A 49,151-nucleotide genomic window follows, 5' to 3' on the forward strand; every position below is an offset into this window, starting at 1 on the left:
TACACGAAGTTAAAATCTGTGTTTACGGGCGAGACAGAGAGCCTGAAAGACCTGGGCATTGTCATGACACAGACGGCTCTTGACAGCTACGCTCTGGCAAACGGTTTCGGCAAGACCACGGCAAATATGTCGGAAATGGAAAAAGTTGCCCTTCGGTATCAGTTTGTGCAAAGTCAGCTAACATCTGCGGCGGGGGACTTTTCCAGAACATCTGACGGTTGGGCGAATCAGGTCCGCATCCTGCAGCTGCAGTTTGATAGCTTAAAGGCCACGATCGGCCAGGGGCTTATTAACGTGCTGTCTCCGGTGATTAAAGTGATCAACACAATCATCGGTAAACTGATGAGTCTGGCCAATGCGTTCAAAGCCTTCACGGAGTTCATAACTGGGAATAAAGGTTCCGGCGGCGGAGCATCTACGGTAGCTGCCGATATGGGAGCTGTTGCGGATTCAGCAGGGGATGCCGCGTCCGGTATGAACAAAGCTGCAGGTGCGGCGAAAAAGGCAAAACAGGCCTTCGGGCTCGCGAAGTTCGACGAACTGAATGTGGTAAGCTCCAATGATTCTTCCGGTAGCGGTTCAGGATCCGGAGGAAGCGGCGGTGGCGGTGGTGGATACGAATCTGATCAGTTCGATATGGGCGAACTGGAACAAGGAACCGAAGAAGTAGACAGCCGAATGGATGCCATCATGAAGCGGCTGAATGAATTACGCAGCGCATTCACGAGTGGTTTTTGGGATGCACTGGGAGACACTTCTGTATTTGATAGCATCCAGGACTCTATATCTGGAATAAAAGAACGCCTAACCAACATCTTTACAGCTCCAGAAGTTGTGCAGGCTGCTAATAGTTTTGCAGACACATTAGCATATAATCTTGGGGCAATAGCCGGTTCGGTTGCATCTATTGGACTTACCATTGCGGATAATTTGCTGGGCGGTATTGATTTATACCTGCAGCGGAATTCTGGCCGGATAAAAGATTTTTTAATATCGATGTTTGATATAAGCGCCGATATTGCTGAGATATCCGGAAATTTTTCAATAGCTGTTGCGGATATTTTTACAGTATTTCGGAGCGATACAGCAAAACAGATCACCGCTGATATCATTAAGCTTTTCTCTGATGCTTTCATGGGAGTGCAGGAACTGTCTCTTGCTTTTTCGCGTGATGTTCTGGCAATGATAACAGAGCCGGTCACGCGCAATGTCGATAAGATAAAAAGCACGCTCAATGGGCTTTTAGGTGTAGTGCAGACCATCACGGGAAGTATTGCAGACACATTCGAATACTTTGTTGATGGAGTCTTACAGCTGTATGACGAGCATATCAGTCCACTGATTCAAAGCTTTACAGACGGCTTATCTGAAATTGTAGATACGGTTTTAAGCGCATTCAACACTTATATCCTTCCGATTCTGCAGGATGCAGCAGACCAGTTTGCTGAATTTAATGAAAGTTCGATAAAGCCTTTGATAGATGCATTTCTGGATTTTGCAGGAACTGTAGCTGATTCCATCGGAGAAATCTGGAACAAAGTCCTGGTACCATTTATCAACTGGTTCGTGGAAAATATTGCACCAGTAATAGGTGATAGCTTAAAAAATGCGTCGGACATCTTCTTTGCTTTCAGTGAGACGGCAGCAGAGGTAGTTGAAAATGTGCTTGGAGCATTAAAAGGTCTGATCGAGTTCATCACGGGCATTTTGACCGGAGACTGGAAACGCGCTTGGGAAGGTCTGAAAGATATTTTCAAAAACGTGTTTAACGGAATAGTCAGCATTGCAGAAGGATGTGTAAACGCAGTTATTCGTGGCTTGAACAAACTGAGTTTTGATGTTCCAGATTGGTCGCCAATAGCTGCAGGCGAACACTTTGGATTTGATATAGCTCCAGTCAGTCTTCCACGCCTTGCGCAGGGCGGCTTTGTAAAGGCCAACACACCGCGCCTTGCCATGATTGGTGATAACCGGAATTATGGCGAGATTGTGGCTCCAGAGGATAAGATGATGGAATGGCTGAATAAAGCGGTAGAGCTTGGTGCCCGGATGATGGGCGGTGGTGGCGGCCTATCGGAAGATGATGTTTACTACGCATTCAAACGGGCGCTCAACGAGGCCGATCTGACGGCAACGCTTGACACAGACAGGCTTTTTAAGGCCATGAAGGCGAAAGCTGCGGAGTACCGGAGACGGACCGGAAAGCCGGCGTTTGAATAGGAGGGAGTGGCGAATAATGGCAGAATACAAAGGATATTTGCTTAAAATCAATGGAACAGAGCTGCCTGGTCAGTACATTCAGGACTATTCGTCTACTCCGAACCAGGCACAGGACAAAGATTCTTATCAGGATCTTACGGGAGAACTTCATCGTGAGATCCTGCCGCATACGCGGTCAAAAATAGAATTCAAAACACCGCCGATGTCTCTGGAAGAAAAAATTGTTTTTCAATCCTTTTTTCCGGATCGAAGAAGCAATCCGAAAATATCAGTTGAATACTGGAATGATGAAGATAATGCATATACATCTGGTGAATTTTATACTCCGGATATCACCTACCAGTCATATCCCAGCGGGAACACGATTGCATATAAGCCATTTCGCGTTGCCCTGATTGAGTATTAGGGGGTGGTGGCATGCAGGTAAGTGAAACATTAAAAGAATTGTATCGCTCTGACAGTATTGATAAAAACATGATTGCAGAGTTTTGCCGCCCAGGACAAACAGAACCGTTTCTCGCAGTATATGACGGCAGCCGTTTCATCGACATGTCCCTGGAAGAAGCCCTCTGCAGTGATGATAATATCGAATGGGGAAGCTGCGAAGCATCACAGATCAAGCTGACCATCATCGGACTGAACGGTGCCGGAATAAAAGGCAGCGAGATGACCTTATACCAGACGTTGGACGGAGTCTTTCCGGCTACGGATCTGTACCCAGATGATAATACATACCCAGCTGGATACGTCATGCCGTTAGGGCGCTATGTTGTGCAGTCAGCGAAGAAGCAGGCAAACACGGACTTCTGGGATGTTGTAGCCCTGGATTATATGTCCAAGTTTGATACTGATGTAGTTGACTGGTACAATGCGCAGCCATTTCCGGTGCCGCTTCGGGATTTTCGGGCAAGCCTTTGCCGATACCTTGGAGTAACCGAAGCTGTGCCGGATTACCTCCCGAACGATGATATGCCGGTAGAAAAGACCATAGATGCCGGAGAACTGACAGGAAAAGACATTTTGATTGCCTGCGAACAGGTAAATGGCGTATTTGGACATTTTGACCGTGAAGGGATACTGCAGCACATAGCATTGGAACCGAATTACGGATTATTCCCGGCAACAGATCTGTGCCCGAACGAAGAATTGTATCCGGTTGCTCCTGGCGTGATGAATGATCAGGTGTATGATGAACGTCTGGAAGCGTACCTAATGATATCCAGTTACTTCGAGGATTATACGGTCCAGTCCATTGATAAGGTCCAGATCCGGCAGGAGAGTGAGGATATCGGCGCAATCTATGGCACTGGTACCAACTGCTACACCATTGAGGGCAACTTCCTGCTGTACGGAAAAGGTGCAGATGAGCTGCAGCAGATCGCCGCAAATGTGTATGGTATGATCAGCGGCAGGATGTATATCCCATTTAACTGTGAGCTTAAAGGCCTACCGTACATCGGTGTAGGCAGTGCCGTATATTTTGCATACGGATCAGATTCGATTGTATCTTATGTTATGAATCGGACACTCAAAGGAACCTATGCACTGAAAGACTCTTACAGCGCAGAAGGAGAAGAAATCCGGAGTGTGCAGAATAATGTCAACAAAGATATTTTGCTTCTGAAAGGCAAGGCCGCCTACCTCAAAAAGAACGTAGACGAAGTATCTGCAAACCTGGTAGACCTGGAGAAGCAGACGGAAGCAAAGCTGACGATCACAGCAGAGAAGATCGAAGCCGAGGTCAAGCGGGCATCGGAAGCTGAAGGAAATCTGTCTTCGCTGATATCCCAGACTGCGGAGAGCATCACACTTATGGTCAAAAAAGGCGAGGTGTCGGCTCAGTTGTCTATTGAGAGTGGCGGCATCGATATTAAAGGTAACCGTTTCAGCTGGACTGCTACAAACTCATCATTGACCGCAGACGGAACGTTGACGGTTAATCAGGGACTTTTTAAGGGCTCCATTGATGTAGGCAATGGTCAGTTTACGGTTGATTCAAGCGGTAAAGTTATTGCAAAGTCTATTGAGGTCGGAACGTCATCTTCGAGGGCTACGCTGTACGGTTCCACAGTCCTGGCCACGAATTTTTCCTGCAACAGCAGTTTTAATGTTGACTGCTATGCCAATATGGCCGACATTGGAGGCAATACGATTAGTTGCGGTACGTTGCGGGCTAATCATATTTATGGTTCCATAGATGACTTCTCAGATCGGCGCCTGAAGCAGAATATCCATCCCGTGGATGCGGAAACGGCGATCAGGATCATCAAGCAGCTGAAACCGGTATCCTACAGCATGAAACGGTATGACCGGGAGGGAGTCGGCTTTATTGCGCAGGATGTACAGAAAATCTGCCTAAAACAGGGCATAGATTTGCCACTGTATGGCAGACGGGGAAAGTATCTGACTATCCCGTATATCAACTACGTTCCTCTCCTGGTTGCGGTGGTGCAGAGCCAGCAACGGGAGATAGATCAGCTTAAGCGTCTGATCAGAAAGGAGAAGCATGTATAAAGTATCAGAGGAGCAGTGTGCGTCGCTGCTCTATATTTTTGACCGTCTTACAGTGACAGGACCGGATCAGGCGGCTTTGCTGAGCAATGCGGCCGTGATCGTGCGGAACTTGGAAGAGGAGGAGAAAAAGAGCAATGACGTTAAGTAATTTTGTTGCTTATGTAACGCAGAAGTGGAAGAATAAGCCAGATACGTCGACCCCGCTGTCTGCGGAGCGTCTGACACATCAAGAAGATGGCATCAAGGCCAACAGCGATGCTATCCAGGAGCTGGCGGCTGCGGTTGTGAGCCAGATTGTAAACAACCCGGACAAGATTGCAAGCATGGCAGCGCTGTATGCCGTGGACCAGAAGGTGGCGGGTCTGGACGGGAAAATTGGTGATACGTCCAAGCTGCCAGCGGGGACTACGGATGCCGTGGGGGCCATCGCTCAGTTGTATAGTAATTTAGCACCTTCTGGAATTACCTATGTATCTCATGCAATTAATATGGCATATGGATCTGGCAACATTTCTTATCACGTAGTTGGCAAGGTGTGTTTTGTTTATTTTGTATTTACACCTAGCCAAAAATGCGACAATGTAGGATTACTTAATAATGGCGTATTACCGCTCGCAAAAGACTCTTTGTATCATAGTGTATCAACCTGGGGCAATCCAAACGTAGCTGTAAGTCTAGTACAAGTGATTACAACCGGTGGCCTACGCTTTTGGTGCGGAGAATCCTCTATAGGTATGCAAATTTTTGACAGTTTTTCGTATTGCATTAAGTAATATCCCGAACAATGTCTCCGCGCATGTGCAGCACAGTTGCTCAAGATATTAAATGATTTTCTGCCACGGGAACCACTGTCCGTTGTATGCCCTTACATACATGCCAATAAAACCATTCTCAAAATATGGAATACACATTGAAAGACCATTTGAAAGAGCAATATATGTCGAATCATAACTTGTGGGCAGATTTGCCGTGCTTCCATTTAAAAAGCAACAACCAAGTACATTTGGATCAAAATTTTTAGTATCAGATACACCCGAAATCTTTTTGTATCCATTTGCTTTTGTAATATAATTCCCAGCTAAATTACTATACAATTTAGCCAGCTGGACGGAAAATGCCCTTTTCTTCTACAATAACGTGGAAGGAGGGCATTTTATGTTAGAGAAAATACTTGAAAATGTGATCAATGAAATGACGCCACATCTGGATCCAGAGCAGCAAGAGCATCTAAGTAATGTTTTGTATGTCAATTTCCACGGCAAAAAGATCGTGGAAGAGAGCGCAGAGCTTGCCGCTACAGGCATTGACGGTGATGAAGCGAAAATCCGGATGTTCGTGGCCAGTAAGAAGGCCGTGAACCGGAAGACGGAGACATTAAAGCAGTATACGAAAGAAATTTGCAATATGCTGACGTTTCTCGGCAAGCGCCTGGAAGACATCACAGGCATGGATCTGCGGTATTATTATGGCGTAATGCGGGAAAAGCGCGGCATTAAGATGTCGACCATGCAGACAAGGCTGCATTACCTGTCCAGCTTCTGGGACTTTCTGAACTCCGAGGAGCTGATCAGGAGCAATCCAGTTAAAAAGGTGGGCGCGCTGAAGCTGGAAAAGACTATGAAGAAGCCATTTGCTGCTGAGGAGTTGGAAGCTCTTCGGGAAGGCTGCAAGGAGCTTCGAGACCGCGCCCTGGTAGAGTTTTTGTACTCAACTGGAGTGCGTGTCTCTGAGCTTGCGGCGTTGAATGTGGCCGACATTGAAATGGGAAAACAGGAGCTGATAGTATATGGAAAAGGCAGTAAGGAACGCAAGACGTACTTGACCGACAGCGCAAAGTTTCATCTGCGCCGGTACCTGCAGGAAAGAGATGCAAAGCCTGATGAGCCGTTGTTTGTAACTCTGGATGCCCCGCACGACCGATTGAGCGTGGCCGGTATCCAGTATATGCTCCGGCAGTTAGGGCGGCGCGCAGGAGTGACTGGAGTGCATCCGCACCGGTTCCGGCGGACGATTGCGACAGATCTGCTTAATCGCGGCATGCCAATCGAGCAGGTAAAGGAATTTTTAGGACATGAAAAATTGGATACAACCATGATTTACTGCGCTGTGAGGGCTGAGAGCGTGAAAGCGAGCCACCGAAAGTATGCATAACAGCTGATTGAGACATTTAAAAGCGGGCGGAGACGGTCGTTTTATTAAGGTTACCCTTTTATAAGGCAGTCGGTAAGCAGACAGATGTTGGGTCGGCTCAGCTGTATAGTAATTTAACGGTTCGTGCGTCCGATAGGTCAGAATGTATAACTAATAATTCCGTTGTCACTCAGAAAAATTCTGTTATTGATCTGTGGGAAGGTAATATGCATAATATAGGTTTCTCGCTTGTTATATCGAATTCTTTTGCCAGTGGTGATACAATTATAGGTCAATTACCATATAATATAAAAAATAATGCAGTATTTACGTTGAATAGTTGGATAACATCAGCACCTCCTATAATGGGGACAGTTGGGATTAATGGAAGTATTATGATTGCAAGGCGTGACGCTGGTGACATAGCTGAGTATCGTGGAAATGTTACGGTTTTTACTGATAACATTATCTCTGACTGAATGATTAATGCTCTAACCATCCCGACCAAACAGTATTAATAAGCGTGCCGGTATAATATTTATTGTTTGAAGCAATCAGACATTCAATGACGGTAACTGCACCATACGTTGAGCATCGGTAAAACAGGTACGCTCCTACAGCTGGCGCATAACCTGTGGAATCTTGTCTTTCCTGGAATGCCATTCCGCATTGAGAACATGCCATTATTATGTCAGAAATAGACTGTGGTACTTTCATTAATGGAATTTTTACATACCGATTAATTTTTAATTCTGTACTTGTTAAATAACTAATTGATTCTGATTGCTCTCAAAGAACAATAGTTGCGATCATTATGTACAGTACCATAGCCATTTGAAACCAATTTTAAATTTGCTGAACCTCCAGTGAAAATTGCAAAAGCATTGAGTGTTAATTCACCTGTTGTATAATTATTTCTTCCATTTGCACAAATGAGTCTATTATCACCATCGATAATTAAATCTCCACCAGCTAGTGTACGACCAATTAGCAGCCATTTGCCGGTTGGAAGGGTTAATGAACATAATGTATAAGTTTGATAGGCAGTCGGATTGAATTGCGATGTTGGGCACGACTCTAAAACTGTTCCGAGCGAATTCAAATTACTATACAATTTAGCCAGCTCATAAATTCGAAAATTCAAGGCCCTTTGGGGTCTTTTATTATACACAAAAACTCAAGAAAGGAGATAGAACACTATGGAATCTATCAAAATCGGAACTCAGACTTATGAATTGGTAGCAGACGGCTACCAGTTGCAGCAGGACGGCGGCCGCATCATCTTCCAGCCGGGCGAGAAAACCTTTGAGGAAATCGAGGCTGCGGTATCTGCAGCGACATCACTCGTGCTTCTGGACGAGACAGGGGAGCCACTTGCATCCCGCACTGATCTGGTGTATGCCGGTCGCATGAGCAAGCAGAAAGACTATGTGATCAGAACCGAGAAAGAAGAGACAGGCACTGGCGAAGATAGCAATCCTGTATACACCTACAAGGATGTGACCGGCCCAGTGATGATTGCAGAGTTTCGGCTTCCGGATCTCAGAGAGGCTTATAAATCTCTGGAAGAAGAGATAACCAACGCTCAGATGGCCATTGTAGAACTCTATGAAGGAGGCGAGGCATAATGGCAAGAGTGTATGCAGATTTGGTGCGCAAGGGTAGAATTGCTCTCGATGCTGTACCCAAAAAGATTAGAGCAGATGTTGAAAACATTTTAAACGGTGCCACCCGATAGTTGGAAGAAAGGACTACATATGAGTATCAAACACAGAACCGAAACCCCGAACATCCCTTATGGCCCGGCAACCGGAGTACCGACCCCGGAACCGCACAATGAGGCCTTAAGCACCGGCCCAGATCACGAGTACAGCAAGGACTGCACTCCGGGCACTGCAGATCATGCAGAGCCGAGACACGTGCAGGGCGGACCAGGACATAAGGAGTGCGATCACGAGTAAAGGAGATTTATGATGGTAGCACTGATTTTTCAGTACATAGCCGCACATTGGATAGAATGGCTGTTTGCGGCTATCTCCGGAGCTCTGTTCGCGGCATATCGCGGTTTATCGAAGCGCTTAAAGACTGAAGTGGTAAAGAACCAGGCTATTAACGCTGCAGTATTGGCTCTGCTTCATGACCGCCTTTACCAGGCGTGCCAGTTTTACATAAGCCGTGGATACTGTACGGTGGGAGACCGGGACAACCTGGAGTACATGTTCAAACCGTACAAAGCTTTGGGTGGCAATGGAACTGGAGAGGAACTTTATAACAGATGTCTGGCCCTGGAATATGGGCCAGCAGAAAGAGAGGATTAAGATATGATGGATTTTGGTATTGCGAGTGTAGCGGCAATTACGGTGGTTTGTTATCTGGGAGGCATGGCTTGTAAGGCATCTGCCAAGGTTAATGACGAAGTCATCCCGGTGGTATGCGGAGTGACCGGCGGTATCCTGGGCGTAGTTGGTATGTATGTGATGCCGGACTTTCCTGCAGCGGATGTGATCAACGCCGCGGCTATCGGCATTGTGTCAGGCCTGGCTGCGACTGGGGTGCACCAGGTTGTGAAACAGGCATCAAAAGCGTAGAAGGAGGTGATTCAGATATCTCCCGCTGGCAGTCCGGGTGATGGCTGCCATTGCGACGTCGCAACAGGGCGGTTTCATGCCGCCCTTACATATAATTAAAGAAGAGAGGAAAAATCAATGATGAAAGCAATGTTATCTCAGCCGATGGCCGGAAAAAGTGAAGAAGAAATCAAGGCAACCAGAAAACAGGCAATCAAAGTCTTGGAAGAAAAAGGATATGAGATTGTAAATACCTTATTTACAGATGAGTGGTACAACAATGAGCACATGAAGGAGCGTGGTGTGGTACAGATTCCGCTTTGCTTCTTGGCAAAGAGTTTAGAAAAATGTCCATGTGTCACGCAGTTTACTTTTGCAAGGGTTGGGAACAGACGAGAGGAGGCAGGTTAGAGCATGATGCAGCAGTAGCATATGGTCTGACTGTCATTTACGAAGAGTAGGAGGGAGTATTTCATGAATTTTACAGAAGCATTTAAAGCCATGAAACAGGGTGCAAAGGTAAAACTTCCAGGCTGGGGAGGATACTGGTACTGGGATCCGGAGAAGGAAACAATCATGATTCAGTGCAGACCACAGGATTCTGATAAGGGCGAGCTCCTGGATATCAGGGAAACGCAGCGTGTAGAGTATACACTCATGAATATGCAGTCTGAAGAATGGGAGATTGCAGATGAGAAAAACTGTCCGGTGCTGGGCGGTACTGCTGTATTTTCATTTGCAGATGCCATCCGGTATCTTAAACGAGGATTGAAGGTGGCACGACAGGGATGGAATGGAAAAAAACAGTATATCCAGTTGGCAACCGCAATCTCCTACAAAGCGGCTGACGGTGAGATTGTAAATTGCAATCACGAAGCTATCGGAAACAAAGCAATCGCGTTTGTTGGAACTAGTGGCGTACAGATGGGATGGCTTGCATCACAGGCTGATATGTTGGCAGACGACTGGATGTTTGCAGAGTAAAGGAGTGATACCATGAGAGACATTACACTTTGCCACCCGCGTCTCCAGCGCATCGCATCCGCCTGGATGAAAGCCTGCGCCACCGAGGGCATCACCGTAGCCATCAGCGAGACTTTACGCACCGCAGCGGAGCAGGATGCCCTGTATGCTCAGGGTCGGACCAAGCCTGGTAACATCGTAACCAACGCCAAGGGCAGCAGCTACCGCTCGCAGCACCAGTGGGGCATTGCCTTTGACTTTTATCTTAAGATGGACATCGATGGGGATGGCAAGATCTCCGATGATGCCTACAATGACAGCCAGGGACACTTCCGCCGCGCCGCAGAGATTGCAAAAAAACTGGGCCTTGCCTGGGGCGGTAACTGGAAGAGTATCGTGGACAAGCCACACCTTTATCTGCCGGACTGGGGCAGCACACCTACCGCGCTGATTCAGAAGTACGGCACGCCGGAAGAGTTTATGGCTACCTGGGTGCCGGAACAGGTTAAGACCGGATGGAAGCAGGAGGACGGTGGCTGGCGGTTTTACTTCCGGGATGGCAGCGGCAAGTATGTGGTCAACGCCTGGTACAGGGATGAGGATAAGTGGTACTGGTTTGACGGCGCTGGCATGATGGTCCATAACACTTGGTATATCTATAACGGCGGTTGGTATTACCTGGGCGATGATGGTGTGATGCGGACCGGATTGCAGACGGTCAGCGGCAAGTGGTATTACCTGGACGATGATGGCCGGATGGCAACGGAGCCGGTGATGCTCACACCTGATCAGGATGGCGCGCTGCAGTATCCGGGTTTAAGACAGTAAAACAGATGTGCCGTAGTCAATGACAACGATTTGACTACGGCACATAAATTACGGTATAATATGCTAGGTTGCTCAGAAAAACGAAAATGTATTCGGTAACCAGTTTTGCCTTATTTTGTGCGGAAACTGAGTGATAGCATAACTTACTATATAATAAGTAGATTCACAGGTTCAAGACACGGCAAACTGCGAAACTATTGCGCTTCTGACCCGCATAAAATAAGGATTTGCAAAGATTTTTTGTAAAGCTGTTCGGCTATGTGGAGCAGTCCTTCCACCGGGTGCCGGGCACAGTCAAAGAACAGATCACGCTGTTTGATAAAAACATTTCCATGGAAGCGGTGAAGTGGGCCGCGGTTCTGACCGGCTTGGACGAGAACATTATGCAGATGGAGCACGGCTACGATACGGAGTGCACGCCGGAGCTATTCTCCCAGGGACAATGGCAGCTGTTCTCCATCGCCCGGGCGGCAGCAGCGGACCCGGAACTTCTTCTTCTGGATGAGATCACCGCGAACCTGGATGTGGAAACCGAGCAGGCCGTCTTGAAGGCACTGAAACGGGTATCCGCGGACCGCATGGTGATCTCCATATCGCATAGAACGATGGTGGAACTGGGAAGAATTATTTCCATATAAAAAATAAGATTGCTTGTAAGATAGACAATAGATTCCTGTTGATGTATAATGAGTGAAAATTTCGGATTTCCTCATTGTGCGTTCAGCAGGAATTTTTGGTGTTACAGGAGATGATATTTCATGCAGCTGCCATGGAAATCAGACAGAAAGCGAGACATCTTTTATGGAAAACAACGATATCCATATCCGTGTTGCATCGGAGGACGATGCAGAAGAAATTTTAGCTATTTATGCGCCGTATGTGATCAAAACGGCCATCACCTTTGAATATGAGGTACCGACACTGAAAGAATTCCGCGGACGGATCCGCCATACCTTACAGAAATATCCGTATCTGGTGGCAGAACAGAACGGGAAAATCCTCGGCTATGCATATGTTGGTCCATTTCATGACCGCGCAGCCTACGAATGGGCCGTGGAGACTTCCATTTATGTAGAGGAAAATCTGCGCCGCTGTGGTGTGGGAGGAAAGCTGAACCGCGCGCTGGAGGCTGTGTGCGGGGCTATGGGAATCCTGAATATGGAGGCATGCATCGGTGTGCCGCAGATAGAGGATGAGTATCTGACCCGCAACAGCGAGGATTACCATGCACATATCGGGTATCGTCTGGTCGGTGAATTTTATCAGTGCGGTTACAAATTCGGACGCTGGTATAATATGGTCTGGATGGAAAAGGTCATCGGGGAGCATAAAGATGAGATGCAGGCACCGGTCTGGTTTTCGGAGTTTTCCGGCGTGCAGGCGATTCTGGATAACCTGTAACAGAAAATCACTGAACGGTGGTTTGGCATCAGATGCGTCTGACGTTCTAAAACAGTGAGGCAATTGCCCTGTGGACAGTCTGCCGGATTCGGAGTATACTGAATATCAGAACAGTTCATAACTGAGAAAAAACATGCAGTTACAGACTGAAATGAATATCAGACGGAGGAAGAATATCATGAGTACAAAAGCAGAATACGCAATTTCATTACATGACAAGGGGTATAACTGCGCCCAGGCAGTGGCCTGTACCTTCTGTAAAGAATTTGGGGTAGACGAGCAGGAGATGTTTCGGATTGCCGAAGGCTTTGGCCTTGGCATGGGCATGATGGAGATGTGCGGCGCCCTGTCCGGCATGATGATGGTGATCGGACTTGCGGGCAGCGTAGGAGATTTAAAGAAAGGCATGCCGACGAAGGGAAGCACCTACAAGCAGGTAAAGGAGCAGGTACAGAAATTCAAAGAAAAAAACGGTTCCTACCTGTGCCGCGAGTTAAAGGGTGTTGAGACCGGCAAGGTACTCTGCAGCTGTCCGCAGTGTATTATGGATGCAGTGGCACTGACCGAGGAATACTTAAAAGAACATCAGGCGGATAAATAAGGGGTATAAACGTGTTGGGGAAACAGACAGATCTGATTGAGGGGAATATCTCTAAGGCCCTTCTGGTTTTCGCCGTGCCGCTGCTGATCGGAAATCTTTTTCAGCAGCTTTATAATACGGCAGACTCTTATGTGGTTGGAAACTTTGTGGATACGAATGCGCTGGCGGCCGTCGGCGCATCGGCATCGGTCATCCAGATGCTGGTAGGCTTTTTCATGGGACTGTCGGTTGGTGCCGGTGTAGTCATTGCCCAGTATTTTGGCGCCGGCCAAAAAGAAAAGATGAGTCAGGCTGTGCACAGTGCATTGGCATTAACCGTGCTGCTGAGCGTCCTGTTTACCGTTGCCGGCATTGCGTTGACACGTCCGCTTCTGCGGGCCATTGGTGTACCGCAGGAGGTGCTGCCGCATTCTACCCTCTATCTGACCATTTACTTTGCCGGCATTACGTTCCTTCTGTTTTATAACATGGGCTCTGGCATTCTCAGAGCAATCGGAAATTCCAGGGATCCGTTGATCTATCTGGCAGTTGCCAGTGTTTTAAATGTGATCCTGGATGTGCTTCTGGTATGTGTGGCCCGTCTTGGCGTAGCTGGAGTTGCATTGGGAACCATGATCGCGCAGGCGGTCAGCGCTTATCTGGTCATGCGTCAGCTGATCCGGACCAGCGAGGCTTATCGCGTAGAGCTGAAGAAGATACGGTTTCACCGGGAGATGATAAGACAGATCCTTATGGTCGGACTTCCGGCGGCACTGCAGCAGAGCATTACGGCTTTTTCAAACGTTGTGGTGCAGTCATATATCAACAGCTTTGGAACGGCAGCCATTGCAGGCTACTCTACTACGATCCGGATCGATGGTTTTTTACAGCTTGTACTGCAGAGCTTTAACATGACGATCACCACCTTTGTCGGGCAGAATATCGGCGCACGAAAGACTGAGCGGGTAAAGCGGGGAATTTTTATTGCATGGCTCATGTGCTCTGTCATTATTGTGGCCGGAAGCGTCTGGATGAATCGGGAAGGTGCACTGCTTGTGAGTCTGTTTACTGACGATGCGGCAGTTGTTGCCAACGGCGCTGCAATGCTGAAGCTGTTTTCTTACGCGTACTGGAGTCTTCCGGTGGTCCAGATCTTAAGCGGTGCCCTGCGTGGGGCCGGAAAATCCAGCATTCCCATGTTCTTTATGCTTAGCTGCTTTGTTGTGATCCGGCAGATTTATCTGGCCATTACCGTACCAATGACGCACAATCTTCTTGTGGTGATCGCGGGATGGCCGCTGACCTGGGTGCTCTGCGCCTTTGGCATGACAATCTATTTCTTCCGCGTGGACTGGATGAGGGGCGCGGAAAAGCTGGTACAGGAGCATTGAGTTTCAGATATAATTTCATAAGTCTGGTATACAGAGTCCATTTCTCACAAAGACTAAGATGTGTTATCGAAAGCTTTCCTGCAAAGACAGTTGCAGGGGAACGTTTGAAAACACAGAAAAATGACAGAGACAGGTTTATGCGTGGCGCGTGAACCATGTTTCAGAACAGAAAGAGAGGGTCTTATGAGCAATGTGATCAAATCCAGAAAAGCCGCAGTCATTGGCTGCGGCTTTGTTGGTTCTGCAACAGCATTTACCCTGATGCAGAGCAAGCTGTTTTCCGAACTGGTGCTGCTGGATGTCAATACCGGCAAGGCGGACGGGGAAGCAAAAGACATTTCCCACGGCGTTCCCTTTGCGGCACCCATGAAGATATACGCGGGAGACTACGACGATGTGGCAGACGCAGCCATCATCATTGTGACGGCAGGGGCCAACCAGAAGCCGGATGAGACCAGACTGGATCTGGTGCACCGGAACGTGGAAATCTACAAGAGCATCATCCCGGAGATCGCCAGCCGGAACTTTGGTGGCATTTTGCTGATCGTGTCCAATCCGGTAGACATTTTAACGTATGTGGCATTGCGCTTAAGCGGACTGCCGGAAAACCGCGTCATCGGCTCCGGCACGGTTCTGGACACGGCCCGGATGAAATACGCCCTGGGGGAACATCTGCGGGTGGACAGCCGCAGCGTGCATTCCTACATTGTGGGAGAGCACGGTGACAGCGAGATCGCGGTGTTAAGCAGCACCAACATTTCCGGCATTCCGCTGGACACCTTCTGCGAGATGCGGGGCTACGACAACCCGAAAATGAAGCTGGACGAGATTGCGGAGTCCGTAAAAAACAGCGCCTACGATATCATCGCCAAAAAGCAGGCCACCTACTACGGCATCGCTATGTCTGTGCGGCGCATCTGTGCCTGCATCATCCGCAATGAGCGGTCCATTCTGCCGGTGTCCTCCATGATGCACGGCGAATACGGCATCCGCGACATCGCTCTGAGCATGCCCGCGGTGCTGGGCCTGGACGGCGTGGAAACCCATGTGCCGATCTCCCTGAACGAAGACGAAACGACCCGGCTGATCCAGTCGGCGGAGACGCTGAAGGGGATTGCGGAGGGGCTGGAGCTGTAGGAAATGAAACCACTGGTTTATTGCCGGATGGAACGGCGGGGACTACAATAGAAGGAACAGGACGATCCTGCTGCTGCCTGCATGATGCGGGATGGCAGCAGGATTTTTTGCGTGAGAAAATTCTGCTCTTTGCGATTGACAAACTCGAAACAAAAATGTACCATAAAATCATAAAACAGTCAAAATAAACCTGAAAAATGACTTAACCAAACTAAACTTTTGAAAAGGATGAACTTATGAGTGGAATCATTGTAGAAGAGCAGAGCTTTGCAAGCGTGTTAAAATCATTAATGAAAAAGTACCGGATTTCCGGTCAGAAAATTGCGGACCGTATCGGCAAGTCCCAGAAAACCGTGAGCCGCTATGCGAATGGCGAGGTTGTACCGAAGAAAAAAATACAGGAGCAGGTGCTTCAGGCAGTTTCGGAGATTGCCGGTTACTCTACGGAAGAGCTTGTTGCGGAAGGAAAGGAAATCAAAAGAGTCTGGGAACTGAAAACGGTAACGCTCGGAAGCGCACGCAGAGAGGCTTACAAGGAACGGCGTGAACAGGCAGAAAAATGGGCTGTTCGCGTCTTTGCCCTGCTGCCGGAAGAAAAGCAGAGGTTCATGCTGGATTTTTTTGATTTGTATGCAGAGCTGAAAATGTATGAAATGGAGATGGTAGATAACTTTAGACGTATTCCGGCAGAGAAAGAGCAGGTCATTATGGACGTAGCTTATTTTCTGGCAATGCGGAAAGATCAGGAGAAAAAGGATGCATTGGAGCAGTACCGGGCTTTAAAATACGGAGAGGTCTGCAATCGGATTTCACAGTACCAGTGGGAACCGGAAAGCCGGGATAAATATCTGGAAATTCCAGAACTGGAAGAAGAGACAGAACTGGAAAGCAAATTTGCCAGAAAACTGGCTGACAAAAGTCTGGAACTGGGCCAGATTCAGCGGCTTGGCATACGGCTGGTAGACATGATCAACTACAGAGTAGAAGACTGGCGATTTTTGAGTTATATCCAGGTTATATATGTCCAGGATGAAGGAACCAACTATACCCGAGATTATCAGATTGTGGGGGATGAAGTGTATATGTTAATGTGCTGGCTGGAGAAGCTGGCAGAGAAGCAGTATTTGAGTGGGTATGGGATATGCTGATGGGTGAAAGAAAAGTAAGAAAATAAAACGGAAGGAGTTAGTCAGGCAAATGCAGAGGGGATAGAGGTATCTGCCTGATTCTGTATACATATCGATGAATGAAAATGAGATAAATAAAATGGAAGTTGAGTTAAAAAAGTATTTGGATGAAAGAAAGATTGAGAATTATGCAGCGAAACGTAAGCGTATTGAAGAAGAAAAGTCAAGTAAAGAAGACTATGTAAAGATCATTGCGTATCAGACACTTATAGGAATGGACAGATATAATGAGGTAGTTAAACAAGTTAAAAATAATCTGGAAGATAACTATAGTGTAACTAGATGCTTTTGTGAATTGATACAAAATATTGATGATTGTGAATTTACAGAAAATGATGGCCACGCGATTGTTTCTATAGAATTTGATTATGAAAAGAAATGTATAAAATTGCATTATAATGAAAAGGGTTTTGAATACGAGGACGTGCGTGGAATATGTAGTTATGGTGGAAGTACAAAAAACGGAGTTGATGAAAATGGTAATGTTGAATTAAGAAAAATGAAAGAAATACCGAAGGGATGTTATAGCCTATATAAAACGGGTGAAAAAGGAGTAGGATTTAAGGCAATTTATAAGATTGCCAAGAAAGTTGAAATAAAGAGTAATGGATTTTATTTTGCTTTATCAGCAGATACACCGATGATGCCTGAATGGCTGGATGTTTCACCCGAGGATCAGCGAGAAGGAACATCAATTACTGTATATTTAAAAGATGAAATGGATATAAAAGAGTTAGAAAAAAATTTAAAAAAAGAGTATTTTTGTTTAAACGAAGACAATAGCATTGGAAATGTACTTGTTAATAATAATATATTATTTACTCGGAATATTAGAGAAATTACACTAAAGAACGAAGAAAAGGAATATATATTTGCAATTGAAAATGAAAACATCAGTCCGGTAGATGAGGATTGGAATTATTCAGATGAAGATTTACTTGACGGAGAAGGAATATTCTTCAATGGGAAAAAAATAAGCAGCGCAACGTATGAATTTGAATTTTGTGTATACGAAAAAGAAAATGATATAAAAAGAGAAAAACAAAGAATCAAATTGATAAAATATGTAAAAACAGTTAAGGTTTCTGCGCAGTTATGTAAAAAAAGATATAAGGCTGCAAAGGAGGCACAAACTAGAAATATTTCATTTATAACGGTGGCGGAAGATTCAGAAAAAAATTGTGAAAGTGGATGCTTTTATACAACACTGCCATTAGAAGAAAAAATAGAGATGCCATTTTCTGTTGATGCTCCATTTTGGCTCAATCAGGAACGTTCTAAGATTGATATGCCAGATAATGAAAACAAAATTTTTTGGAATATTGAAATTTTAAATAAAGTAAAAGATTGTTTTGCAGAATTTTTATTAGCATTGAAAACAAACGAAAAAAAGATTTGTCAGATTATCGGTTATACAAAGATTGGGAATAATTCGAAAATAGACAAAGAAAATTACCGAGAAAAGCTATGGGAGATAAAACCGGATATACAAATCTTTAAAACATATCAAAATGATGAAACCTATACATCTTATTCAGATGCATGTTTTTTGGAATCATATTTTTATGATATGCCGGAAGTGGACAAGATGGCTGATTTAATTGCTCCCGGTAAGGTGTTGGCATCGCAGGTTTATTGTGATTGTGACAAATTGCAATTTCAAAAGGTAAAAGATGCATGGGATAAGTGGAATGAATATGTAGAGAATGTGGAAAATAAAGAAGCTATTGTAAACTATTTAAAAGAAAAGGCTAATAAGTTTTTCAAAGCTTTACCGGAATTGAAAACTGATCGTAGTATTCTTTGTGATAAAAAGATTTTTTTGTGGGAAGATGAAATACGTAGCGAAAAGGACTTGCCGTTTTCTCCGGATGAATTATTGGTAGTTGGTGACGGGGAGAGAAGTACAGGTTGCATATATAATGTAAAAGAACTTATACCGCAATGGGATTTTGAAAAGCCTAATAAATTATTTATAACAAAGGCTGAAATGGCAGAGAAACTCGATGAGAGTATAAAGAAATATTCCGAAAAAAGCGAAGATGATATAAAAAACTATTATCAAGCCGTATTGAGTGGATGCAGAGGGTGGATGATAGGAGCTGGAGATCTTGAAAAGATTGGATTTTCTGAAGCTTACAAGTTTAAAATTGATGAAGATAAATATGCTCCTTTTTTACTCCCTTTAGAAAATCAACCAGATGATGAGGTGTGGAAATGCTTCAGAACGAAAGCAAAAAAAAAGGCAAAAAAAAAGGCAGATAAAAAGGCAGATAAAGAGGCAGATAAAGAGGAAGATAAAGAGGAAGATAAAGAGAAAGTAAGTAACTATATTGTTAAGAAATGGATTGCAAATCCGACGGCAGATCCCAATTTTGTGCAGCAACATCTGGATGGTGCGTTGCAGGCAATATTAGAATCAAATACGAATATGAAACAACAAGAATCTAAATTAGAAATAACCTGTTCTATAGAAGAAATCCTTCAGGCTATTGCTGATTATCTGAAAAAGTTTGATGAAGAAGCGCGCAATAAGAAGAAATTCGAGTGTTTCCAAAAAATAAATCATTTTTTGAAAATTAATGTAAAAAATGAAGGGGATAAATTATATAACAAGGACGATGTGAATATCCCAGATAATCGTTCGATTAAAGTTATAGTTGAATATTGTGATGAGAAAAAATTAAGTGAGGATTTAAAAAAGACCTATATAAAGGTACATTTTTCAGATGAAAACAAAAGGCATGGTTTCACTTATGCGATTATAAATGACAAAGTCTATTGCTTGCTGGAGAATTTAGATGAAAGTCTTAGTGATTATGTGGAGGATGCTATAGGTCAAAAAAAAGAGTTAGGAGCTAGATTAGCGTTTTATAGTAGATTAGGAAAACTTAATGAGTATATTGACAAAAATCCAGATGACAAAAAGAAAGAGTTTATTGAATTTCTGAAGGAATTACGAAAATTTCAGTGTGAGTCGGGTTTTGATGTAGATAATATTGCGGATCAGATAGTACACAGTAGTAATACCTGGTTAGAAATTCTTCAAAATATCAATGACGCAAGAAATGAAATAAAAAACGATCCTAACGATCCTATAGAAGTTAAGATAAATAAGAAAGAAGGGTTCATTGAACTTTGCTATAAGGAGAGAGGTTTTTCGTATAAAGATGTAAAGGGAATTACGGATCTGGGAAATACTGAGAAAGACGATAACGGAGAGGTAACTTTTACAGGAGAAAAAGGAATAGGTTTTAAAAGTGTATTTCAGTGGGCCAAAAACGTGGAAATACATAGTAATGGATTCCATTTTTCGATAGGAAAAAAAGGTGGTTTTAATAAAAATGATAAAAAGGATAAAAAGGATATAATAAAAACATGCACAATACCAGAATGGATAGATGAAAGCCCGGAAATATATTCTGATAAAACAATAATTAAATTATATCTGAAAAAAGAAGAGAACAGTGACAATAAAATAGATAAAATAATAGAAGAAATAAAAAAAGAAGACTCGTATATGTGTTTAGATAATTGCCAAAAAGTTATTTTGAAATTTGATGGCAACGAATCACCGGCAGAGTTTGATTTAGATAAGTTGAGAAAAGAACATTACTGTTATTCTGTTTCTCTTTATGAGATGATTGAAAACGAAAATAGTAGACGAGTTTGGATGAAAAAGAGAAAAAAATGGAAATGTAGAGAAGGAGAAAAGGAAGATGAGTATGAAAAAAGATTGGATGAAATAGCAAAAAAAATAGAAGTGCAGTATTATTTTGTTAAAAAAGAAGAATCTAAAGAAGATTGGAGAGATAAAACTAAAAAAATTAAATATTATGCTACATTACCATTACCCATTGATGACGATGAAGATATAAATTCAATCATTATTAATGCGCCGTTTGATATGGATATAGCAAGAAACATAAGAATCCCGTCTCCTTATAATAAAGATCTTGATGAGTTTATTAAGGAAAATTTTGCTGAAGCAATAAGAAACGCTTATAAGGTTGAAAATGGAAACAAAATAAAATTTTCAGATCTGGAAGGAGAAATATTATTTTATTTTAAAAATTGTACATATGCAGATGGCACCTCAATACGTAAGTCCATTCAGGAATTAAAATTGTTTACTTGTTGGGTAAAGCAAGATGAACGCTGGATCAAAGACAAGATGGCTTTAAATGATATTTTATACATTGGATGTCCCGAAATATATGATCTAATAGAAAAATTGGAGTCAGAATCATTTAAAGCCTCAATACCCAGAAAAGCTGAAGTGAAGTCTGAGGAGTTATTACCAAAATTACTTGATGGGATTATTGCCATGGCAGGAAAACCAGGCGCCATCTTAGTTAAAACAAAAAATATATACCACTACACAATTGAAGAAATAGAGCTAGACAGAAAAGATAATGAGGCTATATCTATATCATGCATTGGAAAATGGTTTGAAAATGTTTTGCAAGATTCTTACGAACTTCCGGAAACAGAGGATGATTCAGATTCGTTTGTTAAGTTTTTTAAGAATTTGTGGAAAAGTATATTTGAGAGTCTTCCGGAGGGAGAAGGAAAAAAGAATTGTCCTATTTATCCTTATATAATAGAAGAAGGAAAGAGAATGTTCTCGAAAATAGCGGACGTCGACTGGTATTATCACTTAGACAATAATGTTGTGAACTCAGCGGGATATTATAGGATTATTGATTTGTTATGGATTGATAAAAATTGCCTTAAAGGTTCAGAAACAGAAGAAGAAATAAAAATAAAAAAACGTGTAAGAGATTATTTATACGGAGCAGGAATGACAGAAATAATTAAAGAATTTGGTAAGAAGGTAATTATTGAACATTTGAAAAAGAAATTAGACAGTGTAGAAGCATATTCAGATTATTTTTGGGGAATTCTTAGAGAGATTTATGACTTACAGAAAGAGGGCTAGTAATTGGATGCTATGAAAATGTATTTTCTAGAAGACTTTGATTTGCAGGTGAAACAAATATTATTGAATAAAGGAATTGTCAAAGAAATAGAAAAGCCTGATAAATTCAAAGACGTTGAACGAAAGGATTTTGAAGAGTTTATTCAAGGAGATCAGAGCTATAAAATACCGACGGAGCTTATAGATTTAAAAGATGAATCAGAACTCAATGATGTTGCGGAAGACCTTCTTAGTAAGGAGGTAGAAGAAGATCAAGAGTTATGTAAATCATTAGATTATTTAACATACGAGCGCTTTTGGAGAAAGGAGAAAAGTGAACAAAAGGATAAAAGTCTCGAAGGAAAAAATATACCATTAAAATTGCTAAGCGGGGAATTTAAATATTCAAAAGGCATGATTTTTTATAGACAAAAATTTGATGCCAATCCTCCCGACGAAGAGATAAAAAAATTTTTTGTAGACGAAGAGTATTATGATAAAAATGATAAAATACCCGATAGCGATTATTTGCAGTTATGTGGAGGAAAAAGTTTTGAAGAGTTTCTCCAGCAAGATTCATTACAAGCTATAAATTCTTTTGCTATTTTGCATTATGGATTTGAAAAAGTTGATGAAAATCGTTGGAAAATCTTGAAACGTATGGTAGAAATCTGTAATCAGGATATGAAGGAAACTTATATAGAAAAAATTATGGATTGTTTGGATCGTCTAAATGGAAGTGAACAAAATGTCAATGACCCATTGGAATTGAAATTGAAAGAAGGTGATCTTAAAAAGTATTCGGACATTATTAATAAGATATCAAAGGCAGCTGCATTGATTGTTTTGTGTGATGAACTCAGGACAAGTGATGGTTCTGAAAATGATGTTCTGAAAGAAGTACTGGATGATATTAAAGAAGAATTAAGACTTAAGGGTAATCTTGATAAGTACATTGAGAATACAGATTTTAAGATTGGAGAGATAAAAGAGCGTGACATTGGATATACAGTAATGAAAATGAATAAGGATAAAAAAGAGGTATATCTGTTTGGTATGCGTGATCCCAGAAGATATCGTGAATGTATAAAAAAATATCTGAGTGATTGTTTGGACATAACATTGGAAGAACGTCAATATACAATGACAACCTATGATGATACATGGTCTTGTAATGTGGAGGAGATAGAGGAGGATGAATATAAAAGGTTAAAGGAAAAATGGAATGAAGATAATTTTGCAGAGGAATGCTGGAATAGTAAAGGCATTGAAGAACGAAAAAAACTGCTGATGGAACCTTGTTATACAGGAGAAAAATTTCTTGCCGGATATGCGAGAACTTGTCCATTATGTAAAAGGTTAGTAATTACAGAACTTTCAACCATGAGAATAAAACGTGTTATAGATGAAAAAAGAAAAAAAGTATATCATTTTTTGTGTTGCAATTCCTGCGCGGATTTGTTTTATTATGCGCAGAAAGTAGAATTTATCAGCAATAATGACGATGTAACATTAAAATTTTATATTAAAGAAAAATATTTGGATAAGCCATATGAAATAAGATTTCAACCAAGTTTGATACATAGATATTTATTAGAAAAATGGGAAAAAGGAATTTCTACGAATGGAGTAAATGAAAATGTGTGATAAATCTGCCCCAAAAAAATTTCCACTTCCATATGCTTTACTGAATTGTCCAATCAGATTTAATCCTTTTCAATATGATGCGTATAGATGCTACTGGGAAGAAAATAAAAAAAATATTTTCATTACAGATGATGTTGGACTAGGTAAAACTATTGAGGTAGGCATTATTATTAAGGAAAAACTGGAAAGGGAATACGACAATTCTGCAAAAATTTTAATCATAGTGCCCAAGTTTTTGTGTATCCAGTGGAAGGAACAATTACAAAAATTATTTCATATTTCAGCTAAGATAGCAGAAAATGGTGAGCTTGATCGTGGCTGTTATCAGGTATATATATTACCATTATCTCAATTAAAGAAATGTTCTGAAAAATCTAATTCAAAATTTGAAATGATAATAGTTGACGAAGTACATTATTACAGAAACAGGGAATCAGCGAGGTATCGATACTTAAACGAATTATTAAGAAATAATAATGGTTGTCATAAGTTGTTTTTGTCAGCAACGCCGATTAATAACAGCTATGCGGATTGGGAAACTGAAATGGAACTGTTTGGTGAAACGCCTGTTGTTGTGCATAACAAAAAAGCAGAGGCATTTCCTGGTGGTGCAATAAGAAAAATAGAGAGTGTTTACTGTGATTTAAATGAAAAAGAACAGCAATTTTATGACACCACAGATTCGGTCCGTGATGACGAATTTGGCAAGACTGTGTATAGGCATATAGGTTCAAGCAGTTTATATGCTCTGCAGCAATGTTACAATAATAATGAAATTGAGTTTATGAATGGGTTAGAAGAAGATTTTGAAGAAATATGGGATGAGAATGAAGAATTGAAGTGTGATGATACGAAAATAGAGGAATTAGATGAGGAGGATGATAGTAAAGCGAAGAAGCTAGTGGAGAAAATAAGAAGGCTGGATCAGGATAAAATTATCGTGTTTGCACATTATCTGGAAACGTGTAAGCATCTTTGCGCATATTTATTTAAGCATTTGGGTGAAGAATATAAGCTGTTCTCCATTCCGGTTAAGATACCGGAAGAAGGCAGGGAGGATGAAAAAAAGTATGAAGAAAGATTGAGCACTTTGACTGAACAGGAAGGGGTGATAGAACGGTTTAAGAAAGCTTCAAAAGCAATTATGGTATGCAGTGATATGTTAAAGGAAGGAGTAAATCTTCAATGCGCAAAAGTCTTGATTAATTATGATCTTCCCTTTAATCCGGCAATACTGGAGCAGCGTATAGGCCGAATCGACAGAGTAGGTCAGCAGGATGAAATTTTTATTTATAATTTTATTGTGAATAAAACATATGATACTACTGTCTATTATCGTTTTATTCTTGGAAAACTTAAAATAGTGAAATACTACCAGGAAAAAGGGCTTGTCAGCAAAATGGAGATTTCAGAGGAAAATTCATCTGAAAATTCATTTAAGAACGCGGTAAAGAAAGCGCTGGAGAATTGTGAGAATAAAGATACTGAAAAGAAAAAGATAAAGGATGATTTGATTATATTTATTCTTGAGAATGAAAGTCAAAGCACGGACAGGAAAGTATGGAAGGAGCGTTTTAACGAACTTGAAAAGAAAGAAGCGGAAGATATTATAAAAGAAGTATGTGATCTGCTTGCTAAGAAAAATAAAGATATGGAAAAACGTGAGGATGAAGAAGCTTTCTGCAAGAAAAAAGAAGAATTCAGAGATACACATGAAGATGTTTTAGGTGCTATTGCAGTAGCATGTGGTAAGGAAGGAGAGAAAGAATATCATTACAAAATTCAAGTTGATAAGGAAAAAGTCAAAGAAATCTGGAAAAATGGCAGGAAAAGGACGAGCCTGGGACCTGTGATAGAAAATTATTCAAAATTGATAGAACAATTAAAAGATACACAAAATCTTTCAGGTTTGGATGAACTGGAGATTAAAGATTCTGTTGATGTTGGATATGAGTATTTGAATCCAGATGTTAATTTAGGAAAAACAGAAAAATTGCCAGAGTGGGATGATTATATTCAGAAGTATATTCCACTGGAAATCGTGAAAGAAATTATCAAAAGATGATGTGTGCGTTTATCGTGAGTATATATGTATACATTTGCTCTGCACAAACCACAAAATTGACAATCGCCCCATGAAAATGCTATAGTTAAAATCAAAAAGACACCAGTTGAAAGGCGGCAGAAATATGTGTGAATTTAACATCCAGGAATTAAATCTTGCCAATTACAGAAGATTTGAGAACGAGACGTTTACGTTAAATCCAAGAATGAATGTATTTGCAGGGAAAAACGGCTCTGGAAAAACCACTGTATTAGAGGCCGCGAATGTAATGCTGGGAGCGTATCTTGCAGCTTTTAAAACTTATGTGCCGTCCCGGTTTGTTTTTAACATCAAGACCGGAGATGTACGGTGGAAAGCACAGATTTCAGATGATAATACTATTCTTACAACCGGAATGGTTCCGCAGTATCCAAGTGGAGTTTCCTGTACGGCGCAATGGGATAAATCAGAAGAACCTATCAAATTTCAGAGGGTGGTGTTGAAAGAAGATGCCCGCACGAAATTTGGCGGTTCCAATCCCATGCAGCCGACTGTGGTAGAGTGGGAACGAAAGATTTCAGAGGCGGACCATTCCGATGAAGATGTGGTTCTTCCACTGGTTTTGTATCTGAGCAGTGCACGATTATGGAAAGATGGAAATAAAACGTCTGTGAAAAAGGGTGTTTTCAGCAGGACTGATGCGTATAGCCATTGTCTGGATGTGCAGCATGGACTGGATCTTGCATTCCGCTATATTCAGACATTAAAGACGGTTGCCATGGAAGAAAATGACGGAAAGCTGTTTCCGGCATATGAGGCCATTCAGCAGGCTGTCAATGAAGCATTCCGGGAGGAACTGAAGCCAGGAGAAGAAATTATATTTTCGACGAAGTTTGAGGAGGACATCATTGCGCTGAAAACTGAAGAAGGAACGGTTCTTCCATTTCAGATGCTGAGTGATGGATACCGGAATGTTATCAAGATTATGCTGGATATTGCCACAAGAATGTGCATTCTGAATCCTTATTTAAAAGAAAGGGCTTTGAAAGAAACACCGGGAATCGTCCTGATTGATGAAGTAGATTTGAGCCTGCATCCAACCTGGCAGAAACGGATTATCAGAATTTTAAAGGAACAGTTTCCAAAGATACAGTTTATCTGCGCGACCCATTCTCCGTTTATCATTCAGTCTCTGGAAGAAGGAGAACTGATCACGCTGGATCAGCCATTAGACAGCGAGTATTCCGGCGAAGGATTGGAAGATATAGCTGAGGAGATTATGGGAGTTGTTCTGCCGCAGTATAGTGAAAAGAAGCGGAAAATTTATGAAGCGGCCCGAAAGTATTTTGCCGCTCTGGAAGAAGCCCGGACACAGGAAGAAATTGACGAGCTTGGAAAAGAACTGGCCAGATTAGAAGCAGAATACAGTGAAAACCCTGCCTATATGGCATGGGTGCATCAGCAGTATATTGAGAAAGCGTGGAAAGCAAAGAAATGCGAGCAGTAGATAAAGGGGATTCACCTTATGAAAATATAAACAGGTATCAGGACGCGATCCCGTTTCAGCGGGAACGAATAGGTTTATATTATTCATATTGTGAAATGTCAATTAAACATGTGCCGGAGGTAGAACATAAGGTTTCAAAAGGCCTCGGAGGAGAATTGACGGAATGGGAAAATCTTCTTCTGAGTTGCAAGTATTGCAATACCAGAAAGAAGGACAAGGTAGCGCCACAGGATAAAAAATGGTATTTATGGCCGGATGAAGACAATACAGCCATTGCCTATACTTATAAAAATGGATATCCTATGGTCAATGAAACAGAACTGAAAGATCTTGATCCAACTGGAACTATTTATCAAAGGGCGGTTAATACATATGAGGCCGTTGGCTTAGGCAATAAGCCTGCCCGGGAAAATGGTGAGAAAGACAGAAGATTTTTGAATCGAAATGCTTCTTATCATAGGGCGCTGCAGTCCCTCACTCATTGGCAGCATATTAAAGATGCTCCGGACTTGTTTAAAGAGGATATGAAAAAACAAATCTTAATGACTGCTGCGGAGGATGGTTTCGTTTCGGTCTGGATGACAGCTTTTTCGGAAGAACCGGAAATTCTTAAAGCACTGATAGATTATTTCCCTGGAACAAGAAAAGAATGCTATGATTATGATGAATCAGGAAAAACTAAAAAAATAATACTCCCCTCCCCAAGAGGATGACATCACCTCCGCCGTGATGTCATCCTCTTTTTTCAACCACCGGTTTAATCAAAATTCTCAAAACCCCATTGACATTTCCACATCTACGTTCTAAAATAGAGTCTAAGAAAGATGAAAATAGACATAATATTAGACATATCAAACTGCAAAAATTAAATGTCTAAATCAACGAAAACAATATAAAACCACAAAAATAAGTCTAAAACAACAATTTTAACCAATAAACCAACGAGAAACCACAGAAAAAATGTCTAACCACACAAAAGGAGGACGCTAAATATGCAAATGTCTAACTACAAAAATCCCCATGCCATGTCCGGCGCGGGTATGGATAATCAGGATGCCCTTTCCCTGGCGGTGAGGTTATATGGGCATTTCCTTCACAACCTGGTCGAGGAGGGTTTTGAGGGTGTGGAGAATGCGGTCCGCATTCCGAAACGGAAAGGAGTGTCTGCCTGGGAAAAAGGCTGTGAGCAGGAGGAGTTTTCTGAGCGTTGTCTGGAACTGATCAGCAGAGAGAAGCTGTTTCTCACCAGAGACGGAAAGAAATGCCTGAACGATGACCGGGTCTGCATTGTGGTGGGGGAGACGGCGGAGGAGAGAGAAGTCACGAAGAAGCTTCTGGCTTCCGTGGATCTGTTTCTCCCGGCGGTGGATCAGACAGACTGGGAAGAGGTGTTTTCCGGCTATCCGGTTCCGGAGGAGAAGCAGATCAGCCTGGCTTACCTGCTGGAGCATGCCCAGGAGATTCTGGATTACCTGATAGAGCAGGATCCGGGAACGGAGCACACGGTCTGGATTTATGAGTTGTACAAGGCGGCCATGAAGAACAGGAAGCTGGCGGATCAGATCATGGCGGGCAATGTGGCCATTTTTGTAAACCAGGTTGACCCGCCTGTTCTGAAACGGATCACGGAGGTGAAAAAGGACCCGGATATTCCGGAATGTCTGAAGGATATATCCGAGGCCATGGACCGGCTGGATTTCGGTCAGGAAAAATTAGCATTGCGTTCCGTTTTGCTTTCGCCATTGTTTCGCATGGTGGAAGGGGATCAGCCCGGGACTTTTGAAATGGACCGGCTGGTCCACGCCATCGGGGATCCTCCACTTTATCTTTTAGATGACGAGGAAGAGGAAGTTGAGGCAGAGGAAGAATTTCTGCAGACCCGCAACCAGATCTGGGGGCTTCTTCTGGCCTGTGGACCGGATCAGAAGATAAAAAAACTGGCAGAAGAGGGAATGAACCTGGAAATCCCGATCGAACTGAAACGGATCGAGGATGAACGGTTCCCGAAATCTATGTGGGAGAAAACATACGCGGGAGTTTTGTGCTGTATGATGGAGCGCGTTCGGGATTGTGGATGTATGGAGCGGCTTTCCGCCATGCTGGAGATGGATGAACTGCGGACGTTCCAGTGGCTTGGGCATCTCTATAGTGTGAGCAGGGAGTATTTTCCAATGAAAATCCTGATGACCCAGGCCATTTTTCCGAACTGTGCGGGGAAATGCATCGCGGCGGAGGATGCAATCCTGGGGTATTTGAACGATGAACTGGTACAGATCAGGGATGGCCTCGGGATAGATACTTCGTATCCCAATATGGAATCAAAACGGCTGCATATGCGGGTAGAGTCTGCGCTTTATGACTGGCCGATACGCCGGATAGACAACTATGAAGTAGCAAGACAGATCAGTTACGGCCTGAACCGTATGTTTGCCTCGAAACCCCTTTCAGAACAGAGCGAAGAGGTTCAGGAGGCCTGCAGACGGCTGTATGGCTGGCTTGAAACGAACAGAACGTGCAGAGCGCGCACGAATTATTTCCCTGAATTTCGGAGTGAGGCAGATTGCGCGAAGCTGTTGACCGTGAAATCGGTCGCCAGAATGAATGAGGACGCGAACCGGCTGCGTGAACTTGTCGAAACAGCGGGTGTTGATTCCGCGGATGAGCTGCTGGACCTTGTAGTTTGTGGAACGAAATTCAAAAGCGGGCATGCCTTTGGGATCAAAAGCGGGCTCGGCTATGATTTCGAAAAAGATGTGGATTTTGAAGGGGATGAATTCATTCAAAAGCTTTCGCAGGATGAAAAAGACCGGGTCATTGGTGAGGTCAGAAAAGCGGGAGAAGATTATGTCTTCGAATGGCTGGTCGGGCAGTTCCGGAAAAAAGGCTATAAAACCCAAATTAAGGATCACGATTTTTGCTACATGGCAACAAAAAACAACCGGTATATGGTGGAGATAAAATCAGGAAATATGAGCCATGGAGACGACAGCTATGATATGGATGTTCTGTGCACACATATGGATGGCGGCGTGGATACGTATGATGAGAATCGTGAATACAAAATCAAGGTGAGCACTTCGGGCAGTCAGTATAAAAAGGTATTTCGCCTGTTTGACAAAGAGCTGTGCGAAATTGCGCGCTGTGGAGAACATTACCATCTGGTCAAGGTGATCTGCAACCCGGAGACAATGGAGGTGGAGAGCATCCGCGATTACGCGAATCCGTTGAGATATCTGGGAGAACGTCTGAAAAACAAAGAAAACGGCTATTTGTGGGTGGAAAGTTAAATTTCCCGTGAAAAGATATTCAGGGAAAATCAGCAGAACCCTGCTGTGTGAAATGATAGGAGAAGATGTGCTTATCATGTCATATTATAGGTCGAAAAAATATGGTAAAGAGACAATGAAATAACCAAAATCCATAGACCAGAGAGAACAGATTAACTATAATAAAAGTATAAGCATGAGCTGCAGACACTCAGGAAACGGAGCATTTACATACATGAAAGGCAACGGAACATGGAAAGAATAAGCTGGTTTATTGAAGATTTACGAGATGAACAGGAAAAACAGGGGATCATACCTGCGCCATATACGATCCGCAATCGTGTGGAAGGCACGATGGATAAGCTGGAATATGACATAGCCAGGCTGCGTTACGGAGCGGCTTATCACAGCGGCGAATTTAATATTGACAGAATCAGTCCGGATGTGTGGGATGACATGAAAATGGCAGAAAGTGACATGCTACTGATTTTTGCGGATATTATGTGGGATGTGCAGTGGCTTGTTCGTTTTTTTGGAATCTCAAAGGGAAAGAACATCAAAGGACCGGATGATTTTGATTATGATGTGTCACCGGAGCAAAAGAGTATTATTCTCATGAGTTTTTCTGAGAAAAGAATTCGGAAGGCGGCGTCATTACTTCGTATGCCCAATTATACCAGTGATCTGTTATGCCCGGTGATTATGGATTATAATGTGGACTTCCCCGATATGATGGGACTGTTTAAGAAATGTTTCGGGGAATTGTGGAAGGCTGGACTGGAGGATATTCCGGGAAGTATTTCTGCACAGTACTATAAAAAGCTGCCGGAGGACTACTATGTGCTTCCTTATGGAATGCGTGATACGCTGAAAAAGCGCCGTGAGATTATGAAAAAGATAGAAGCATTTTTAGATTCCATTCCAAGAAAAAATTTACAGCCCAGAGGCAAGGAGAATGCATGGTTTACCGTAGTTTGTTATGGAAGCTTTCTGACGAGTCGATATCAGGAAACTTCGGACATTGATCTGCTGATTATTGCGGATAGTTTTACAACAGAATTAGCTGTACAGAGCCGTCTGGCTCAGTTCCTGGAAAAAGAAGGACTGTTTCATGAACTTCCAGTGACCAGACTGGAACATACAAGTCCATTTGCATTACAGGCTCTTTTGACAAGTACCTGGTTGTATGAAGATGAAGTCCCGAATCGGCTTTGTTTTGGGGAGTGGGTAAAAAGGCTGGTAGACCGCTGGGGATATGATCCCATGGATAAGCTGCGGCAGGAGCAGCGGGAAAAGACCAGAATATTAAAGGAAAAAACCAGAAATCTGATGGAGCCGGATATGCAGGAAGCTGTTTAATATGTAGAATAAAAATTATACGGTCATTTATGGGAGAAAAGGTAACATTTCTGTGCTAAGGAGGCGTACAAAGATGGCAGAAAAGATTTTGAAATGGTTTCTGAAAAAAGCAACAGCAATGGGATGCGAAACAGAGAAAGGAATGGAACAGGTTGCTGTAAGATGCAGGCTTACGGATACAAGGCTGGAGCTTTCTCATAATGGGAGAGGGTTCCGGCTGGAAGAACTGCTCGATCTGCTCTATGATATGAGAGCAGTTTGGCAGACATCGCCGTTTTATGGAAGTGGTATTACCATTTCTTCTTATCTGGAAGAGGGTGGTCTGTATAAACGTTTTTCCATGAATGCGGAGGGCCTGGAAACTGGCCGGGAAGAAGGTATTTTCATGTTTTTGGAAAAGGCAAAAAGGGAAGTGCTGGAGGCAGTCGCGGAAGAAAAACCGGAGGAGGCATTTGATGATTCTGCTTTCCATACGGAAATCCGTCTTGAATTGGGATCGGAAAATTATTACAAACAGGCGAAAGCACTGTGTGAAGTGTTAAGATATCAGGTACCCTTTGTACTCTTAACGATGCCTCAGATTCAGTTTGTGGAAATGGTATGGGATACCTTTGAACGGAAGGAGAGTATGGTCTGTAAGCGTGGAACCGTACAAGAACGAAAAAACGGCCTGAAGGAGATGGATGTTTTTCAGGGGGAAAGCAGCAGAACTCTGCTGTATGAAACGGTAGGAGAAGATAAAAACCGTATTGTTGTGGCCTGTGAACTAGCAGACAACAGAATATTGCCCATGCAGAGTGCCATGTTCGGAGAAATTCTATTTCCTGTGCTGGTGGAACGGTTAGACGGAATCTGGAGCAAGCAGGGAAGTCTCTGTTGACAGTTCAGCATAAAAAACATACTATGCAATAAGGATAAAAAAGAGACATACAAAAGCGACACGCAAAAGCGAGAAGGAAATCAGCTGTTTATGGATAACGAATTTGGTAAAAAACTGAAAAACATGATGAGAAGCAACAAAGTAGGCAGACCGGCTGTAGCAGGAAAGCTCGGTGTAACTGCGCGCACGGTAAGCAGATATGTTACCGGGGAAACGGTTCCAGATACAGAGCAGCAGGAAAAGATTTTGCATTTGGTGAAAGAACTGATCAGAGAACAGAGAATAGCAGAATATGAGCGTACAAAGGTGAAGAGAAGTATCCCGGAAATGATAGAAATAGCCGGGAAAATTGTAAAAGAGAGTTATTCTCAGGCTGTCTGCAGATTATTTGCCGGACTGGATCCGAAGAAACAGGATCTTTTGCTGGATTATTTTCATGTTTTTTATACAATAAAACCGCATGAGCAGGAAATTCTCTCTAAGTTTCGGTATGTTCCCGTGGATAAACAGAATTTGATTCTGGACAGTCTGAGGGACAGTTTTGCTAATCGTTATGAAGAAGCTATGAAAGATCCGGAAGCCTGCAAGGTTTTTTCGGAGCGGATGGCTCTGTTTTCCGCATTAAAAAATAAGTGGGGCGCATGGATTACAAAGGGAACGATTTCTTTTGATGATTGCCCGAAAAGATATGAGGAGACGGAACAGATTGCGGCTCTTAAAGGAAAAATGCAGGATCATATACTCACAGAATATCTAAGACTGCATCTGATTCAGTATCTGGAATTCGACGAGAATGACTGGCAGCTTCTGTTGCTGTTAAGCATTCTGTCTGTAGATGACCAGAGGGAACATATGATTGAAAAGAGCCAGTTATACAGCGGGCAAAAGTATGTGTATCTTTCAGAAGAACTGAAACATTATATAAAAGAATCAAACCGGACCGTGGGAAGAAGAGTGCGGATGCTTTCTGATTATCTGGATGAATGGGCTGGATGGCGTTTTGTCTGGGATACGACAGATATTTATCTGCGGGAAAAGATGCAGTATGCCCTGGATCTGTACAATTGGGATGAAGAAGAGAAAAGCAAGCGCAGCAGGCCGTTGTATGAGATTGCTGAGCGCGTAATGGTCCGCTCTTGCGCATTGGGGGAGTACACTGCTTTTTACAAAGTGAAGAGAAAAATATCTCCGGAAAGGATCGTGGAGGTATACATTACCATTGATGGAAAGGGAGAAATGCTGAGAGACAAAACAGATATGTTCGGAATCACCAGTTTATAAAAGTACGGAAAGAGAAAATCGTTCGTGGTATGGTTTTCTCTTTTTTTATCTTGAGATGTCACATTTTATGCTAACAAAATATTGAAAGAGACATTGAAATAACCAAAAACTATAGACCGGGAGTATTGGGTCCAGTATAATAAAAGTAAAGGAGCTGAAGAAAGATGACAGAAGTAAAGTACGTGAAACCTTATGTTTTCTATGTTGCACACCGCAGGACGTTCCTGCAGCGCTTTTGGCACAGCCGCTTCGTGAACCGTCTGCGCTGGATGAGCCACGGTCATTCAGACTGTTATTCTACGCGGGTTCCGCGCTGGGTCAGGGCAGACATTTCGCAGGCATCGATGACATTTGCGGTGAAGCGTGAACTGCCGACCCGCTACAATCTGGAGGGGGCCGGGGAGCCGTGTGGGGACGGGCCTCATGGACTGCATGGGTTTGACTACGTGGTCTGCAGCTCCAGACAGCGGGAACCGGAGTGGAGGCAGAGAGAACTTGCCATCTGGTATCAGACAGAAAAGCCCTGCTGGAACATCAGCAATGAGTACGATATGAAGCGCGTGCTGGAGCGCATTGCGGACAAATATAAAGCAAAAGTCGTTGTAATGCAGGGCGAAAGCTACGAGAAGAATGGGAAGCCGCGGTTTATTCCGACGAAGCTTGTGGTAAATAAAAAGACCATGGATATTGCAGAGGCAAAAGCATTTATCCGTGGCCAGGAGTGGAGAAACTCTTACTGGAAGAGGAAAGAGAGGGTGCGGATATGATTGAGTGCGTGCATGTCCTTGGATGGCAGTGCGTGGCGAACAAGGGTGAGTTTCAGGTGGGCGACAAGTGCGTCTACATGGAGGTGGATTCTTTTCTCCCGGTGTGTGACGAGTTTGAGTTTCTGCGGGACACCAGCTTCAAACAGGATGAGGTGCTTGGCGCCGGTTTCCGGTTGAAAACCAGAAAATTCAGAGGCCAGATTTCCCAGGGCCTGGTGCAGCCGCTGTCCATTTTGCCGGATGGAGAGTATCAGGTCGGTGACGATGTGACAGAAATCCTTGGCATCAGAAAATGGGAAGTGGGCGAGACGGTGCTGACCAATGGCACGGTGCTCCATAGATTCCCTGGTGACATTCCGAAGACGAATGAGCTGAGAGTGCAGTCATACCCGGAGCTGATCGACGAATGTTATAGTCACCGGGAAGATAATACAGAGATAGATGATGAACGTATCGAATATAAAATCAAGATCAGCACCTCCGGAAGCCGGTATAAAAATGTTGTGCGCCTGTTTGACGCTGAAATGCGTCATTCCGGAGAGCATTACCACCTGCTCAAACTGATCTGCAATCCTGAGACAATGGAAATAGAAAGCATTCACGATTATGCGGATCCCTTAAGATCTCTTGGAAACAGTAAAAATAACAAAACTGGTTACTTACGGGAGGAAAAGTAAAATATGCAGAATTTAAAGGGGGTCATCGAAAATCTGAAAGCGGAGCAGAAAAAGCAGGGAATCGCACCGGCTGGATTTTCCATCCGTGAGCGGGTGGAAGGGAGACTGGAAGAGCTGGAAAACGAAGTGGAACAGCTGCGTTACGAATCGGCCTGCTTCACGATCCGTTCCAAAGAGAACGAAAGCAGTGACTGCCAGATGCTGAGCTGGGAGGAGAAAAAGAACCTGCTTCTGCTGTATTTTTATAACATTCTGGTTACAGTCCAGTGGCTGGTACATATCTATGCGACGCTGAAAGGGACAGACATAGACGAGGAAAAGTCTTTCCGGATGCCTGTGGGGGAAGAAGAAGGGGCAATTGTCACCATAAGCTTTGATGAGGAACGGGTGATAAGCGCTATCGGCGCGGAAACAGGACACAATAAGGTCCGGGATGGTTTTTGCCCGCTGCTCATGGAGGCAAAGAAAAATTTCCCGGATATAGCGGGGGCCATGCGTAGCTGCTTTGACGCGTTATGGGAAGATGGACTGGGAGAAAATTCCGGTATTGTTTCCAAACGGTATTACCAGGCATTGCCGGAAGACTGCCGGATCCTTCCTTATAAAGAGCGGGATACCCTGGAAAAGCGCCGGGCAATCATGGACAGGATCCGGGCATTTCTGGATACGCTTCCGAAGGAGCACTGGTTTACTGTATTTTGTTACGGCAGTTTTCTCACGGAGGAGTATCAGGAGACCTCGGATATTGACCTGCTGGTCTGCGGGGAGGATGCGCGGACCACGCTGCAGGTGAGAGACAGCCTGGTGGAATTCCTGAGAAAAGAAGGACTTTTTCATGAAGTTTCGATCGCCGGACTGGAGAATATGGGAGCGTTTCCGCTTCAGGTGCTTCTCACGACAACCTGGATGTACCGGGAGGAGGCGCCGGAGGCTGTTTCTGACTGGATCAGCAGTCTGGTGGAGTGCTGGGGTCTGAATCCGGTTGAAAAACTGCAGCAGGAGCAGCGGGAAGAAACGCGGAGAATGAAGGCAAAGAGAATCAGGCTGACGGAGCAGGCAGACGCGGCGGGACTGGATTTTATCGTAACAGACCGTTTCTTTTATGATGATTTTACCGATGAGCACTCCTACAGCGTAGAGCAGGATTTCCTGCGGATCTTAAATAATAATCTCAAAGCATTTGCTGGTGTTACGGATGGTGATGACGCGTTTTGGGATGAAAAATCCCTGGATTTTCTGAAAACATTTGCCGGTGCACAGCGGAAGGGCGATTACGGACTTGTGACGCCCCAGGGGGAAATGCCGATGTTCTGTCTGCCCATTGACTGTAAGCTGGGCCTTACCTTTTTGCACTGGAATCAGCGGGAATACCAGTGCCGACGTTTTTATCTGAAAACAGTCGGAATTGATGTGTGGAAATGGCTTTCCGAAAATATAAGAGAAACGGTATACATCAGAAGACAGGATCTGGGACCGGAACTGCTGGAGATAGAGAATTTCACGATTACGGATGGAATTGAAACGTATGGGAGCTATGAGGAAAATCTTTCGGAGATTCTTCAGAAGTGGAAAAAAGCCGGATGGAAGATGACAAAGAACCAGGAAAATTATTCCCATGAGTTCGTATGGAAAAATGACATGCGGGATGCTTATGTCAGCTTCCCGGTGCAGGAAGAGGTTCCGATCGCGGAGTTTGCGGGCAGATTTTCGGATGCAGAGATCTATTTGGGACTGATCCTGCTGGACTTTGAGGATTATACGGTGGTCAATTCCTGTCCGTACATCCTGGATGACAGAAATTACCGTCCAGATTATCCGCTCTATATTTGCGGGAGCAATGCGGCAGGAACTGAGTTTCTGGAGAGACGGAGCGGAGGACATTCGTCATTTTTAGAGATTCTGTATCTTGAGGTTATGACGGGTATGCAGTACGGTCCGGGACGGCTTTTTAGTGGACGGTATCGTGACCGGTATGATTCCTGGTTTGTCCTGGTGGTGGACGATGCCCCCAAAGATGGCAAAGGATACGAGGCGTCAGACTATACAGAGCGGGTCTTGTACGGAATTGAGGTTAACAAGAAGGAAAAGAAGATCCTGATCGAACAGAGCGAGCAGGCGGTACAACGGTTCCATGAACTGTACAATCAGGCGAAGGCCGGAGTCGTTGTCAGACAGGGGGACTAATATGCTGAGAGTGATATTGCTGGATGAAGCGTTTTATGGGAAGGAAACGGTTTTTCTGACAAAAACCATGGAAGTGGAACGGGAGTTTCTGCGGATATTCAGCCGGGACAGGAACGCGTTCCGGGACGCGGACTGCCTGGCGCTGATGCAGGACATTGATTCCGCAAAAAGACAGGGCGATTACGGGGTGGTGACTCCGTTTGGGGAAAGCAGCATCAGCTGCCTGTCAACCGGCTGCAAGTTTGGCCTGATCGTCCTGTATTATGAAAAGAAGGGCCCGGCAAAGCTGATCACGGAATTTGGCGCGGCCGGAGACAATGTGTGGGAGTGGCTGATCCGCCAGGACAGAGGGTATCAGGTATTCATGTGTGTGGAGACGGTATATCCGGGAATGACTGGCTGGAAAAATGTCGAGTTTGTCTATAAAGACCAGGTATATCAGGGGGCAATGGGTGAAGTTTACAGTTTTGCCAGCCATGCGCGGTGGGATTCTTACGACATGACAAAAGAACGGGAAAAACTGGCCTATGAACAGGCGAAAAAGGATCAGCCGTTCATGGTGTACTGTCCGTTAAAAACAGAACAGAAGTTTGAGGATTTTATCCTGCATTTCAAGGGTGGAGACCGCCAGCTGGAATGTGAGCTTCGCGGGGAACCTTTGAAGGAGTATACTGTCGTGAATCAATGCAGGTATCTCCCGGATGCGTTTGAACACAGGAGAATTCCGCTGTATATCTGCAGTACCGATGTCGGGAGGGTGACGTACCGGCAGATCAACAGTGTGAAATATCCCACGTTTGAGGAACTTCTCGATGATGTTTTAAGTGGATCGTCGTCGGATTCCTGGTTTGCGCTGGCAGTAAATCATGACGAATCCTGTGAAGTGATGGAGTATCCGGAAATTACCCTTTTTGGAATTGAGGTAAATACGGGCGAAAAGAAGATTACGATTTATGAGCCAAAACAGGCGGTGGAGATGTTCCATGCGCTGATGGCTGTGGCAGAGGAGGAAGAAGAATAACATGGCAAGAGAAGATAACATTCGGGTGTTTGAGGATACGGAGGCGTGGTGCCGCACGAACAGAAAAATCGCGGAGAGCCTGAAAGCATCCCAGGCAGCCCAGGAGCTGATCCTGGAAACGGATGCGCTGCCGGATCTGGATAAAAACCGGTATGAGAAACCGGCCAAGGTTGTGGTTTCCAAAAAACGGACCCTGGAGGCGGCGCGGGGGTATGCAGGCCAGAAGGTAGCGGTCCACAATTTCGCGTCCGCCACCAATCCGGGTGGCGGTGTCACCACGGGAGCGGGCGCCCAGGAGGAATGCATCTGCCGCTGCTCCACCCTGTATTTCTGCCTGAAAACCCAGGAGATGCAGAATCGTTTTTATACCCCGCACCGCCAGGCGCAGAATCCGATTCATAACGATGACATCATCTACACGCCGGAGGTGCTGGTGTTTAAGACCGATACCGCCGTGCCGCGGCGCATGGATGAAGCGGAGTGGTATGCGGTGGATGTCATCACCTGCGCTGCACCGAACCTGCGGGCGAAGCCCAGCAACCGCTACAACTCCGGGGATGGAAACCGCGCGGTTTCCGTGAAAAGCAGGGAACTGATGGCTATCCACGACAAACGCCTGCGACGGATGCTGGACACAGCACTGGCAAAAGGAGCGGAAACGGTGATCTTGGGCGCCTTTGGATGCGGTGCCTTCGAAAACAATCCCGAAGTCGTGGCCATGGCAGCAAAGAATGTGCTGAAAGATTACCTCCACGCCTTTTGCAACCTGGAATTTGCCGTATACTGCACCCCGCGGGACGAAAACAATTATCGGGTATTTGAGCGGGTGCTGCGGGGGTATTGCAAAGCATAGAAAAGCTGGAGGAAAATTGGAACATGGGAATTTACGCAAAGATTTTACAGGACAGTATTACCGGAATTTACCGCACCAATGCGGCCAATAAGATTTTGCAGTTTATCAACCGGATCCGCAATGAGTCCGATGTGAACCAGGCGCGGCGGTTTCTGATTGAGCTGATGCAGAATGCCAGGGATCTGGCTTACAAAAAGCCGGATGGGACACCAGAGCCGGTATCCATCCGCATTCGTCTGTCGGACACAGAACTGGAATTTTCCCACAACGGAAAGGTATTCAGCGTGAAGGACATTCTTTCTATCATTTATCAGGTATCCTCAAAGAAGCCGGGTGAGGGCATTGGCCAGTTTGGAACGGGCTTTATGTCTACCTATCAGCTTAGTGAACGAGTAGAGTTAACGTCGTACCTGAAAAATGATGACAATCCGTATCTGCCCTTTACCGTCTGTCTGGACCGGAGTGGTCTGAATAAAGAAGAAATTCTGGATGCCATTGAGCGGGCCATGGCACAGCTTATGGCGGCAGATCAGGCAGAGGGGATCCCGGACGAGGAGTTTGATCTGACCGGCTACAATACCAGCTTTCTGTATCATCTCGATCAGGAACGCAGCCGGGAGATTGCCCGGATCGGCATGGAGGACCTGGATCACACGATTTTGTATACGCTGTTATTTTCCCCGCAGATCCGGGCAGTGGAGCTGATTTATGAGACGGATTTCTGCAGGGAACGGATTGTTTACACCAACGGAACCCCGGTGGAACTGGGAAATGGATTGTACAGCATGGAATTTTTGCAGGGGGATCGCACGCGTCATCTGGTGTATCAGTCTGCGGGAGAGGGCGCGGAGCGGATCACGGTGGCCTGTGAGTACAGCGACGGACAGATTCTTCCTATAGGGGAACAGACTCCGAAACTCTACATTGACTTTCCGCTGATCGGGGCAGAACAGTTCCCGTTTCCGACAGTAATCAACTGCCGGGCTCTGTGTCCCAACGAACCGCGCAGCGGCATCAGCCTGGTGGATAATCCTAATTCCCACGATGCCCTGCGCAATAAGGAACTCATGAAACAGGCGGTGGTTCTGTACGGGCAGTTTTTACACAATCTGGTGGAGCAGGATTTTGGCAGTCTGCAGAATGCGGTGGCCATGCCGGTCTGCCCGGAGAATAAAGAGTGGTCGGCACAGTGGGTGCGCGCACGGCTCTACAATGGCTGTCTTGGCTGTATGAAACGGGAACCCATTTTCCCGACCAGGATTGGAAAACGCAGCCTTGCGGAGGGAAAACTCTGCCTGATCCGGGAGCGGAATGAGGAGCAGCGAAAGGCCGTGCAGGAGCTGGCAGAGCCATTTAAGGATCTGCTGGTTCCGGTGGATGATACGGACTGGGATCTGGCTCTGGTTGGATATGAACTTGAGAAGGATAAATGGATCAACCTGGAGCGGCTTTTGCAGAATGCGGAGCACAATGCGAAGTATCGCCTGGATACCGCGCGGCAGGATGTGCTTTCCTGGGTGGGGCGGCTGTACCGTGCGGCCATGGAGGCACCGGTTCTGGCAAATGAGATCATGGCGGGAACGCATCCTGTGTTTCTGGATCAGGAATATGGGCGTTCGGAGCAGTTTACCCTGAAACGCTTTTTTGAGGTGAAGGTGGATCCGGATATTCCGGAATGTCTGAAGGATGCGTCTGACTGTGTGGAGATACTTTGTCAGGAGGAGGACCGGCTTCATATCCGTTCATGCCTTCTGCACCCGGATTTCCCGGTCCTTCCGGGAAAACAGCCGGAAGATTACGAGATCGGGCGGTTGGTAGCTTATCTTACCGGCCATGCAAATGTTCAGAACACGCGCCTGCTTGATACAAAAACATTCAGTAAATACCGGGAAAATTTCTGGAAGATCATGATTGCCTGCGGGCCGGATGAGAACCTGAAACGGATTATGGAGGCCTGCTGGAAAACCGATCTTTCCATACTTGCAGAGCCGGTGAAGGATTCACGCTTTTCTGATTCTATATGGAGGGGCGTGTATTGTGCGGTGCTCTGGAGACTGAGTGACTGGATCAGCAGATGTGCTACACTGGATGCGCTGCGCGGCGGTCTTGGGCTGGGGGAAGGTGCGGTGCTGGAATGGTTAAATGTTTTTTACCGGGCAGCAGTAGATTATCTGCCTTTGTATAAGCTGAAGGAGCGGGAACTTGTTTTGAATCAGGCAGGAATTTTCTGCAGGGCAATGAATCTTCAGGAAGATCAGGTGGATGGGGAACTCCGGGCTCTTGCCGGGGTATTATACAGAAAGAAGCATGAGACAGAACTGGAACAGGAATTGGTGGACCGCCGGGTCTGCCTGCCGCGCTGGGAAATGTATGTCATGCGGGATAAAAATGCCGCGAATATCATCAACGAAGCGGTTCAGAAGCTTCTGTCAGAGAAGAGTCTTTCCCTGGCGGAGCCGCAGTACCAGGATGCCTGCAGCCGTCTGCTTGGCTGGATTGGGGAACATGAGAACGAGGTGAAAGAACTGTTCCCGTCCTACTGCACGGAAGAAGACCGGATGAAGCTTCTCACGACCAGAGCGGCGGTTCAGATGAACCGCAAGGTGAAGGAATTCCAGACACTGCTGAAGGATACAGGCGTGGAGTCGCTGGAACAGTTAAAGAAGCTGATCCAGGATGCGGAAACGCATTCCAGCGAAGCGAAGCAGGAATTGTTTTATGGGGAAGATCAGGATGTGGATTTTGACGCGGAAGAGTTTGACGGAGATCTTTCCAATGAGGAATTTTCGCAAAAGCTCCGTGAGATCGGTCAGGCCGGAGAACAGTATTTCAACCAGAAGTTGATTGACGGGTTCCGGCAGCAGGGATATGATGTGATCAGAGAAGAGGAGCACTGCTGTCAGCTGTCCGCGGCAGATGGGCGCACGGCAGAGATCTACCAGCCCGACAGCACCGATTACCACCAGGCCGGATGGGATATCCGGGTACGCACGACACAGCCGGAGAAAGAAGAACAGCCTGCCGCGGAGCGCGTGGATTTTTATGAGGTGAAAACCAGTACCGTGCGCAGCCAGTACCGGCGTTATCTGCGGATTTCCAATGAGCAGATGGTGAATGCAGCCGCGCTGGGAGAGCATTACCATCTGGTGAAGGTCATCTGTGATCCGGCCAGCCTGGAGGCGGTGGAACACCGCTGTTACGATAACCTGCTGCAGTATCTCGGCAACCGGACGCTGCAGAATGTGGAGAAGGGCTACCTCTGGAAAGAAACAAGGGAGTGAGCGTTGTGAGAACCATCGTGATCGGAGACATCCACGGGTGTTTCCGGGAATTTCAGGCACTGCTGCAAAAAGTTAAATTTGACCGGGAGTCCGATCGTCTGATCCTTCTGGGAGATGTGATCGACCGGGGGCCGGACTCTGCCCTGGTTCTGCAGGAATGCCAGATCTTAAAACGTGACATGGGGGAGCGGTTCATCCAGCTCCTTGGCAATCATGAGGACATGATGCTGGATGCCTATGCCAGCTTTGACCGGTCACTCTGGAACTATAACGGTGGTTCCACAACCCGGAAGAGCTTTTACAAATATAACATGGAGATACCGCCGGTTCTTGTGTATCTCCGGACGCTGCCGCTTTATTATGAAACGGAGCATTACATCTGCGTGCACGCGGCCATTTCCTGCAAGGGCCTGGAGCACACCGACCGCCACACTGCCATCTGGGACCGGAAGCTGGCGGAGGACGGCACCTACAGCGGAAAGCTGGTGCTTTACGGGCACACTCCCACGGAAAAAGTTTTTTACCAGCCGGGAGATGCCACCTGCAAGGCAATTATCGCAGGCAGAACGCAGCCGCTGCCGGAGCGCGGCTGCATCGGCCTTGACACCGGCTGCGTGGCCAGAAACAAGCTGACCGCCATGGTCATAGAAGAAAACAAACCAGGCGGCCCGGTGTACCAGCTCCGCCAGGTGGAATATGGAAAAAGGTGACGGGAGTCTCCTTTATAGAATTTCTGATTTTATATAGTTTTTAATTCGTCCAATTCTTTGCCAATTCTCTGGAAATCCCATTTTCCCAAGGATTTCCTTGTGTATTGAATGCTTTTTAAAACACATTTTTAAATCATGAAAGAATTTATGAAAATCTTCGGTTGATAAAAGTAACTTTAAAATAATAACCTGTGCATAGAGATCGTTCTTACCATATGTGTAACGACCTTTTTCCTTAGGAATTTGTATACGTCCCTTTTGACTGGCATAGATTTTTGATAACTGCCCAATCGTAAGAACATTCATCAATACCCACAAGGGCACATAGTGATATGTAGTCATATAATGTCGGATATAAATGTAATCACTGTCATATCGTAACTGTCCAGACATAATCTTTACCATTTTATCTATGACAGATTTTTTCTTACCTGTATAATCATAATTGTTCACATTCAGGTAATCTGACTGCAAATCTCCATATTCTTTGCAAAAATGATACGATAACGATGATTTGATGTTTCGTTCTGCCAGCAATATGTATTTGATAAAAATGTTTCTTAAATCATTATCAAAGTCATATAATTCATAAATATCTTCAAATGATGTACCTTTCTGAAACTGATTATTGATCGGCTCTTTGAAAATTTCTTTATACCCATTAATCAGTGGAAAATACCCGATTTTTAGCAATATCTTTTTGGCGTATTCTTTGTTAGAAATTATCAAGCCCTTCTCCTTTTCCAGAAAGGTAATCTGTTCATCATATGTTAGAAAGCGCTTTTCCCCCAAGTTTTCCCCCGTTATTCATTAGTTTTGCAAATTCATGTGCATAAATAATAAAAGGCTCCCGCAGGGGCCTTCCAGACTATGGGCTTCTCAAGTTTCCATAGTGCGATCACTAGGTACATCATAACCTTTCCAAATAAGTTTGTCAAGGAGAACATACCCTTGTTAATTTATGTGGATCCATATAAATTTATACAAACTGATCTTCTCTTGTGTTATACTAATCAGAAGTATGCTTTCACGGGAGGAGATTTTTATGAGCGGTCAGAACGGAGAAAAAAAGACTGCAAAATATGTTTGTGTGGGTTTGCTGGCCCATGTGGATGCGGGGAAAACAACCCTGTCAGAAGCGATTTTATATACAACAGGAACTACAAGAAAGCTGGGGCGCGTGGACAACCGGGACGCGTACCTGGACACATATGCCCTGGAGCGGGAGCGGGGCATCACCATTTTTTCCAAGCAGGCGGTGTGTCAGCTAGGCGATACCACAGTCACGCTGCTTGACACGCCGGGCCATGTGGATTTCTCTGCGGAGATGGAGCGGACGCTGCAGGTGCTGGACTACGCGGTGCTGGTCATCAGCGGAGCGGACGGCGTGCAGGGCCACACGGAGACGCTGTGGAGTCTGTTGAAGCGCTACCAGGTTCCGACCTTCCTCTTCATTAATAAAATGGATCAGCCGGGCACAGATCGGGAAGCTTTGCTTTCGGAGCTGCAGAAGCGTCTGAGTGAGTCCTGCGTGGATTTCGCGCTGCTGGATGATGCGGATGCGGAGGTGCCGGAGGAGGTCTGGGAGACCATCGCCATGTCGGATGAGGAGCTTCTGGAGCGGTATCTGGAAAGTGGAAGCATTGCGGAGGAAGATATCCGCAGGCTGATCCGGCAGAGGAAGCTGTTCCCCTGTTATTTTGGTTCAGCACTGAAATTGCAGGGCGTGGAGGAGCTGCTGGCCGGGCTGGAGCGGTGGATGAGTGAAGAGATGTTTGCTGGTACAGAGGGCTGGCATGTCGTGCAGCAGGAGAGGGCAGATGCCGGAAGCCCGGAACGCACAGAGACCGGTGCATCCGACGCAGCATTTGGCGCAAAGGTTTTCAAAATCTCCCGGGACGAACAGGGCAGCCGCCTGACCCACCTGAAAATTACATCCGGCAGTCTGAAGGTCAAAGATTTTTTACAGGAAAAAGGCAAGGAACCGGAGAAGGTGAATCAGATCCGTATCTATTCCGGTACAAAATATGAGACAGTAAATGAAGCTGTCCCCGGTATGATCTGCGCTGTGACCGGACCTTTAAACACCTATCCGGGGCAGGGAATCGGAACAGAAGCAGAGTCCGAGCTTCCGGTGCTGGAGCCGGTTTTAACCTACCGGGTGGAGCTTCCGGAGGAATGCGACGCCCACAAGATGTTAGCCGACTTAAAGCAGCTGGAAGAAGAAGAACCGGAGCTTCACATTACCTGGAATGAGCAGGCACAGGAAATTCAGGTGCAGGTGATGGGCGAGGTACAGATTGAGGTGTTAAAAAGCCTGGTAGCAGAGCGTTTTGGTGTGGAGATCCGCCTGGATGCGGGAAGCATTGTGTATAAGGAGACCATTACCGCCACGGTGGAGGGCGTGGGCCACTTTGAGCCGCTGCGCCACTACGCGGAGGTGCATCTTCTGATGGAACCGGGGGAGCCGGGCAGCGGATTGCAGTTTTCCGCGCGGTGCAGCGAGGACTTTTTAGACCGGAACTGGCAGCGCCTGATCTTAACCCATCTGGAAGAAAAACGCCACCGGGGCGTGCTGACCGGATCGGAGATTACTGATATGCAGATTACGCTGATTGCCGGGCGTGCCCATCAGAAGCATACCGAGGGCGGAGATTTCCGTCAGGCAACCTACCGGGCCGTGCGCCAGGGACTTTGTGAGGCTGCGGCGGAGGGCTGCGTGCAGATTCTGGAACCGTACTATGCTTTTAAACTGGAGGTTCCGTCGGAATATGTAGGCCGCGCCATGACGGATTTAGAACGCATGAAAGGAACCTTTGAGCCGCCGGAAGTGGACGGAGAAAATATGGTCTTAAGCGGTGTTGTGCCGGTGGCCACCATGCAGAATTACCAGCGGGAGGTCGTGTCCTACACGAAAGGGCGGGGCCGTTTAAGCTGCGTGCTGCAGGGCTATTTCCCTTGCCACAACGCGGTGGAAGTGGTGGAAAATACCCGCTACGAGGCAGAACTGGATCTGGCAGACCCGACCGGATCGGTATTCTGCGCCCACGGAGCCGGATTTGTGGTGCCGTGGTATGAGGTCAAGCATTACATGCACATCCAGACCGGGATTCCGGTGCTGGGAGAGGAAGCATGCGCGGATGACGAGGGGAACGGATGGAATGCGGCGGGCGCTGGAGGAGCATCTGACGCAAGCGGCTGGGTCGGTTCAGCTGGCAATACTGGAGCTGGTTTTGGTCGCCAGTCTGGCACATCCGCGTCACAGACAGGAACCCGAGACAGCCGTGCTGGCAGCGGAAGTGCCTCTTCCTCCTTCGGAGCTGACGAAAAGGAGCTGGAGGCCATCTTCACCCGCACCTACGGCGAGAGCAAACGCAAGCTCTCCTACGACAGCGGCCCGCGCCAGGTTGTATATGATCCGGGAAAGTATGGAAGGGCCAAAAAAGAAGAGCCGGTGGAGGAGTACCTTCTGGTGGACGGCTACAACATTCTCTACGCCTGGGACGAGCTGCGGGAGCTGATGAAGGTTACGCTGGACGGCGCGCGCCACCGCCTGATGGACATGCTCTGCAATTACCAGGGCTACCGCAAATACAACCTGATCGTGGTGTTTGATGCCTACAAGGTTGCCGGAGGAGTAGGAAGCGCGCAGGATTACCATAATATCCATGTGGTCTACACCAAAGAAGCGGAGACCGCGGATCAGTACATTGAAAAATTCGCCCATGATATGGGAAAGAAACACCGGGTGACGGTGGCTACCTCGGATGGTCTGGAGCAGGTCATCATAAGGAGTCAGGGCTGCCTCCTGATGTCGGCAAATGACCTGGAGGAAGACATGGAGCGTGTCAGCCGTCAGATTGAGGAGGACCGGGGCAATCTGGTGAAGCCGGGGAAGAATTATCTGTTTGCGGGAGTGGAACAGGAACTGGCAGAGTATCTGGAACAGGTGCGGTTAGGAAAGATTCCGGCCCCGTCGGAACAGATCTTTGAGGAACAGTTTGGAAAAAGGACCGGGACAGAAGAAAAGAAGGCATGAACAAAAAATGTTGCAGGGAAACTTAGCGAGAAAGCTTCGCAGAAGCGGAATTGCACCTTGAAAAATTGTTCTGTGTGAAGTACAATATATTTGATTCGTCAATTTTTAAACAAACCCTGTTGGAAATGCAGGGACCAGACATTGCGCTCTGCAGGATGTGGATGCCGCAATGATCGGACCGGAATCCCGGTCGTTAATATAGAAGGAGAAGCGATCATGGAAAAAAGACCAGTGGTATTAATGATCCTGGATGGATATGGACTGAATGACAATTGCGAGGCCAACGCAGTCTGCGAGGGCAAGACCCCGATCATGGACCAGCTTATGAGCCAGTGCCCGTTTGTAAAGGGACAGGCCAGCGGCCTGGCAGTAGGACTGCCGGACGGCCAGATGGGAAACTCTGAGGTAGGTCACTTAAACATGGGTGCCGGCCGCATCGTATATCAGGAGCTGACCCGCATCACCAAGTCCATCGAGGATGGAGATTTCTTCTCCAACGAGGCGCTGATGGCAGCTGTTGAGAACTGCAAAAAGAATGATTCTGCCCTGCATATGTTCGGACTGGTTTCCGATGGCGGCGTGCACAGCCACATCACCCATATTTACGGACTGCTGGAGCTGGCTAAGAGAAACGGTCTCTCCAAGGTTTATGTGCACTGCTTCTTAGATGGCCGTGACACTCCGCCGACCTCCGGCAAGGAGTTCGTGGAGGCTCTGGAAGCAAAGATGGAAGAGCTTGGCGTTGGTAAAGTTGGTGTGGTTTCCGGTCGTTACTACGCAATGGACCGTGATAAAAACTGGGATCGCGTGGAGAAAGCCTACAATGCGCTGACAAAGGGTGAGGGCAATCACGCAGAGCATGCAGCAGAGGCGATTCAGGCTTCCTACGATGACGGCAAGACCGATGAATTCATGATGCCGACCGTAATCACGGAGAATGGAGCTCCGGTCGCAACCATCAAGACTGGTGATTCTGTGATCTTCTTCAACTTCCGTCCGGATCGTGCCCGTCAGCTGACCCATGCCTTCTGCGATGATGAGTTTACCGGATTTGACCGCGGCGAGCGTGTGAAGACCACCTTCGTCTGCTTCACCGATTACGATGAGACCATCGAGAATAAGCTGGTGGCCTTCAAGAAGGAAAGCATCACCAACACCTTCGGTGAGTTCCTGGCAGCCCATGGCTTAAAGCAGGCCCGTATTGCCGAGACTGAGAAATACGCACACGTTACCTTCTTCTTTAACGGCGGCGTGGAAGAGCCGAACCCGGGCGAGGACCGCATTCTGGTTCCATCTCCGAAGGAAGTAGCCACCTACGACTTAAAACCGGAGATGAGCGCACCGGCAGTCTGCGACAAGCTGGTAGACTGTATCAAGTCCGGCAAGTACGATGTTATCATCATCAACTTTGCAAACCCGGATATGGTGGGACATACCGGCGTAGAGAGCGCAGCCATCAAGGCAATTGAGGCCGTAGATGCCTGTGTGGGCAGAGCAGTAGATGCCATCAAAGAAGTGAATGGTGTCATGTTTATCTGTGCTGACCATGGAAACGCAGAGCAGCTGGTAGATTACAGCACCGGCGAGCCGTGGACCGCTCATACCACCAACCCGGTACCGTTTATTCTGGTTAACGCAGATCCGTCTTACAAGTTAAGAGAAGGAGGCTGCCTGGCAGACATCGCCCCGACCCTCATTGAACTGATGGGCATGGAGCAGCCAAAAGAAATGACAGGAAAATCTCTGTTGATTAAGTAACAATTTAAGAATAGTCACAAAAGGTCCGAAGCAGGCCG

41 protein-coding genes (1 of these 41 running past the window's edge) are annotated in these 49,151 nt (G+C 45.5%); 39 read left to right on the top strand and 2 right to left on the bottom strand.

Going from position 1 to position 49,151, the window contains the following annotated elements; all coding sequences use genetic code 11:
• From DWY84_RS18035 to DWY84_RS04005, 7 genes are all read left to right on the top strand, one after another.
• Window positions 1-2,220, top strand: the 3' portion of a protein-coding gene (locus tag DWY84_RS18035; protein WP_147354269.1) for a hypothetical protein. It extends 207 nt beyond the left edge of the window; 2,220 of the gene's 2,427 nt are visible here — the last part of the coding sequence; the start codon falls outside the window, past its left edge; its stop codon occupies window positions 2,218-2,220.
• A gap of 16 nt (window positions 2,221-2,236) precedes the next feature.
• On the top strand, window positions 2,237-2,626 hold the full coding sequence (locus DWY84_RS03985) for a DUF6711 family protein (protein ID WP_118531028.1): 390 nt from the start codon (window positions 2,237-2,239) through the stop codon (window positions 2,624-2,626).
• A gap of 11 nt (window positions 2,627-2,637) precedes the next feature.
• Entirely contained in the window at window positions 2,638-4,734 is a 2,097-nt protein-coding gene (locus DWY84_RS03990; RefSeq protein WP_118531029.1) for a tail fiber domain-containing protein, read from the top strand.
• A complete protein-coding gene (locus DWY84_RS17355; protein ID WP_178716769.1) occupies window positions 4,727-4,882 on the top strand; it encodes a hypothetical protein in 156 nt (51 codons plus the stop codon). The genes DWY84_RS03990 and DWY84_RS17355 overlap by 8 nt, the downstream gene beginning before the upstream one ends.
• Window positions 4,869-5,507: a hypothetical protein gene (locus tag DWY84_RS03995; protein WP_118531031.1), complete on the top strand. Its 639-nt coding sequence runs from the start codon at window positions 4,869-4,871 to the stop codon at window positions 5,505-5,507. The genes DWY84_RS17355 and DWY84_RS03995 overlap by 14 nt, the downstream gene beginning before the upstream one ends.
• A gap of 382 nt (window positions 5,508-5,889) precedes the next feature.
• Window positions 5,890-6,885 (top strand): tyrosine-type recombinase/integrase, encoded by a 996-nt coding sequence (locus DWY84_RS04000; RefSeq protein WP_118531033.1) that lies wholly within the window; start codon window positions 5,890-5,892, stop codon window positions 6,883-6,885.
• Between the two features lie 206 nt (window positions 6,886-7,091).
• Entirely contained in the window at window positions 7,092-7,343 is a 252-nt protein-coding gene (locus DWY84_RS04005) for a hypothetical protein (protein WP_118531035.1), read from the top strand.
• A gap of 290 nt (window positions 7,344-7,633) precedes the next feature.
• Here DWY84_RS04005 and DWY84_RS17215 read toward each other — a convergent pair whose 3' ends face one another.
• A complete protein-coding gene (locus DWY84_RS17215; protein ID WP_147354270.1) occupies window positions 7,634-7,978 on the bottom strand; it encodes a hypothetical protein in 345 nt (114 codons plus the stop codon).
• An 85-nt stretch (window positions 7,979-8,063) separates the two neighbouring features.
• Here DWY84_RS17215 and DWY84_RS04010 point away from each other — a divergent pair, with 85 nt between their 5' ends.
• The 30 genes from DWY84_RS04010 (at window position 8,064) to DWY84_RS04155 (ending at window position 43,316) form a co-directional block, all read left to right on the top strand.
• Window positions 8,064-8,492 carry a hypothetical protein gene (locus tag DWY84_RS04010; RefSeq protein WP_118531037.1) on the top strand — a complete coding sequence of 143 codons (429 nt, stop codon included), beginning with the start codon at window positions 8,064-8,066 and terminating at the stop codon, window positions 8,490-8,492.
• Entirely contained in the window at window positions 8,492-8,602 is a 111-nt protein-coding gene (locus DWY84_RS04015; RefSeq protein WP_118531039.1) for a CD1375 family protein, read from the top strand. Before DWY84_RS04010 ends, DWY84_RS04015 begins: the two co-directional genes overlap by 1 nt.
• 19 nt (window positions 8,603-8,621) lie before the next feature.
• Window positions 8,622-8,825: a hypothetical protein gene (locus tag DWY84_RS04020; protein ID WP_118531041.1), complete on the top strand. Its 204-nt coding sequence runs from the start codon at window positions 8,622-8,624 to the stop codon at window positions 8,823-8,825.
• 12 nt (window positions 8,826-8,837) lie between these two features.
• Entirely contained in the window at window positions 8,838-9,182 is a 345-nt protein-coding gene (locus DWY84_RS04025) for a hypothetical protein (protein ID WP_243024747.1), read from the top strand.
• 3 nt (window positions 9,183-9,185) lie between these two features.
• Window positions 9,186-9,452, top strand: a complete 267-nt coding sequence (locus DWY84_RS04030; protein ID WP_347560760.1) for a phage holin family protein — start codon at window positions 9,186-9,188, stop codon at window positions 9,450-9,452.
• Between the two features lie 117 nt (window positions 9,453-9,569).
• Window positions 9,570-9,842: a hypothetical protein gene (locus tag DWY84_RS18040; RefSeq protein WP_347560761.1), complete on the top strand. Its 273-nt coding sequence runs from the start codon at window positions 9,570-9,572 to the stop codon at window positions 9,840-9,842.
• Between the two features lie 63 nt (window positions 9,843-9,905).
• On the top strand, window positions 9,906-10,415 hold the full coding sequence (locus DWY84_RS04040; RefSeq protein WP_118531043.1) for a DUF2829 domain-containing protein: 510 nt from the start codon (window positions 9,906-9,908) through the stop codon (window positions 10,413-10,415).
• 12 nt (window positions 10,416-10,427) lie between these two features.
• On the top strand, window positions 10,428-11,222 hold the full coding sequence (locus DWY84_RS04045; RefSeq protein WP_118531045.1) for a M15 family metallopeptidase: 795 nt from the start codon (window positions 10,428-10,430) through the stop codon (window positions 11,220-11,222).
• 227 nt (window positions 11,223-11,449) lie between these two features.
• Window positions 11,450-11,860 carry an ATP-binding cassette domain-containing protein gene (locus tag DWY84_RS04050; RefSeq protein ID WP_118531047.1) on the top strand — a complete coding sequence of 137 codons (411 nt, stop codon included), beginning with the start codon at window positions 11,450-11,452 and terminating at the stop codon, window positions 11,858-11,860.
• Between the two features lie 163 nt (window positions 11,861-12,023).
• Window positions 12,024-12,623 carry a GNAT family N-acetyltransferase gene (locus DWY84_RS04055; RefSeq protein ID WP_118531113.1) on the top strand — a complete coding sequence of 200 codons (600 nt, stop codon included), beginning with the start codon at window positions 12,024-12,026 and terminating at the stop codon, window positions 12,621-12,623.
• Between the two features lie 178 nt (window positions 12,624-12,801).
• Window positions 12,802-13,224, top strand: a complete 423-nt coding sequence (locus tag DWY84_RS04060; RefSeq protein WP_118531049.1) for a C-GCAxxG-C-C family protein — start codon at window positions 12,802-12,804, stop codon at window positions 13,222-13,224.
• A 14-nt stretch (window positions 13,225-13,238) separates the two neighbouring features.
• Window positions 13,239-14,594: an MATE family efflux transporter gene (locus DWY84_RS04065; RefSeq protein ID WP_243024748.1), complete on the top strand. Its 1,356-nt coding sequence runs from the start codon at window positions 13,239-13,241 to the stop codon at window positions 14,592-14,594.
• 183 nt (window positions 14,595-14,777) lie between these two features.
• Window positions 14,778-15,731, top strand: a complete 954-nt coding sequence (locus DWY84_RS04070) for an L-lactate dehydrogenase (RefSeq protein WP_118531053.1) — start codon at window positions 14,778-14,780, stop codon at window positions 15,729-15,731.
• Between the two features lie 236 nt (window positions 15,732-15,967).
• A complete protein-coding gene (locus DWY84_RS04075; RefSeq protein ID WP_118531055.1) occupies window positions 15,968-16,879 on the top strand; it encodes a helix-turn-helix transcriptional regulator in 912 nt (303 codons plus the stop codon).
• A 118-nt stretch (window positions 16,880-16,997) separates the two neighbouring features.
• On the top strand, window positions 16,998-21,860 hold the full coding sequence (locus DWY84_RS04080; RefSeq protein ID WP_147354271.1) for a hypothetical protein: 4,863 nt from the start codon (window positions 16,998-17,000) through the stop codon (window positions 21,858-21,860).
• Window positions 21,861-21,863: 3 nt separating this feature from the next.
• The gene (locus DWY84_RS04085; protein ID WP_118531057.1) at window positions 21,864-23,486 is read left to right on the top strand and encodes a hypothetical protein; all 1,623 of its coding nucleotides are present in this window, start codon (window positions 21,864-21,866) and stop codon (window positions 23,484-23,486) included.
• The gene (locus DWY84_RS04090) at window positions 23,479-25,551 is read left to right on the top strand and encodes a DEAD/DEAH box helicase (RefSeq protein WP_182434907.1); all 2,073 of its coding nucleotides are present in this window, start codon (window positions 23,479-23,481) and stop codon (window positions 25,549-25,551) included. The genes DWY84_RS04085 and DWY84_RS04090 overlap by 8 nt, the downstream gene beginning before the upstream one ends.
• Before the next feature lie 124 nt (window positions 25,552-25,675).
• Window positions 25,676-27,037 (top strand): AAA family ATPase, encoded by a 1,362-nt coding sequence (locus DWY84_RS04095; protein ID WP_118531060.1) that lies wholly within the window; start codon window positions 25,676-25,678, stop codon window positions 27,035-27,037.
• On the top strand, window positions 27,025-27,750 hold the full coding sequence (locus tag DWY84_RS04100; RefSeq protein WP_118531061.1) for an HNH endonuclease signature motif containing protein: 726 nt from the start codon (window positions 27,025-27,027) through the stop codon (window positions 27,748-27,750). The genes DWY84_RS04095 and DWY84_RS04100 overlap by 13 nt, the downstream gene beginning before the upstream one ends.
• A 279-nt stretch (window positions 27,751-28,029) precedes the next feature.
• Window positions 28,030-30,324, top strand: a complete 2,295-nt coding sequence (locus DWY84_RS04105; RefSeq protein ID WP_118531063.1) for a hypothetical protein — start codon at window positions 28,030-28,032, stop codon at window positions 30,322-30,324.
• A 231-nt stretch (window positions 30,325-30,555) separates the two neighbouring features.
• The gene (locus tag DWY84_RS04110) at window positions 30,556-31,662 is read left to right on the top strand and encodes a nucleotidyltransferase domain-containing protein (RefSeq protein WP_118531064.1); all 1,107 of its coding nucleotides are present in this window, start codon (window positions 30,556-30,558) and stop codon (window positions 31,660-31,662) included.
• Between the two features lie 73 nt (window positions 31,663-31,735).
• Window positions 31,736-32,542 (top strand): hypothetical protein, encoded by an 807-nt coding sequence (locus DWY84_RS04115; RefSeq protein ID WP_118531065.1) that lies wholly within the window; start codon window positions 31,736-31,738, stop codon window positions 32,540-32,542.
• A 90-nt stretch (window positions 32,543-32,632) separates the two neighbouring features.
• Window positions 32,633-33,823 (top strand): helix-turn-helix transcriptional regulator, encoded by a 1,191-nt coding sequence (locus DWY84_RS04120; RefSeq protein ID WP_118531067.1) that lies wholly within the window; start codon window positions 32,633-32,635, stop codon window positions 33,821-33,823.
• A 164-nt stretch (window positions 33,824-33,987) separates the two neighbouring features.
• Window positions 33,988-34,590, top strand: a complete 603-nt coding sequence (locus DWY84_RS04125) for a hypothetical protein (RefSeq protein ID WP_118531068.1) — start codon at window positions 33,988-33,990, stop codon at window positions 34,588-34,590.
• Window positions 34,587-35,267 (top strand): hypothetical protein, encoded by a 681-nt coding sequence (locus DWY84_RS04130; RefSeq protein ID WP_243024749.1) that lies wholly within the window; start codon window positions 34,587-34,589, stop codon window positions 35,265-35,267. The genes DWY84_RS04125 and DWY84_RS04130 overlap by 4 nt, the downstream gene beginning before the upstream one ends.
• 3 nt (window positions 35,268-35,270) lie before the next feature.
• Complete coding sequence (locus tag DWY84_RS04135) at window positions 35,271-37,451, top strand: nucleotidyltransferase domain-containing protein (protein ID WP_118531069.1); 2,181 nt, start codon at window positions 35,271-35,273, stop codon at window positions 37,449-37,451.
• Between the two features lies 1 nt (window position 37,452).
• Entirely contained in the window at window positions 37,453-38,472 is a 1,020-nt protein-coding gene (locus tag DWY84_RS04140) for a hypothetical protein (RefSeq protein WP_118531071.1), read from the top strand.
• 1 nt (window position 38,473) lies between these two features.
• Complete coding sequence (locus DWY84_RS04145; RefSeq protein WP_118531073.1) at window positions 38,474-39,325, top strand: TIGR02452 family protein; 852 nt, start codon at window positions 38,474-38,476, stop codon at window positions 39,323-39,325.
• A gap of 23 nt (window positions 39,326-39,348) precedes the next feature.
• Window positions 39,349-42,606, top strand: a complete 3,258-nt coding sequence (locus DWY84_RS04150) for a DUF3883 domain-containing protein (protein ID WP_118531074.1) — start codon at window positions 39,349-39,351, stop codon at window positions 42,604-42,606.
• A 5-nt stretch (window positions 42,607-42,611) separates the two neighbouring features.
• Entirely contained in the window at window positions 42,612-43,316 is a 705-nt protein-coding gene (locus tag DWY84_RS04155; RefSeq protein WP_182434908.1) for a metallophosphoesterase, read from the top strand.
• Between the two features lie 12 nt (window positions 43,317-43,328).
• Here DWY84_RS04155 and DWY84_RS04160 read toward each other — a convergent pair whose 3' ends face one another.
• A complete protein-coding gene (locus DWY84_RS04160) occupies window positions 43,329-44,108 on the bottom strand; it encodes an Abi family protein (protein ID WP_182434909.1) in 780 nt (259 codons plus the stop codon).
• 253 nt (window positions 44,109-44,361) lie between these two features.
• On the opposite strand from DWY84_RS04160, the gene DWY84_RS04165 reads away from it, so the two are divergent.
• Together DWY84_RS04165 and gpmI are read left to right on the top strand one after the other, a co-directional pair.
• A complete protein-coding gene (locus DWY84_RS04165) occupies window positions 44,362-47,355 on the top strand; it encodes a TetM/TetW/TetO/TetS family tetracycline resistance ribosomal protection protein (protein WP_118531079.1) in 2,994 nt (997 codons plus the stop codon).
• A 216-nt stretch (window positions 47,356-47,571) separates the two neighbouring features.
• The gene (gpmI, locus tag DWY84_RS04170) at window positions 47,572-49,113 is read left to right on the top strand and encodes a 2,3-bisphosphoglycerate-independent phosphoglycerate mutase (RefSeq protein WP_118531081.1); all 1,542 of its coding nucleotides are present in this window, start codon (window positions 47,572-47,574) and stop codon (window positions 49,111-49,113) included.
• The last annotated feature ends 38 nt before the right edge of the window (window positions 49,114-49,151 follow it).

Origin of the sequence: Clostridium sp. AF27-2AA (genome assembly GCF_003478505.1) — a bacterium.
Classification (GTDB): Bacteria; Bacillota; Clostridia; order Lachnospirales; family Lachnospiraceae; genus Brotaphodocola.

Coding starts and splice junctions, on each gene's coding strand:
- DWY84_RS03985 (WP_118531028.1), top strand. CDS start 2,237: ATGGCAGAATACAAAGGATATTTGCTTAAAATCAATGGAACAGAGCTG.
- DWY84_RS03990 (WP_118531029.1), top strand. CDS start 2,638: ATGCAGGTAAGTGAAACATTAAAAGAATTGTATCGCTCTGACAGTATT.
- DWY84_RS17355 (WP_178716769.1), top strand. CDS start 4,727: ATGTATAAAGTATCAGAGGAGCAGTGTGCGTCGCTGCTCTATATTTTT.
- DWY84_RS03995 (WP_118531031.1), top strand. CDS start 4,869: ATGACGTTAAGTAATTTTGTTGCTTATGTAACGCAGAAGTGGAAGAAT.
- DWY84_RS04000 (WP_118531033.1), top strand. CDS start 5,890: ATGTTAGAGAAAATACTTGAAAATGTGATCAATGAAATGACGCCACAT.
- DWY84_RS04005 (WP_118531035.1), top strand. CDS start 7,092: ATGCATAATATAGGTTTCTCGCTTGTTATATCGAATTCTTTTGCCAGT.
- DWY84_RS04010 (WP_118531037.1), top strand. CDS start 8,064: ATGGAATCTATCAAAATCGGAACTCAGACTTATGAATTGGTAGCAGAC.
- DWY84_RS04015 (WP_118531039.1), top strand. CDS start 8,492: ATGGCAAGAGTGTATGCAGATTTGGTGCGCAAGGGTAGAATTGCTCTC.
- DWY84_RS04020 (WP_118531041.1), top strand. CDS start 8,622: ATGAGTATCAAACACAGAACCGAAACCCCGAACATCCCTTATGGCCCG.
- DWY84_RS04025 (WP_243024747.1), top strand. CDS start 8,838: ATGGTAGCACTGATTTTTCAGTACATAGCCGCACATTGGATAGAATGG.
- DWY84_RS04030 (WP_347560760.1), top strand. CDS start 9,186: ATGATGGATTTTGGTATTGCGAGTGTAGCGGCAATTACGGTGGTTTGT.
- DWY84_RS18040 (WP_347560761.1), top strand. CDS start 9,570: ATGATGAAAGCAATGTTATCTCAGCCGATGGCCGGAAAAAGTGAAGAA.
- DWY84_RS04040 (WP_118531043.1), top strand. CDS start 9,906: ATGAATTTTACAGAAGCATTTAAAGCCATGAAACAGGGTGCAAAGGTA.
- DWY84_RS04045 (WP_118531045.1), top strand. CDS start 10,428: ATGAGAGACATTACACTTTGCCACCCGCGTCTCCAGCGCATCGCATCC.
- DWY84_RS04055 (WP_118531113.1), top strand. CDS start 12,024: ATGGAAAACAACGATATCCATATCCGTGTTGCATCGGAGGACGATGCA.
- DWY84_RS04060 (WP_118531049.1), top strand. CDS start 12,802: ATGAGTACAAAAGCAGAATACGCAATTTCATTACATGACAAGGGGTAT.
- DWY84_RS04070 (WP_118531053.1), top strand. CDS start 14,778: ATGAGCAATGTGATCAAATCCAGAAAAGCCGCAGTCATTGGCTGCGGC.
- DWY84_RS04075 (WP_118531055.1), top strand. CDS start 15,968: ATGAGTGGAATCATTGTAGAAGAGCAGAGCTTTGCAAGCGTGTTAAAA.
- DWY84_RS04080 (WP_147354271.1), top strand. CDS start 16,998: ATGGAAGTTGAGTTAAAAAAGTATTTGGATGAAAGAAAGATTGAGAAT.
- DWY84_RS04090 (WP_182434907.1), top strand. CDS start 23,479: ATGTGTGATAAATCTGCCCCAAAAAAATTTCCACTTCCATATGCTTTA.
- DWY84_RS04095 (WP_118531060.1), top strand. CDS start 25,676: ATGTGTGAATTTAACATCCAGGAATTAAATCTTGCCAATTACAGAAGA.
- DWY84_RS04100 (WP_118531061.1), top strand. CDS start 27,025: ATGCGAGCAGTAGATAAAGGGGATTCACCTTATGAAAATATAAACAGG.
- DWY84_RS04105 (WP_118531063.1), top strand. CDS start 28,030: ATGCAAATGTCTAACTACAAAAATCCCCATGCCATGTCCGGCGCGGGT.
- DWY84_RS04110 (WP_118531064.1), top strand. CDS start 30,556: ATGGAAAGAATAAGCTGGTTTATTGAAGATTTACGAGATGAACAGGAA.
- DWY84_RS04115 (WP_118531065.1), top strand. CDS start 31,736: ATGGCAGAAAAGATTTTGAAATGGTTTCTGAAAAAAGCAACAGCAATG.
- DWY84_RS04120 (WP_118531067.1), top strand. CDS start 32,633: ATGGATAACGAATTTGGTAAAAAACTGAAAAACATGATGAGAAGCAAC.
- DWY84_RS04125 (WP_118531068.1), top strand. CDS start 33,988: ATGACAGAAGTAAAGTACGTGAAACCTTATGTTTTCTATGTTGCACAC.
- DWY84_RS04130 (WP_243024749.1), top strand. CDS start 34,587: ATGATTGAGTGCGTGCATGTCCTTGGATGGCAGTGCGTGGCGAACAAG.
- DWY84_RS04135 (WP_118531069.1), top strand. CDS start 35,271: ATGCAGAATTTAAAGGGGGTCATCGAAAATCTGAAAGCGGAGCAGAAA.
- DWY84_RS04140 (WP_118531071.1), top strand. CDS start 37,453: ATGCTGAGAGTGATATTGCTGGATGAAGCGTTTTATGGGAAGGAAACG.
- DWY84_RS04145 (WP_118531073.1), top strand. CDS start 38,474: ATGGCAAGAGAAGATAACATTCGGGTGTTTGAGGATACGGAGGCGTGG.
- DWY84_RS04150 (WP_118531074.1), top strand. CDS start 39,349: ATGGGAATTTACGCAAAGATTTTACAGGACAGTATTACCGGAATTTAC.
- DWY84_RS04165 (WP_118531079.1), top strand. CDS start 44,362: ATGAGCGGTCAGAACGGAGAAAAAAAGACTGCAAAATATGTTTGTGTG.
- gpmI (WP_118531081.1), top strand. CDS start 47,572: ATGGAAAAAAGACCAGTGGTATTAATGATCCTGGATGGATATGGACTG.